Here is a 57,671-nt window from a genome sequence, read left to right on the forward strand (position 1 = left end):
GGTCTTCGCGAAGTTCTGCCCATGTTGGCCGTACAGCCATGCGGTGCGCACGATGTAAGTGCCGTCTGGGTGAGCCTGGCGGGCAAGCCGCTCGCCCTCGCCCTTGGTCCGGCCGTACGCGCTCACCGGATTCTGCGGGGTGTCCTCGCTATAAGGCATATCGGCAGTGCCGTCGAACACGTAATCGGTGGAAAGCTGCACGAGTTTAGCGCCGACCTCGGCCGCAGCGGTGGCGAGGTTCTTCGCCCCGGTCGCGTTCACTGCGTAGGCGGTATCTTCATCGGTCTCGGCGTCGTCCACCTTGGTGTAGGCGGCGGCGTTGATGATCACGTCGTGGCCCGCTGCAGCCGCACGCACTGCATCGAGATCGGTGACGTCGAGATCGGCGCGGCTGAGCGCCGTCACGTCGCGACCGGCGAGGACGGTTTGCAGGTCGTGGCCGAGCATCCCGGCCGCTCCCGTGATCAGGTAGCTGGTCACTGCCCCTGCTCCCGGTAGCGGGCTTCCGTGGCATCCTTCTGCGGGGCCCACCAGGACTCGTTGTCGCGGTACCAGCGGATGGTGTCGCCGAGTCCCGCTTCGAAGTCGGAGAACTGCGGGGTCCAGCCAAGTTCCGTGCGCAGCCTGGTCGAGTCAATGGCGTACCGCAGGTCGTGGCCAGGGCGGTCGTTCACGTGGTCGTAGGCGTCCGCGGGCTGCCCGAGCTGGGTGAGGATGAGCTCGACGACGTCCTTGTTGTTCTTCTCGCCATCGGCGCCTATCAGGTAGGTCTCGCCGAGCTCGCCCTTCTCGAGGATGGTGAGCACCGCGGAGGAGTGGTCGTTGGCGTGGATCCAGTCGCGCACGTTCTCGCCGGTACCGTAGAGCTTGGGACGCTCGCCGCGCAGGACGTTGGTGATCTGGCGGGGGATGAACTTCTCCACGTGCTGGTAGGGGCCGTAGTTGTTCGAGCAGTTCGAGATGGTTGCCCTGACGCCGAAAGACCGTACCCAGGCGCGCACGAGCAGGTCGCTGCCAGCTTTGGTGGACGAGTACGGGCTGGACGGGTTGTACGGCGTCTGCTCGGTGAACCGCGCCGGGTCGTCCAGCTCGAGGTCGCCGTACACCTCGTCGGTAGAGATGTGGTGGAAGCGCATATCGTACTTGCGCGCGGCCTCGAGCAGCGTGTACGTGCCGATGATGTTGGTGTCGAGGAACGGCCGCGGGTCGTTCAGGGAGTTGTCGTTGTGGCTCTCCGCCGCGTAGTGAACGACGGCGTCGTGGCGACCGAACAGGTCGTCGACGAGCGCGGGGTCAGCAATGTCGCCCTTGACGAACTCAAAGCGCGCCTCAGGGAGCCCGCCGAGGGAGGCGAGATTTCCGGCGTACGTCAGCTTGTCCAGGACGGTCACCGAGTGCTCAGTGTTGTTAAGCACGTAGTGCACGAAGTTCGAGCCGATGAAGCCGGCACCGCCGGTGACGAGGATCCTCACGAAGTGTCTGCTCTCTGTCGGGGAAAGGTCCCGGCAATTCTAGCGAGAGGTGGTTGGTAGACTCCCCAGCGTGCAAATCCGCGAGTTGAGCGTCCCTGACGCCTACGAGATCACGCCGCGACAGTTCACCGACGATCGCGGCGTGTTCCTTGAATGGTATCGATTTGACCGCCTCGCCGACGTAGTCGGGCATCCGCTGGATCTGCGTCAAGCGAACAGTTCGGTTTCACGCCGCGGGGTGCTGCGCGGCATCCACTTCGCCGACATCCCGCGCGGCCAAGCCAAGTACGTCACGGCTGTACGCGGGGCAGTGCTCGATTTCGTTGTGGACATCCGCGTGGGATCGCCCACCTTCGGTCAATGGGACTCAGTGTTGCTCGATGACGTGGACAGGCGCGCGGTCTACCTCAGTGAAGGGCTCGGTCACGCATTTGTCGCGCTTACCGACGATGCGACGGTCACCTACCTGGTCAGCGATGTCTACAACGCACCCCGTGAGCACGGTATCAACCCGCTTGACCCAGAAGTCGGACTCATCTTTCCGACCGAAGCGGGGGAGCCGTTGCTGTCCCCCAAGGATGCCGAGGCTCCCAATCTCGCTGAGGCCGAGTCCGCGGGTCTTCTTCCCACATGGAACGCTGCGCGTTCCTTCTACGAATCATTGAGTTAGGCAGGCAACCCCCACATGCGCGGAATTATTCTCGCCGGAGGCTCCGGAACGCGGCTCTGGCCGATCACCAAGGGCACCTCCAAGCAGTTGATGCCCATCTACGACAAGCCGATGGTGTACTACCCGCTGTCGACGCTCATGATGGCGGGAATCAGCGAGATCCTGATCATCACGAGCCCTGAGTACAACGACCAGTTCAAGGCGCTCCTCGGGGATGGCACCGACTTGGGTATCTCAATCGAGTATGCGGTGCAGCCCTCGCCCGATGGTCTGGCGCAAGCCTTCATCATCGGTGAAGAGTTCATCGGTGACCAGAACGTCGCCCTCGTGCTCGGAGACAACATCTTCCACGGCACCGGGCTGGGCTCTGCGCTGCGTTCACATACCCAGGTTGCGGGGGCCACGATCTTCGCCTATCAGGTGAGTGATCCTCGTGCATATGGAGTTGTCGAGTTCGACGACAATTTCACCGCCGTCTCGATCGAAGAGAAGCCGCAGAATCCGAAGAGCAGCTACGCAGTACCCGGCCTTTATTTCTACGACAACAAGGTCGTCGAGATTGCCAAGACGATCAAGCCGAGCGCGCGCGGCGAGCTTGAGATTTCCACGGTCAACGAGCAGTACCTTGAGGCCGGCACGCTGCGCGTGCAGGTGCTTGACCGCGGAACCGCCTGGCTGGACACTGGCACCTTTGAATCGATGATGCAAGCGTCGGAGTACGTGCGCGTCATCGAGGATCGTCAAGGATTCAAAGTGGGCTGCATTGAGGAGATCGCCTGGCGCGCCGGGTGGATCGACGATGACCAGCTTCGGATGCTGGCTGCTCCCTTGGTGAAGAGCGGATACGGCCGCTACCTGGAGCGGCTGCTCGAACTACCCAAGTGAGCGGGGCTGCTGGACATGCGTCAGGATGTCCAGCATGGTGGCGTTGATGCCTGCGGGCAGCGGCGTGAGTTCGCGGGCATCGAGGTCGGACCACACGACCGATTGGAGTCGCAGGTCTACCGCCTGAAGCGACGATAAGCGGGAACTGCCGAGAACTATATTGGGATGCCCCTTGCTTAGCGCTCGGAAGTAACCCAGTAGGGTGGCGATGGTCACGCCGACACCCGATCCAAGAATCTTGGTCACCTCTGTGCGGCCGTCACTTTGGGTGACGCTGGCCAGCTTGTCCATGGCATCGCAGATGAGCTCTGCACAGTCGTCGACGAAGATGTAGTCACGGACAGTCTCGAGGGGCACGAAGATCGACGCCGGACGAGGTGAGAATTGCGCCAAGGCGAGGTGAGAGATTAGGCCCTGGACTTTGCCGAGCTGCTGACCCGGGCCATAAAGGTTCGCGATCCGGCCGGTAAGCACCGATACCCCGTACTGGCCCGAGAACTGGGCAACAGCTTCTTCCATCCGCAACTTGACCTGCCCGTAGGGAGAAATGGCCACGGGTGGGGTGAGTTCGGTGTGGGGCGGATTCGGCGATCCGCCGTAAACCCCGCCGGCCGACGATGCGAAGAACACGGTTCCGTTCGAGGCCGCGCCAGCTGCTTGGGACTCCTCGCCAATCGCGTCAAAGATGTCGCGGAATTGCGCGAACTCGGCGTCCAGCTTTTCGGCCGATGAAGCCACGACGCCTGCCCCGGCGACCCACAGGATCGTCCACCTGCAGCCGGTTGCTGCAGCTTCATCGAATAGGGCTGCCGCAGTCTTCCGAGCTTGAGCGGTGGCGGCCTGTGCGGAGCCCCAGGGGATCGGATCAGCCGCGAATCGTTCCCACTGTGACCGGCCATCGATCTGTCGGGTAATCGCGCGTCCTAGCAAACCCCTGGCGCCGATCACCCAAGCGAGCTGCCTCATTGTGATGCAGGATCCGACCCCTGTGGGCTCGGACGTTCCTGCCTGCCGCGCCCGAGGGGCCCGTTCGCTGGATCCGACACGATGAGGTAAGGAGGCTTTCCCATCGCCATGTTCACATTGACCCCGATGTACTCGGCAATGATGCCGAGGGCAAACAAGATCGCGCCAGCCGAGATCAGGATGACCACGATAGTGGAGGCCCAGCCCTCGGGCACGTCCGAGCTGGTCAGGCGGGCAACGAGAATGTAGATCGCTACCGCAATGCCAGCGAGACCAAAGCCGGCGCCGATGAGGCTGACGAGACGCAGCCCCCTGGTTCCGCTCGAGATCACCATGCGCCAAAAGTGGCTGAATAGCCTCCGCATTGAATAGCCGGAGGGCCGGTCACCTTCCTCGCGGAGGGTTACCGGCGAAGTAGTGACCTTGCCGGCCATCCAGCCCAGGGCGATGTCAAGGTAGACGCCGGATCCGGAGTAGGCCGCCACGCTTCGCGCCAGGCTGCCCAGCATGAGCCGATAGCTCTGGAAGTCCGAGGCGGCTCCGCCTCCGGCCAGTTTCGTCAGCATCCACTTGGCAAGCTTTGACGCGCTGTTGCGCATGAAACCGTGAGGAGCTTCATTCGTGGGCTTGGCGTAAACGATGGAAGCGCGCTCCCGAAGGGCGGTGTCCAGCAGGGAGCCGATGGCCGCCGGGTCATGCTGCCCGTCTTCGTCCAGTGACACGACCCAGTCGCCTCCGCTGGAGGCCATTCCGGCGAGGGTGGCCGCGTGCTGGCCGTAGTTCTTGCTCAGCCAGAGCGGGCGCACGAAATCGTACTTTTCGTCGAGGGCCCGCATCACGTCGTCGGAGTGGTCGGGGCCGTTGTCATGAACGAGCAGTACCTCAGTGACGACGTACTGATTACCGCCGGGGGACGAGATGGGAACCGCAAGCGGGGCAATCTCCGCGAGAACGCCGGCGAGAGTCTTTTCACCCTGATAAACGGGGATGACTACTGAAACGGTGTGCGGGCTATCACTCATTGCTTCTGCCCTATCAACCACGAGAAACGACCATAGCATAGGGCCAGTTCGCGCTGGCTGGACTCATCACGGGTTGATGAGCGGGCGGCAGATGAGGGTCGTCCCGCGTTCGTAGAGAGTGTCAACACACTGTCCCTTGAGGACGTCATAACCGAATGAGTCGCTCGTCTTCATGATAGGAGTGAGCAGGATCGGGCCCTGACCAATTTTATACGGGCCGGTGGTGAGCCCGGTCAAGAACATCAGCTCGGGATTCTGCCAGCCACCAAGATGCTGTACCGAGTCCTCGTTCAGATCCAACAAGGCCTGAGCGTCTTGCAACTGCTCGTCGCGCGTCCACCCGGTCGGCGTCGTGGCGGAGTGAACGTGATCGTAAGAAGCCCAGCCAACGCCGGCGATAAGCACTACCGCACCACCCGTCGCTGCCACCCGCCATAGTCGACTGCTCCTGGCCGCGATTGTCTGGAGCCCGCGAACAGCCAGGGCAGCGACGACAGGCAGCCCGACCACGACTCCGATGAGCACATGTCGGAACCACGCCCGGTCCGAGATGAGCATCCACCACGCGCCGAACAACAGCAGAGTGCCGAGCGCGCCGACGATGGTGACGACGAGGACCCGGTCCTCGGCGAGGAAAGCGAACGAGCCAGATCGGCGCCGACTCAGGTATAGCCAAGTGACCGCGAGGATCGCGCAGGCCGCCAGCATGGCCAGAGTGATCCAGGGGGACGGAGAGTAGAAGGCATGGAGAATCGTCTCGGCGCGGAGCCTGAGCTGGCCGCCGCCGCCGTCCGCACCAGAGCCGTTGGAGAAGAAAACGCTGGCATGGTTGAGCGTGAGTGCCACATAGTCCTGCAGCCCGAGGGAGAAGAGTTTGATCGCTTCCCAGAGCGCGAGGGGCGCCACAAATCCGGCGGCGAGCAGTCCGACACTCGCGAATCGCGTCCGCCACGCGCGAGACAGGGTCCCTGGGATGATGAGTAAGGCGGCGAGTGCCACCGCGGGGACAGCGAGCGCGGCGATGAGCTTAGTGATTACCGCAAGACCCAGCGCAACTCCGGAGAGGAAACGTGATCGCGGCAGCAGCACGATCGCGGCCAGAATCAATGCTGCCGCGGGGAACTCCCCGATGGCGTCTCCGAGTCCGAAGACAACCGTGGCGGGGTAGTCCACGCTGGACTTGAGCGCCAGCAGAGCGACCAGAGCGGCGACTCCGCCCCAGCGGCCAGCCACCCGCCGTCCAACGATCCATGTCATTGCGACTGCTAGCACGGCGAACGGAAGCATCGCCCACCTCGCGGCTTCGATGCTGACGCCGAACACCGCAAACATGCCAGCGTTGAGAAGAAGCACCGTCGGGCCGGTCGAAAGCAGCGGATCGAACAGCACGGGCTCGCCGCCCGCCGACCAGTTGGTGGAGGCGTATCCCGACCCGTTGATCAGATTCACCGGGGCTTGCAGGACGTACGATTCGTCGAACCCCAGCGGGGTGACGTACACGTCAAGCAGATACGACGTCGTGAGCATAACCAGGATGACGAGGGTGACCGCCACATGGAGGACGTTGACGAGTTGAGTGGAGCGCGATCCTGCGTGAAGAAGGGTTGTGGTCATTTTGTCTGTGCTTCGATCAATTCCTGAACCGGTTCCGCGATTACACGGAAATTTCCCACGGCGAACGGCTGAGGTTCGGACGAAACCCCAAGCGAGGCGGTATGGCTGCCAGCCTCGGCGAGGAAGTCCCCCTCGAGCACGATCACCCCATTCTCGGCGCGTCCGCTGACTGTTCGGCCATTGAACTGCAACTGTGCGGTCGCGTCCGCATCCTCAGTCAACACCTCCAGCGAGATGTGCACGTTTCGAGGCGATCCGGTGTCGTTGACGATGCGGATCGGCGCATCGCCCAGCCCGGTGTCATACAGCGGCAGCCCGGCTTCGTCGTACCGTTGGCTGAACTCAGGCCCGAAGTACCCGGTCACCGGGTTGACGACGAGTTCGCCCGCTTCGGAGATCTGATCAGCGGATGCCGAAGCCTCTAGCGTCGTCGCGACATCGCTCAGGTCGAAGTAGAGGTACCGGCCGGAGTCGCTTTCCAGCGGCGCTCCGGCCGCCGCGGTCAGCCCGTCCTCCATTGCCGACGGGTCGGGGAGCGCGCGCTTGTCCACCATGATCGCTTCAAATCCGGCGGCGGCCGCCAGTGTCGCAATTTCGCTGGGCTGAAATTGCTGCAGTGCCAGCGGGTAATCAGAACGCGGGCGACCCTTGATTCCGGCGCCGGACCAGTTGAGGTCACTTGTGTGGAGATAGGGGACCAGCACCTCGGAACCGAGGACTCCAGTTGCGCTGGAGCTTTCTGGGAACGGCACGTAGGGCAGCTGCAAGACATCGGCTCCGGCTGGCAAGGCATCGTCGATGGTCTGGAACCAGTCCTCGTCCTCCGCGTAGGCGGTGCTTGCTTGCCGGTACTGCCCGGTCAGGTCGCTGGGAGTCTGGTCGACGAAACCGACACCGAGGATAACGACCGCTGCGCCCGCCGCGATGATCCGTTGTGGCCTCGGGGACCACATTCGCTCCGGCGAGAACCGGCGAATGAGCTGGTCGACGACGATTCCGACGATTCCCAAGCAGAGGATGAGAATGACAATCGACATCCGGTTCCATCCCCTAAGGGCGGAGGTGAAGAACGATACGACTGTCGAGAGGCCACCGACGGTGGAGAGAAGGAATGCGACCAGCACGAGTGCGCTGAGCGCGCCCAGCCGTTGCACGAACTCCGTGGGCTGCCGCCCGCTGGCAGCGACGCGAACCAGCGCGAGGTAGGCGACCGCGCACATCGCGATGGCCAAACCGACGGCCCCGAACAAACCCAGCGCCGGCCGCTCCGACAGAAGCGGGTAGTGCGCGTCGTAGAGTTCACGGATCTCGCGCAGGAAGGGAATGCGGTGCCCGGACCAGGGCATGAGTAATTGGGTGAGTTTCAGGGCGTAGATCTCGGCTTCACCGTGTGAGCGTTCCAAACCGCCCGGATTCGCACCCTGCGTCGCGCTGTAGATGATGTCGGGGAGCATGTTCGCTAGCATCACGACAACGGTGAATGCACCAGCGGCGGCCGCCCCGAGGAATCCGCGCCAGTTGTGGTCTCGGATCAGTACCGCGATCCCCACGAACGCGATAAGGAACAGGAAGAAGACGCCGTAGTAGGACCCTGAGGTCGCGAGCAGGGCGGTGAACAGCAGAGTGCGGCTGGTCGGACTCAGTAGCCAGGCAACCACGGCGTTCGACGATGTGCCCCGGCCCCACAGTCGCCCGCGCTGGAGGACGATCACGAGAAGTCCCGCGGCGAGTGGCACCGCGTAGTAAGAGGCAAGCCAAAGATGGCCCTGGCCTCGCATGAAGTGGTAGGGCGCAATGGCGAACAGGGTCGCAAGCGCAATTGTTACGGGAGCCGACACCCGTAGCGTCCGGAAGAACCACACGGCGGCAAGCGCGGCAAGCGGGAAGCCGACGATGTAGTAGAGGTTGAAGGCCACTGCCCAGTCGCTAGTGAACAGGGCGAGAATCTTCGCGGCGATGAAGTGCAGGTTGTCGGCCGTCGGGAAGTCGTTGTATGTCTGGCCGGCGGGCGCACCGAGGAGGGGCTGCGACTCGTACCAGCCGGTTTCGATGACTGTCTTGATGTGCGCGCCGACCGCCAGCGCATCTCCCTGGTACTCGAGGGGCGCCCTGAGATTCGCCCTTTGCAGATCCAGTGCGAACCATGTCGCGATGCTCGATACAACGAGCGTGAGGAGGTATATCGGCGCCTCGGTCCGAATCGAGACGCCCCGGCGAAGGCGGGGTTCGCTCACTGCTTCGCTTTCTTCATACGACGCGCGAGGGCGATGTATGCGAGTCGACGGCCGAATGCCATCGCCTTGGCCCTGGAGTTGCCCGTCCGGGCATCCTTTGCAGCAACCACTTCGGGATGCGTCTCGTGCAGCCAGTTGTGGAACCCAGCGGCCTGCTGTGCTTGATCGGCCGCGAGCCTGACGCTCCACTGCGAATCACTGACTCGGAATCCGGCGAGCACTTCGGGGATCGCCACAAACGTGCCGGTCAGCAGGACACGGACATAGGTCGCCTCATCGATGAGGTAGGGGAACCGTGAGTCCCACCACCCGACTGACTCAAGCGAATCCCGCCGCATGGTGACACACCCAGGTTCACCGAAAATATTGGTCCCGGAGCGGACGGTCGCCCGCACAGCCTCGGCTCCGGACATCGTCCCCTCCACGCCCTGCAAACCGCGGCGCTTGATCACCGGGTCGCCGTTCGCATCGACGATGCTCCGAGCTGATGCGACCAGAACCGCGTCGGGATTGGCTTCCAGCGCTTCAATCTGCAGGCGAAGGATGTCGGGGTGGACGATATCGTCACCGCAGACCAATTTAAGGTAAGTGCCTGTGGCTGCCTGGCTCACGCGGTTCCAGTTGCGGGGTGCCCCGCCTCCTGCCTCCGTAGTGAGGATCGTGATCCGCGGATCCTCACGGTAGCGCTCGATCACCGACATGGTGCCGTCGGTGGAGGAGTGATCCGCGACGATGACCTCGAAGTCTTCGTAGGTCTGGGCGAGGACCGAATCGAGCGTCTCTGCGATGTACTCAGCGTTGTTGTACGCGGGGATGACGATGGAGGCCTTGGGCACTATTTGCTCGATTCTGGTGCGGGATCGGATGCGGGCTTAGACCGGCGGAACGAGAAGTCGCGGTGCCCGAAAAAGCTAATGAGAGTTGTGACGAAGACGATGAGCGCCTGCGCAATCAGGGGCTGCAGCCCGGCGAATTCGACGAGGATCGGCAGCAGTACGGCGTTGACGCCAAGGGCAACCAGATAGACGGACTCGAATCGGGCGAGGTCCCTCCAGACGTGGCCTTTCACCCTGAAGACGAACTTTCGGTACAACACAAATGCGCACAGCACACTCGCGACGTGCGCGCAAAGCAGGGTCACCATGTAGCCGAACACTTGGCCGACCGTGATGTCGAAGAGCGCGAACCAGGCGAAGCCGATGGCGGTGTTGGCGGCGCCGACGATCAGGAACGCCACCCGATAATCGCGCACCAGACGGAGGAACGGTCCCGGTTCGCCGGCCATACCTGCGGGTGGCAGGGGAAGCTCGCCGGGTTTCTCATCCCGGTGCATGGCTCTCCAAACGATCGGCGGGTGCGGACATCCGCATGATTCTACCGTTGGTCAGATGGGGAGGATCCCGAGAGTCGGGCGCGGACCCGAAGTCCGAGCTTGAGCACGATCCGCACCGGCCACAAGTACCACGCAGCGTACTTGTCGCGCAGGTAGATGTACGCGCTGTCGTGGTGCGCGCGGATCATCGCGCTGCTGGCCTGGCCCGTCGAGTGTGCACCGATGTGCGTGACGCGTGCATCGGGCACGTAGACGCACGTCCATCCCTCTGAGCCGACGCGGCGGCAGAGGTCGACGTCTTCGAAATACATGAAGAACCGCCGGTCGAAACCATGCACGGAGTCGAAGACGTCGCGCCGGATCAGCATGCACGCGCCCGAGAGCCATCCTGACGTGCGTTCCTCGTCCATGGTGTTCTGGTCATCCCTGTAACGCGCCGACCATGGGTTGCTCGGCCATACGCGCGAGAACAGAGCGTGACCAATTCCGGTGCGCAGGGAAGGCAGACGGCGCGCAGAAGGATAGGTATCGCCGGCTTCCGTGAGGATGCGCGGCCCGAAGATCGCGCCTTCCGGGTGTCGCGAGGTCGCTTCCATGAGCTTGTCAAGGCTGCCCGGCTCCCAGGTCAGGTCTGGATTCGCGACCAGGATCCACTGAACTGGGTCGGGCAGGGTGTGCGCGACATCGTTGACGGCCCCGCCATATCCGGCATTGCTAGGGAGCTCGTGGAGGATGACTCCGTCAAATCCGGCCGTGACCTCATGGATTCGTGGGTCAGAGCCCTCACTGTTGTCGGCGACGTGGACGACCGGCGGAAGCGATGACGCGTTTGTCGTCGAGCTGAGAAAGGCCGGAAGGACATCGGACGACCGGTACGTCACCGTGATCAAAGCGAGACGCGGATCCGTCATGACTCTCCCACCGCGCTGAGGTAAGCCGCAACATGCAACTGCGCGGATCGTTCCCACGTGAATTGTGCGGCTCGATCGATCGCGCGGGCGGACAGGTCGATCCTGCCGCCTTCGTCAGCCAGGAGCGCCTCAACTGTCTCGGCGATGCTTTCGGCATCGACCCCGGTGTAGGCAACTGCGTCGCCACCGACCTCCGGTAAGGCCAGTCGGCGCGTTGTCACGACTGTTGCGCCGCATGCCATGGCCTCGAGCACGGGCAGACCGAAGCCTTCTCCGAGACTCGGATACGCCATCAGCATCGATCCGCCGAGGTACGCAGCGAGGTCGTCCGCAGGCAGATACCCCACCTTTGCAACCTTTCCCGGAGCCGGGACCTGTGCGATTGCGTTGTCAATTGCTTCGTCCCATCCAGCCCCGCCGGCGAGTAACAAGACAGGAAGCGGATTTCCGGTTTCTGCGAAGCGGCGCGCCACCAGAGCGTACCCGCCGATCAGCGCGGACAGGTTCTTACGCGGCTCAAGCGTGCCGAGGAAGGCGATCCAGCCCGTCTCCGAGACGCCGAGACGGGTGGCGATGGCAGCCACCGACTCATCGGCAGGCGGATGAAAGAGTGTCGGATCGACCCCGTGGTAAGCAACGACCACGCGTTGCCCGCGCACGCCCGAATACCGCTGTAGTTCCTCGCCGGCTGACTTACTGGGTACCAGGCAGGCGTCGGCGACACGCATCGACAGGCGAATCCAGCGGCGAAAGAACTGCCGCTTGAAGCGGGAGTGCACGCCGGGATCGCTGAAGAAGGTGGCGTCGTGAAGGGTGACGATCCGCTTCTTCCGCGAGAGCAGCGGCATCGTGTAATGCGGGGAATGCACGACGTCTACTTTGAGCTTGCGGGCGAGACGGGGCAGCGCGACCTGCTCCCAGATCAATCGGAAGGCGACGTTGTCCAGCCGCCGCGGTCCCGCGATCGTCACGGCTGTTGGTGCAAGATCAGCGAGGACAGCGACATCCGTGGGCTTGCAGACCACGGTCAAGGCGACCCGCGGATCGACGACCAAAGCGGCGATCAAATTGTCGACGTACCTGCCGACGCCTCCGCGGTCCGCCGGCACTGCTGTGGCATCGAGCAGCACTCTGATCGGCTGGTGTGCTCGCATTCTGAGTACACCTTCCAATCCTGTAACGGGGCGTGCGGATGTGACGGCATGATGCGTCGATATTCGAGTTTATTCGCGTTGCTGCGGTGGATAGGACGGTCGGGCGCTTAGCGTTGGTGGGAACGCCGGTGCAGATAGAGGGTGGGCATGCGCAAGTGGATCAGTTCGTGGGGGCTCGTCGCCCTCGTTGCCGGGCTTCTGGTGGCCGTGGCGCCGGCTCAACAAGCTGAAGCGCTGAATGGATCGGATTTCAATCCGGGCAACATCATCAGCGACGCAGTTTTCTACGATCAGGGCACGATGAGCACTGCGCAGATTCAGGGTTTCCTCTCGCAGAAGGTTCCCAATTGCCGAGCTGGATATGTCTGCTTGAAAGACTTCACAGAGTCGACGGGTTCGCGGGCTGCGGACACCCGGTGCAAGGCGTATCAGGGTGGGGCGAACCAGTCGGCGTCGAAGATCATCTTCGACGTCAGCCAGGCCTGCGGGATCAATCCCCAGGTTCTCATCACGCTGCTCGAGAAGGAGCAGGGACTCGTCAGTGACGTCGACCCGGGCTCCGGTAAGTACCGCATCGCAACTGGCTACGCGTGCCCGGACACCGCCGCCTGCGATAGCCGCTATTACGGATTCTTCAACCAGGTGTACAGTGCGGCTCGCCAGTACAAGGTGTACCAGTCGACTCCGAACAGCTGGAACTACCGCGCCGGCCGGACAAACACCATCAAATGGCACCCGAGCGACTCCTGTGGGACGTCACAGGTCTACATTGAGAATCAGGCGACCGCCGGTCTCTATATCTACACGCCGTACCGTCCGAATCCAGCCGCCCTGAGCAATCTCTATGGCACCGGTGACTCATGCTCTTCATACGGGAACCGCAACTTCTGGCGCATTTTCTCGGACTGGTTCGGCAGCACGCAGGCAGAATCGCACCTCATCGTTGGTGCAGATGACGGCGCGATCTACCTTGTTGTCGGCGGCACCAAGCACCACGTTGCGACGCTGGAGCAGCTCGAAAGCTTGCGGCCGCTTTTCCCGTACCACCTGGTCGCGCAGAGTTACGCGAATTCCCTCTCGACCGGTCGACCGTTGGGCGCGCATGTCCGAGATCCGCATACGGGCTCGATTTATGCCCTGGATCGTGGCCGGAAACATCAATTCCTAAGTTGTGAGTCGATGGCTGACTACGAACTGGATTGCGGAGCTAGCGTCGACATCCTCGCGTCGCAGTTGTCTCGGTTCTCTAACGGCGCGCCAGTGGGCGAGTTCGCCAAGACCGCGCAGAACTCCACGGTGTACTCGGTGTCAGACGGGGTGAAGCGCCCGATTGCGAGCTGGGATGCTCTGGTCGCATTCGCCGGCGAACAGTCTCCGTATATCTACACCGCACCGACTCAGGTGATGTCGGGTCTCAGTGACGGACCCACCCTGCTAGAGCCGGCAAGCCTGTACCGCACAGCGTCCAATCCGCAGATCTACATGGTTGACGGTCGGTCGGCCAAAATTCCGGTGGGCTCGTTCGATGTGACGAGCGCGCTCGGAACCACTGGTTGGGCGATGGCCGACGATGCTGCTCTGAACTCGTACACGACCGCATCCGGGAGCGTGACTGCCATCGTCCAGTGCGCGGACGGCGTCTATGCGGGATCGGCCGGATCGCTTGTCGGCCTGCAGGGAGCTGCAGCCAAGGCGCTTCCAGCAACACCGCTCGGCGCCGAGACCTGCGCCGTTTTGCCGAAGTCGGGCAAGACGACCTCGACGCTCCTGGCCAAGTCACCGGGAAATTCGACGGTGTACTGGATAAACGCTGGCACCGCTCGCCCTATCTCCTCGTGGGACGCGTTGGTGGCTCTCGCCGGCACGTCGGCTCCCGTCATCATCACCACCCCCGCCTCGACGATTGCCGCCGCGAGCGCTGGGCCCATGCTGCTGGAGATCGGCTCGCTCGTGAAGTCGAAGGCATCGCCGCAGATCTTCCTGGTCAATGGTCCGGACACGCGGGTCCCCGTGAGTTCCTTCGCGATCCCGGCTGAAATGGGCGTTCATGGTTACAAGACCGTGGATGACGCGGCGTTGGCAGGGCATAAGCCGGCGGACGCGGCGCTTCAGATCACCGTGAAGTGCGGTGACAAGTACTTCATCGCAGCGCAGGGCGTCCTCTGGGCGCTGGCCTCGCCAAATGGCTTCGGGCTGGCTGCGACCAGCGTCAGCTCGCAGATGTGTGCGACAACTCCCAAGTCGCCCACCCAGGTTCCGGGTGCTTTCTTCGTAAAATCCCCGAACTCGTCCAACGTGTACGAACTGGTCGATGGGACCCGACGCCATGTTTCGACCTGGGACAAGCTGGTCGAGCGGAACGGTGGCAACTCGCCCGTGATTGTCACGGTCAACACGGAACCGCTGGCGACGATCCCGATCGGTCCAGCCATCTGACTGTCCCCTCGATGGGGGACGTTCGCGGCTGATCGTTAGATTTGGTGGCTTAGAATCGACTGCCTAACGAGCAACTGCGGGACGGATGCGAATGGTCAGCGAAACGATGGATGAAATGCGGAGGCGTCTAGCAGGCGTCGAAGCGGAGCGCGACGAACTCCGACGCGAGCTCGATAGCCGAAGCAACGCCGACGTGGAAACCTGGCTCGCTGCGCTGCGTGCGCAGGCCCTCGTCGACACAAGCTTCTCCAACACCCTGTCGTGGCGGATCACCCGGCCACTGCGGCTGATGCGCAGCTACCAGATAAAAGTCTCCCAACTGGGATTGGTGCCAGCGACGAGAGCTGCTGTCGCGGTTGCGCGCCGCCGGCTGCGCAGGGCGCGCCGGTGATGGCGGATGCGACGGAAACCGACGCGTTGCTCCAGCGGCTCCGCGCCGTAGCTCCCCATCTTGGCGAGCCTGTGGATGCGCTCGAGGACTTGGCGGATCGAGGCGTCGGCCCGTTGCTGCACTCGCTGGGTCGCAGACTGCAGGCCGACCCGCGATTCGATCACATCTGGCTGCTCTATACCGCTGTCACCGCAACCTATCCGACTGCGGATGAGGTTCGCAGCCTCCGGCGAACTATTCGACTCGCCGGCAACGACAACGTCCATGTCGTCATTCTGCAAGCCTGCAGCGATGCCGCCCTCCGAGGCGGCGGGCTGTCAGCACGGGCGCGGATTGTCGAGGACGGCGTCATCGTCGATGTGAATTTCTCGGCGCGTACCGATCACAACACGGGTGTGCAACGAGTAGTGCGTCAGACGATGTCGCGGTGGGAACCCATCCACTCCCCGGAACTCGTGGTCTGGACCGACCGATCCAACGCGTACCGCCCCCTCACCGAAACAGAGCACGACCGGTTACTTCGATGGGGTGGGCGGGACTCGGCCGCCAGCGCCGATGTCGTCGAACAACCCGAGATCATCATTCCGATCCGCGGCGCCCTGACCATGATCGAGGTTCCCCAGCAGGAGCAGTGCCCCCCGCTGGCGGCGATCGCTGAATTCACCCAGACACGCGTGGCAATGGTGGTGCATGACGCCATTCCGGTGATCAGTGCAGACACCGTGCCCGACCAGGAAACCAATCGTTTCGTTGATTACCTGAGCATTGTGAAGCACGCTGACCGGTTGAGCGGTGTCAGCAAGTCAGCCGCGGCAGAGTTTCAGGGCTTCGTCAATATGTTGACGGCGCAGGGCATCCGCGGCCCAGAAGTGGTCGCGGTGCCGCTCCCCAGTGACGTGCCTCATCGGCCCGAACATGTAGACCCGGTGAGCGGCGTGCCTCTGGTGCTCGTTGTGGGTAGCCAGGAGCCTCGAAAGAACCACTACGCCATTCTGTACGCAGCCGAACGTCTGTGGCGCGAAGGGGTGCAATTCCGGTTGCGCTTCATCGGTGGCGGGAGCACGTGGTTCATCCAGGGGTTCGACGCGGAAATCAAGAGACTGCGTCGCCGCGGATACAACGTGGAAGTACTGCGCGGCGTGAACGACGCGACGCTGGTCCGCTCATACGCGGAGGCGGCGTTCACCGTGTTCCCCTCACTGCACGAGGGTTTTGGCCTGCCAGTTGGGGAGTCGCTGGCGATGGGTGTGCCCGTCATCACGACGAATTACGGCAGCACCGCCGAGATCGCCGCCGACGGAGGCTGCCTTCTGGTCGACCCGCGCGACGAAGACGATCTCATGGGGGGGATGCGTCGGCTTCTGACTGAACCGGCCGAGCTCGAGCGACTTCGCGCCGAGGCAGCGGCACGAGCGCCTCGCACCTGGGACGACTATTCGAGCGAGCTCTGGGAGGCGTTGGTGCAGCCACTGATCGGGAGGCCCATCCATGCCGAGTAAACACGTCCTTGGCCGACTTCATGTTCTGGCCGACACTCTCGACCTCACGCCCGCGAGTGGCACTTTCCTCAGTCTGAGTTCGGCAGTGAAAACGCTTGGGGCGGCTGTCGGCACCGACCCGGCTCGGGTCTGGCTTGCATACGCGGTGCTGACGGCGCGTCTTCCCCGCGAAGACGACATCGTCGCGTTGGTTCGCAAGGCCAAGCTGGACGGTGCCGAGGTGGCCTTGAAGGAAATCGTTTCACGGGCCAGCCGTGCCGCGAGGTTCACGATCTCGCCGCCATCCGTCGAAGTCGTGCGGGGCAGCGTCATCGTCGACGTGCACCACACCGCAAGGACACGGCTTGCGACTGGCATCCAGCGGGTGGTCCGGCAGACCATCGCCGAATGGGCGACGAGCCGCACGATCACGTTGATCGGGTGGAATTCCACCTACGACGCGACACGGTTGCTCACCGAGGATGAACGGTCGAACGCGCTCTACGGCAATCGTCCCGATGCCAAGTTCGCGCAGGGCACGGTCACAATTCCGTGGGAGTGCGATTACATCCTTCCCGAGTTGGCCACCGAGCCGGAGCGGACCGCGCGCCTGCAGGCGATGGCGAGATTCTCAGGGAACCGACTGCACATGGTCGGTCATGACTGCGTTCCGATTTCCACAGCAGAGACGGTCGGCCCGGGCATGGGCGGTGCCTTCGCGAAGAATCTGGCTGCCGCGAGGCACGCGTCATCGATCGCGACGACGTCGATGGCCTCGTCTGCGGAGTATCAAGGCTGGCGCTCCATGCTCTCCGCGATTGGCGTGCCAGGCCCACGAATTCAGGAAGTGCAGCTTCCTGCCGAGGCCGGCGAATCCGATCCGATTACCGCAGGGGCGGCGGCGGACATCTTCGACGCCGAGCGACCGCTGGTGCTGTGCGTAGGGAGCCATGAGCCGCGGAAGAACCACATGGCCCTCCTCTACGCGTTTGAGGTTCTGTGGCGTGAGGGGCATGAGTTCAACGCACTCTTCGTCGGCGGCAATTCGTGGAACAGCGGTGGCTTTGAGCACGAGTTCACACGGATGGTGAAGGCAGGCCGTCCGCTGCACGCGGCGAAGGGCATGTCGGACGACACGCTGTGGGCGATGTATCGCGACGCGGTCGCGACCGTGTTCCCGTCGGTGAACGAGGGGTTCGGGTTGCCGGTGGCTGAGTCACTTGCCGTGGGCACACCTGCCCTGACGAGCAACTTCGGCAGCATGCGCGAGATCGCGCAATCCGGGGGAGCCGTGTTGGTGGACCCGCGTGACGACGATGCAATCGTCGACGGCCTCCGACGGCTGCTCACCGATGATGCTTTCCGGGCGCAACTCGAAGCTCAGGCCACGGCACGATCGCCGCGGCTCTGGAAGCAGTACGCCGCAGAACTCTGGGAATCGTTCTTCCCCGAGGACTGATCAACCCGTGCGATGCTGCCCCCGGCGCTCACGGAGGCGGCGTCTGAGGATTCCGCCCTGCCACTTGATGATGCCGACTGGACCGCGGCTTTCGAGGTCGCGGAGCCGCTGGTCCAACTCGTGCGCGCGAGCTTCGAGTTCTCGGACGCGCTGTTGCGCCGCTTCGGCCGTCGTGCGGCACTCGGCCAGGTCGCGCACCGTGCGGGCATGCTCTTCTTCGAGGGCGTCGAGATGCCCAACCAGCCAGGTCGAGTAGTCCTGGGCGATCTGCACAGCAGTCTGGGTCACGCCAACGGACTCAGCTGCCCGCTGGGGCGCCTCGCCCGGAACCACCTGGCACAACTTCTCGAGGGGGTCGTCGGCTTCCGGAGCTGACTCGAGGGTTCGGGCCCAGCGATCGATGAAGGCCGCCCCGGAACGCTCAGAGGCGAACGTCTGAAAGCGACGGTCACGGGAGGTTGAGGCGCCGGATGCGTGGATGGCACGCGCCTCGGGCTCGAGGATGATTTTCCATCCGGCAGCCTTGAGACGGAACGCGAGATCAACGTCCTCGAAATAGGCGGGCTCGTAGATGGGGTCGTAGCCGTCGACGCTCTCGAAGGCTCGCTTGAGAATGAGCAAGGCCGCGCCCGAGCCGTAATCAATCTCTCGGCGCGTCAGCAATCCGGCATCCGACGCAGCGGCAAGGTCCATGCCCGCGCCGAGTTGAACAGTGCCCGCCGTGCGCAAGACGCGCGAACCGGCTTCCTGCAGCGACCCGTCCGGGTGGAGTAGAACGGCAGCTACGCCGCCCACTGAGGGATCGGCATCCGCACCACGCATCAGGGCCGCGAGCATTCCTGGTTCCACCTGCGCGTCATCGTTGAGGAAGACCAGATACTCACCGCGTGCGGCGGCAGCCCCTGCATTGCATCCGCCGCCGAAGCCGATGTTCGCTTCGAGATTCACTTCACGAGCACCGTGGACTTGCGAGCGTACCGCCGCGCGGACTGCGGGTTCGGCGCCGTTCAGCACGACGATGACCTCGACCTCTGTAGTGCTCACAGCGGCTAGCGAACTCAGACACTCGAGCAGTTCGTCGACAAGTCGCCAAGCCAGGACAATCACGCTGACACGCGGCGACGCGCTCTGCGGGAGGGAGACGGATTGCATGGACATCCTCTTCTTGCGGTCGCGCGAACGGCCGTCTGCGGGATTATCACCATATCGGTCGCGCCGGCAAGCACCCCGAATAGTTCCAGCGCAGCCCAGCGTTTAGGATGGGTCGGTTGCAACCGGCCGAAAGGCATGACTACGGAGAAGAATGACGGATCCCGCGCAAGAACGCATCGCGAGGCTTGACTCGATACCGTTCGAGCGAATCGGACCGGTGGCGGGATCGCCCGTTCTGGGCTTCTTCAAGTCCGTCGCCGACGCATGGTCGCGACGGGAGCTTCTCGACCTGCTCGTGCGCCGCGAGCTGAAGTCCCGGTACAAGGACAGTTCTCTCGGCTTCCTTTGGAGCCTCATCCGGCCCCTCGTGATGCTCGGCATCTACTATTTCGCGATCGGCAAGGTACTCGGCGCCGAACGCGGAATCCCGCAGTTCGCAATCTTCGTGTTCACGGGCCTGACTCTCTGGGGCCTCTTCAACGAGATCGTCACCGCGGGCACTTCCTCGATTCTGAATAATGCCGGTCTGATCAAAAAGGTGTACCTACCACGCGAGATCTTCCCCCTCGCCGCGACCGGCTCAGCGCTGTTCAACTTCGGTGTGCAGTTAGTGGTGCTGATCCTCGCCACGATCGTCTTGGGCCAGGTGCCGTGGCATGCGGATCTGCTTTACGCACCGCTCGCTGTCATCGTGGTGCTGGTGTTCGGCGTCGCGTTCAGTTTGCTGCTCTCGGCGGTCACGGTGTACCTGCGTGACATGCAGTACCTCGTTGAAGTGGGTTTGTTGATCGGATTCTGGATCTCGCCGATCGTCTACTCGTTCGGGTTCGTGGCGACTGCCTTCGAGAACTCGGCACTTCCGAGCTGGCTGCTCGAGCTTTACCTGGCGAATCCGATGACGGTCGCCATGGTCGCCTTTCAGAAGGCATTCTGGATCGCAGGCGAGACCGCCGACCCCGTGGCCGTGTACCCCGACCAGCTGCTGCTGCGGCTCGTCATCATGATCGGTGTGGGCATGGTGCTCGTCTGGATTTCGCAGCGCGTCTTCGCCCGCTTGCAGGGCAACTTTGCACAGGAGATTTGATAAGTGGCAGTAGATGCGCGACGACCGGATCTGGTCAGGGTCACGGATGTCTCCAAGCGGTTCGTGATCCGCAAGGACAAATCGCTGAAGGAGCGCGTCGTCAACTTCGGCCGCTCGAACAAGCACAAAGACGATTTCTGGGCGCTCCGGGACGTGTCGTTCTCGATCGAAGCGGGCACGACTATCGGGCTCCTGGGGGCGAACGGCTCCGGAAAGAGCACCCTGCTCAAGGTCATCGGCGGCATCATCGACCCGACAGAAGGCTACGTCGAGCGACGGGGCCGACTCGCCGCGCTGCTTGAGCTCGGTGCTGGTTTTCACCCCGACCTGACGGGCCGCGAAAACGTCTATCTGAACGCGTCGATCCTCGGATTGTCGCGCAAGCAGACCGATGAGTACTTCGCATCCATTCTCGAATTCTCTGAGATCGGTGACTTCATCGATACCCAGGTCAAGTTCTACTCGTCGGGCATGTATGTTCGGCTGGCGTTCTCGATCGCCGTGCACGTCGACCCCGACGTTCTGTTGGTGGACGAGGTGCTCGCGGTCGGCGACGAGCCGTTCCAGAAGAAGTGCATGACGAAGATCAAGGAATTCCAACGCGAGGGGCGGACGATCATTCTGGTCTCGCACGCGGCCGAACAGGTATCCGACCTTTGTGATCGCGTTGTGGTCCTGTCGCGTGGCTCTGTCGTCTATGACGGTGAAACTGCAGCGGGCATTGAGGCGCTCCGCAAGTCATTCGAGCACTGACGCTGCCTACGGTTAGGGCGGGACCCGTCGTCTGCTTAGATGAATCGGTGACTTCAGTTCGCAACACATCCTCATCTCGGCGCGCCCTCAGGGCTCGCAACGACGGTCGCCGGAACAAGCGTTTGATTTGGACGTTTGTCGGGGTGGGAGCCGCCCTTCTCATTTTGGCTGGGACGGCCGCCTGGATCGGTATTCGTGGTCTGGAAGCAAAGTCTGAGCTTGAGAAGGCGAAGGCGCTGGTGGCCGACGCACCAAGTTTGGTTGCCGCTGGAGAAGTCCCGGCTGGACTCGCCAAACTTCGCAGTGCGACGGAACACGCGGAGCGGGCCAGTGCGCTGACCAGTGACTTCATTTGGCGCGCTGCGGAGGTCGTCCCAGTTGCCGGTGGCAACTTGTCCGCGGTGCGCGAGCTCGCTGCCGTCGCAGACAGTGTGCTGAGCGTCGCCTCCGAGCAGCTCGACAGCCTCGCTCCCGTCTTGTCGCCAGCTGCGCTCAAGCCTGTCGATGGTGCAATCGATCTCGCTCTGCTGGAGGAAGCCGGAGATGCGATCAAAGCCCTCGTGGCGGCTTTCGACGACGCAAGATTCCGAGTCGACAGCATCAACACTGATGGGCTCGTCGATCAGGTCGGGGTTGCGGTCGATTCCCTTGATTCTTTGCTGACCACTTATCAGCCCGCCCTTCAGGCCGGCTCTGAACTAATGGCCGTTGTACCTGGGGCTCTGGGGGCAGAGGGTCCGCGGGATTATCTGTTGGTTTTCCAACACAATGGTGAAGTTATGCCCAGAGGTGGCACAATCGGCAGCCTTGTGCAGGTCCATGTAGACCAAGGCCGAATCGAACTCGCACAACAGGCCTCCCCGGTCGATTTTCCGCGACGGTCAGAGCCCATCATTCCCATTGCTGACGACGTTCGTGCAATCTGGCCGCATGGGCTCGGGCGAACCATGCAGAACCTCACCGAGACGCCGCGATTCTCGACATCATTCGAGATCGCCAAGTCCATGTGGTCAGAGCGATTCGGAACGGAAATCGACGGCTTGATCGCATTAGATCCCATTGCGTTGAGCTACATCCTCGAGGCGGTTGGTCCGATTCCGGCGCCGGACGGCAGCCTCATCACTTCCGATAACCTCGTCCAGTCGCTGATGAGTGACGTATACGTGAAGTACTCCGACCCCCTCGAGCAGGACGCCTATTACCAAAACCTGTCTGAGGAGACATTCAATCGGATCGTGGCGGGTGAGTTCGACCCGGCTGTGCTGATCGAACAGCTCGTGCGGTCAGCCGAAGAGCGCCGAATGCTCGCATGGTCAGGCAACACCGACGAGCAAGCTCTGCTCCTACGCTCACCGTTCCTCGGCGAGCCGGCCCCGTCCACCAGCGAACAGGATGGAATTGGCGTTTATTGGCGCGACTACACCCCGTCCAAGCTGGGGTTCTTCATGAATCAGAGTGTTCAGATCGAGCAAGCTCAATGCGACCAGCAGCGCCGCGTTCGCGTCACCGTCAAGCTCACGAACACATTGCCCGTTGGTGCCGTCCGCTCGCTACCTCCCTACGTCACAGGCGGCGGTGGGACTACCCGAGAAGGGACGATCGACATCGCGACGGTGGTCTACGCTCCAACCGGATATACCGTGGACCGTATCGCCGTGGATGGTCGCGATCTAGGAACCAAGGCAGGAACGGACGGCGAGTTCGTTGTGGGCGAGTCGCGTACCGAGATCGCGCCTGAACGAGCGGGCACCTTCACCTTCTGGTTCTCAACAAACCAAGTTGAGACAACCACTATTGAAACTGACATTTCCCCAGTCGTAAACCCCACGGAAGTCACGGTATCTACGGTGGACTGTGCGGACTTGCAATAGATAAACGCTCCCCGGGGTACAAGTTGGGTCCCCCAACACGCCGACAAGGGTTTCATTGGTAGAACCAAGTCTCTTCCCATAAAACGGGTATATCGCCACCCTGAGCATGGTCTGTGTGTCAAAATTGAAGGCGCCGCGTAATTGACATCCGATCACATTGACACGCTGGCGTGGTGAGCTGAGGGAACTACCTGTGGAATTACGCGACTATCTGAGAATCCTGCATAAGAATTGGATTCTGATTGTTGCGACGACGCTTCTGGGCGTTGCGGCAGCAGCTGCAACATCCATCGTCGCGACGCCGAAGTACGTCTCATCCACAGAGCTGTATGTCAGCGTGCGTTCCGGGTCCGAGTCGGCAACGTCCGAACTCGTGCAGGGTACGAGCTTCGCCCGCCAGGCCGTCACCTCCTATGTGTCGATTGTGAACAGCGCGCGCGTACTCGACCCGGTGATCGAGGAACTCGGTCTCGACGTGACGTCACAGCAGCTCGCCTCCAGAGTTAGCGCGAGTTCGCCGCTGAACACGGTGCTCATCCAGGTGAGCGTTACCGATGACGATCCGATTCGGGCAGCCGAGATCGCGAACTCGGTCGGCAAGAACTTCATCGACGTTGTGGTCAACGTGCTCGAGAAGCCCGAGGGCGAAGCGGCCAGCTTGGTCAAGATCGAGACCGTGCAGCCGGCGCTTCCCGCCGCCCGTCCCGCAAGCCCCAACGTTCCGATGAACCTTGCTTTGGGACTGCTCGTCGGCCTGGCAGTCGGTATCGGCGTTGCAGTGCTACGGACCGTGCTCGACACGCGCATTCACTCCAGTCACGACATCGAGCAGATCACCGACACCCCAATCGTGGGCGGGATCACCTTCGACCCCGACGCGAAAAAGCGTCCGCTCGTTGTGCACGCCGATCCTCGCAGCCCGCGAGCCGAATCGTTCCGCACCCTGCGCACCAACCTTCAGTTCCTCAACGTCGACAACGGCCCCCGCAGTTTTGTCGTCACCAGCTCGGTGCCGGGCGAAGGGAAGAGCACGACCTCGGCGAACCTGGCGATCTCGCTGGCCGAGACGGGCGCAAAGGTCGCGCTGGTTGATGGCGACCTGCGCCTCCCGCGCGTTGCCGAGTACATGGGCATCGAGGGCGCTGTCGGCCTGACCGATGTTCTGATCGGGCGCGCCGAACTCGCCGACGTCGTGCAGCAGTGGGGCCGCAACATGCTCTTTGTGCTGCCCAGCGGCCGGATTCCCCCTAACCCGAGCGAATTGCTCGGCTCGGCCAATATGGCGAGACTGCTCGGCACGTTGACTGAAGAGTTCGACTACGTCATCATCGACGCCCCGCCGCTGCTGCTGGTGACAGACGCCGCTGTGATCAGCAAGTTGGCGGGGGGAGCAATCCTCGTCGCGGCATCCGGGCGCACCAAGAAGAATGAAATCGCCGGCGCCGTGCGCTCACTCGAGCACATCGGCAGCCGCCTGCTCGGCGTCGTTATTACGATGCTGCCGACCAAGGGGCCCGATTCCTACGGATACGGCACCTACGGATACGGCGACACGCACAGCTTCGAGCAGCTAGAACCCAGCACAACGGCCAAGGGCCGCGCGCGCGGCCGAAAGGTTCGAGCGTGACCGAATTCACCATTCTGACGGTGTGCACCGGCAACATCTGCCGCTCTCCGCTGGCAGAACAGCTTCTGCGCGCCGGGATGGCCCACTGGTCGGAGGTCAGCGTTGCGAGCGCAGGCTCTGGTGCTCTCGTCGGCAAGCCGATGACAGACCAAGCGCAGGCGCTCTCGTCGCGATTTGGAGCGACGGATGCTGCGGCCCACATCGCGCGCGCGTTGACCGTCGAGCACGTGCGTGCTGCGGATTTGATTCTTGCGCTGTCACGGGAGCACCGCCGAGCGATCGTCGAGCTACTGCCACGAGCGTCCCGCAAGACGTTCACCCTGCGCGAGTTGGCGCGGCTGATCGCCGACGTCCCCGCTGAGGAACTCGAGCACGCGGCCCGGTTGGACTCATCGGACGTCGCGGGACGCTTTGCCGAGCTCGTCGATGTGGCGGCATCGCGGCGCGGTCTCGTTGCGCCGCCGGAGTCGCCGGACGACGACGATGTCATCGACCCTTACCGTCAGCCCGACGGTGTGTACGAGGCGTCCGCCCAGCAGCTGGTTCCCGCCGTGCAAACGGTGCTCGCCCAGTTCGCCCGAGTTGCGGCGGTCACGTTGCCGTAGGCATTGCTATGACTCGTCTTACCCGAAATCCAATGAAGCGTCCGGATCCGAACCGGACTGCCCGCCGACACCGCTTGCTGATCGCCGGCCTTGTGGCGTTCCTGCTCTTCGACGCAGGTCTGGTCGCTATCGCGCTAAACGAGAACCGACCCACCATGTCTCCGATGGTCGAGCCCGCCGAGACCTCCATGCCGTCGGTCTCGCCGACCCCGTCGGTCGAGCCCACCCCGTCGGTTGAGCCCGTCGAGACCCCGCCTGCTGTGGTCCCCACCCGCATCCTGACCGCCCTCAACGGCGAGCTCGCGTGGCGTGCCACCACAGGGGCCTGTCCTGACACCGAGGCCCGTCCGGAGATCACGACCGATGCCGGCGCAACCTGGACCGCGACGAATGCCACACGCCCAACCGGCGTCGTGGCGCTCCAGAGCATCAGCATCACCGGCTCTGAAGTCGCATCCATGATCGGCCTCACTCGCGAGGACTGCTCTCCCGCCTACATTCGCACCTACGTCGCCGGCGACAACTACGAGGAGTATCCGCCCGAGCTCCCCAGCGCCTGGTTTGTGAACCCTGCCAACCGGGCAACAGTGCACAGCCCTGAGGGAGACTTCGTGGCCCCGTGCACGGTTATCGCGTTGGCCGCACGCGACGACAATTCCGCCGCAGTGCTCTGTGATGATCACACGGTGCGCACAACGACCAATGCGGCCGAGGCCTGGTCGGAAGGTCTGGCAGTGCCGGGCGCGATAAATCTGGCGCGCAGCAGTTCTGGCTATGTGCTGGCGGCCGTCGGAGCACCAGGTTGTGCTGGCGTGCAGGTTGCTGCGGTGTCACCGGACGCTGCGGCCGTAACGCCAACCGGCTGCCTGCCTACCTCGGCGGCAATCGAGACGATCACCGGCAACCTTGCTCTATCTGAGGCTGGCGGCACGCTATGGATTTGGGCCGGCGATGAGCTCCGCCGTTCTGGGGATGGGGGAGTCACATGGCTGTGACCGACTTCGCAACAAGGCGAATGCAAGAGTTATACGCGGCGGGGCCGTTCTCGCGGTTCGGCACGCAGTTCGCCGTTGATGGTGTGTCATGGGCGCTTGCGCTGGTGGTCGCAGTGGTCATGCGGTACGAGTTCGACGTGGTCCAAGTGGCATGGATACCTTTGGCGTTCGTCTGCGTTACTGCGGTGATCGCGCAACTGGTCGCCGGGTGGATTTTCTTTCTTTACCGCGGACGTCACCCGTTCGGTAGTTTCGCCGAGGTTCGCTCGCTCTTCTGGGCGGTGCTTTTTACAGCCAGCGTCATCGGCGTACCGACCGTGTTATTCGGTACAGAAATGGACGTTCCGCGCAGTACGGTGCTGATTGCCTCTCCCCTCGCGTTCGTCTTCATGGGCGCCATGCGCTACTTGAAACGACTGCTCGTTGAGCGTGCGGTAATTCATGAAGATGGCGTGCAAAAGGCGCTTATTTATGGCGCCGGCTACCTCGGATCAACGCTCGTTCGTCGCATGCGCACCGACCGCCGCTCGCCCTTTGTTCCCTGTGGGGCTGATCGACGACGACCCGCTCAAACGCAATGTGCATCTGGACGGCGTCCCGGTTGTCGGGTCCCGCGGAACGCTTCGAAAGGCCGCACGAGAAACGAATGCAACTGTGCTAATCGTCACGATCGGTCACGCTGATGCAACTCTGTTGCGCGAGATCTCGGATGCTGCGACCCGAGGCTCACCTGCAGGTCAAAGTGCTCCCTTTGCTGGAGGACGTCCTTGAAGGCAAATCTCGTCTCCGTGACCTAAGGGACGTTTCGATTGAGGATCTGATCGGCCGCCATCCGGTCAACACGCAAGTCGAGGAGATCGCGGGTTATCTGGAAGGCAAACGCGTGCTCGTCACCGGCGCCGGAGGCTCCATCGGTTCAGAACTGAGTCGCCAGATCAGCAAGTACGGCCCGGCGGAACTCATTTTGCTCGACCGAGACGAAACCGGGCTGCAGAGTACTCAGCTGACCATTTCCGGCCACGGGCTGCTTGACACCAGGGACGTCGTCCTTGCCGATATCCGCGACATCGAATCCCTCAAGGAGATTTTCACTGAGCGTCGTCCGGAGGTCGTTTTCCACGCCGCAGCGCTGAAGCACCTCCCAATGCTCGAACAGTACCCAGACGAGGCCTGGAAGACGAACGTCCTGGGCACTCTGAATGTACTCCAGGCGGCAAGAGCTGTTGGTGTCACGACATTCGTGAACATCTCCACGGACAAGGCAGCCAATCCGACCAGCGTGCTCGGCCACTCGAAGCGAGTCGGTGAGAAGCTCACTGCTTGGGCTGCCGAGAAGACAGGGCTCAATTATGTGTCTGTCCGGTTCGGCAACGTCATTGGAAGCCGCGGCTCGATGCTGCCCACGTTTACTGCCCTGATCGAGGCTGGCGGACCGCTAACCGTCACGCACCCCGATGTCACGCGATTCTTCATGACGATTCCCGAGGCATGCCAACTAGTGGTGCAGGCTGGAGCAATCGGGCGGCCCGGGGAAGTGCTCATTCTCGATATGGGGGAGCCGGTGCGGATCCTGGACGTCGCCGAGCGAATGATCGCGATGTCGGGCAAGGACGTGTCAATCACCTTTACAGGTCTGCGTGAAGGGGAGAAGCTGCATGAGGACCTAGTAGGGGACCACGAGTCGACTGCACGGCCTTTCCACCCGAAGATTTCGCATGCCCGGGTCGGAAGCATCACTCCCGAGCGCCTCGACAGAGTGGGCTGGTTGCTGCGCTGTCGCCCGGGCGATAGTCGCGCAAGTATGAAGACCATGGCGCCAGCAGGAGATACGGCGTGAGCCCCGTTGTGATCCTGCTCATAGTCCTCTTCCTCAGCATGACGCTTCCAGGAGTTGTTCGTCCGCTCCTACAGCGTCGGCACATGTTGGATATTCCGAATGCGCGATCATCGCATGTGCAACCCGCCCTGAGAGGTGGCGGGATAGCGCCGCTAATTGCGTTCACGATCGGCCTCGTGCTCTTCACGGTCGCGAGCCCCGCGCCGATTGAGACGGGCACGCTTGCCGTGTGTCTTGGAGTGGCAGCAGCTTCAGGGATAGTCGGGTGGATCGAGGATGTGAAGGGTGCCTCAGTGCGCGTGCGCGCTACAGCCCAGGCAACGATCGGCCTTGCAGGGTCGGCCATCCTCATCGGCATGTCTGACCTAACTTGGTTGCTGCTGCCGATATTCGCTCTGTCCATCGCCGCATACATAAACGTTGCGAATTTCATGGACGGAATCAACGGCATCTCGACGCTGCATGCGGCGGTTGTCGGGGGCACGTACGCAGTGCTCGGGCTCCTGACAAGCTCCCTTTGGTTGACCGCGGCAGGTGCCGTGCTCGCATTGGCGTTCATCGGTTTCCTCCCCTGGAACCTACTGCCTAGACGGATGTTCCTCGGAGACGTAGGCAGCTATCTACTCGGCGGGAGCATTTCCGCTCTCGCCGTGGCCGCCCTCAGTCACGGCCTCCCTTTCATTGCGGTCGCGAGCCCACTTCTCCTCTACATCGCGGACACCGGAATAACGCTCGTACGCCGAGTCGCTAACGGGGAGCGCTGGCATGAGGCTCATCGAACTCACATATATCAAAGGCTCACTGACATCGGCCTATCGCATCTTCAGACCGCTGGAATCGTATCCGCAGGAGCGGTCTGCCTAAGTGGATTGGGACTCGGAACCGTCATATTCCCGGATGTCGCACCGCTTCTGATTGCAAGCCAGGCTCTCCTCTTGTTGGCATACGTGGCTCTCGGGAGCGTTCTCGGCCGTAGAGTACGTGAGATTGCAGGAGCGAGGAGGACGGGCGAATGAAGGCACTCGTGACTGGAGCAAGCGGCTTCGTTGGCCGTCACCTGCTCGAACACTTGAAGCACCGTGGCCATGAGGTCACAGCGGTCGTTCGGCGAACTGGTTTGGCGTCGCACGTCGATCGTGAAGTAGTCGTCGATGGAATCGGTGGCGACACCGACTGGACGGATGTGCTGGCTGGACACGACGTTGTGATTCACCTCGCAGCCCGCGTGCACGTCATGCGAGACAACTCGATGGACCCCCTCGCGGAGCATCGAGCGGTAAACACCGCCGGCACCCTGCGGCTTGCGCATGCGGCGGCAGACCAGGGTGTTCGACGGTTCGTGTTCATGAGCACGATCAAAGTCAACGGCGAAGGCCAGAAGAATCATCGTTACGAAGCGAGCGACTTCCCAAACCCGCGCGATCCGTACGGTCTGTCAAAGCTTGAGGCAGAAACCGCCCTGCTGGATCTCGCCAAGCGCAGTGATCTTGACGTCGCTATTGTGCGTTCCCCGCTTGTTTATGGCCCCGACGTCGGCGGAAATTTCCGCCGGATGCTCGCACTCGTGCGAAGCGGGATACCGCTGCCCCTGGGTTCGGTGAAGAACCGCCGAACAATGACGTCGGTCTGGAACTTGGTTGACCTTTTGGAGCAAGCGTCGCTTGATCAGCGAGCGTCCGGAGCGGTTGTCCTTGCTGGCGACGCGTTCAGCCCGTCCACTCCCGAGTTGTTCCGAGCAATCGCGGAAGCAGCGGGAAGACCGAGCAGGCTATTTCCATTCCCAGTTGGCATATTGCGCCTCGGGGCAGGTCTGCTTCGGAAGTCGGATCTGGTTGACAGGCTCATCGGGTCGCTCGAGGTGGAACCCGGCTCGTCAACATCATCCAAATTCTGGAAACCGTCGGTCAGTTTCGAGGACGGAATCATGCGCACAGTCGCATGGTACGAAAACGCTATGAGCAAGGAGGTAGGGGATTGAAGGTCCTCATCACTGGGGGAGCTGGGTTTATCGGGTCGAATGTTGCGAGGTATTTCCTGGCGCAGGACCCCAACACTCAAGTGACAGTGCTCGACGATTTGAGCACAGGCTTCGAAGAGAACTTGGAAGGCCTTCGGGTCAACTTCGTGAAGGGCACGATTCTCGATGCCTCTCAACTCGCGGATCTGGCCGTCGGGATGGACTCGATCGTCCATCTCGCAGCGATTCCGAGCGTTCCACGATCCATCGCGGACCCTCGTCGCTCCCACGACGCAAATACCACCGGAACCTTGAACGTACTGGAGGCAGCCCGACAGGTCGGAGTGCCGCACATGGTGGTGGCATCCTCGAGCTCGGTTTACGGGAGCAATCCGGTCCTCCCGAAACGAGAGGACGCGTGGACACGTCCGATGAGTCCCTATGCGGCAACGAAACTCCTGACCGAGGCATATGCAATCGCATACGGCTTCTCTTACGGGCTTAAGACAACCGCTTTCAGATTTTTCAATGTTTATGGGCCCGGTCAGGCGGCGGGACACGCCTACGCCGCAGTTGTCCCACAGTTCATTGATCATGCGTTGCGAGGTGAACCACTCCCCATCCACGGCGATGGTACGCAGACACGGGATTTCACATTCGTCGACACCGTGTGTGCTGCGATCTTCCACGCAGTGGAGCGGCAACTGGGGTCGGAGAGCCCGGTCAATCTAGCGTTCGGCACGAATACCAGTCTGAACACACTTATAGGGCTGCTCGAAGGCCAGCTTGGCCACACCTTGGAGCTCGAGTCCCACCCGCGGCGCACTGGAGACGTATACGCATCGCAGGCCGATGGTTCTCTGCTGCGCGAGCTGTTTCCCGACCTTCAGCCTGTGCCGCTTGAAGTCGGACTTGCCGCGACTGTTGATTGGTTCCAGGCGCAAGGCAATCGTGAGTAACAAGCGCCTCCTCCTCGCGGTCACGATTGACGATTCACTTCAGTTCCTAAATGGTTTCCCGGAACTGTTGGTCTCGCGTGGCTGGGAAGTGCACGTCGTAGCCACGCCTGGCCCGCGGCTTTCGAAATTGTCCGAGACAGATGGCGTCATCACTCATCCGCTTTCCATGCGGCGAGAGCCGAGCCTGATGCACGATTTCCAGGCGCTCTGGCATTGGATCAGACTCGTGAGGCGGATTCGGCCGGACATCGTGTCGGTTGGCACTCCCAAGGCCGGGCTTCTTGGGTCAGTAGCCGCAGCCGTTGGGCGCGTGCCACGCCGAATCTATCTCCTACGAGGGCTGCGAATGGAAACGAGTGTCGGCTGGCGAAAACGCGTTCTCGCAACAATGGAACGTGTTGCCGCAACGTGTTCAACCAGTGTCGTGGTCATCAGCGAGAGCCTCCGCAGCCGTGCGATCGAATTGCGCCTCGTACCGGCTGCGAAGGCTCGGGTCTTGGGATCCGGCAGTTCCAACGGGGTCGATCTTGATTCGTTCGATCCGGCACGGTACTCGGTCGCGGAGGTGGAGAACCTCCGAAGGGAACTGGGCTTAGCACCGGAGGCTACGACCATAGGCTATGTCGGCCGTCTCACTCGCGACAAAGGCCTATTCGACTTGGTCGACGCGGCGCGCTTGGTAAACGAAAACGGCACCCCGCTTCAACTTCTCATCGTGGGCGGCGTGGATGATGAATCCGGGCGAGCAGCAGTGAAGGCGCTTGAATCTCTGCAGATCCCCGTCGCGCTCGCTGGTCATGTGACCGATCCGGCGATCTACTTCGCCCTGATGGACATATTCTGTCTGCCGAGCCACCGCGAGGGGTTCGGGAACGTCGTGATCGAGGCTTCAGCAATGGAGGTTCCTGTGATCGCTTCCCGGGCCACCGGAATTGTGGATGCCGTCGTCGACGGTCAGACAGGAATCCTCGTCCCTGTATCGAGTCCTCCGATGCTCGCCGGCGCGATCGATCGACTCATCAGATCACCTGAAGTGGCCCACCGGATGGGCAAAACTGGCCGGGAGTGGGTGCGAGTTAACTTCGATCGCCAGACCGTGCAGACGTTGTACGCGGATGACCTAGATGCCGAAATCGGCGCGATCAAGAGCATCGCTCCGGTCGGGGATCGCCCATGAGTTCAACCGGCAAGGCACGCCGAATCTACTTCGCGGTGCAAACTCGGTTTCACCGTGACAACGAGGGACGCATTCGAACGAACTTCGGCTACGCACGCTACGACGCTTGGCGCCCGTACCTCCAAGCGGCCGCTGAAGTGATTATCATCGGACGTGTCTCGAATATTCGTCAGGACGGTGGGACGCTCGTAGAAGGTCCCGGTGTGCGCGTCCTCGCCGTCCCGTTTTTTCACGGTGCGCGGCAGATAGTAATTAGGATGCCAACCGTTCGCCGATTTCTGAAGCGCGCTCTCGACGATCCAGACGCTTTGTATGCGGCGCGTTTCCCAAGCGTCTTGGGGAGCATGGTTAGGCAGCGTGCCCGCCAGCTGGGGGCGCCCTTCGTCGCCCAGATAGTCGGTGACCCCGAAGAGGTCCTCAAAGCGGGCGCTGGGGGGCGGTTTGGTCGACTGTTGGCTCCAATCGCCAAGAAGGCACTTGCCCATGATGTGTCCCAATCGGATGCCGTGATTTACGTGACGCGGCGGACTCTCCAAGCGAAATACCCTGCCGCCCCTAGCGCGCACACACTCGTCAGATCGAATGTGGAGTTGTCAGAGGCGAGCTTTGCTGACCGATCCCGTGACTATCAAGCGCATCCTCTCGGCTCCCCGGTTCGCATCCTGACGGCAGGCAGCCAGGATCAGGAGTACAAAGGGCATCACACGCTGATAGACGCCACGGCGATCCTACGAAACCGCGGGATCGATGTGGAGTGTGTGATCGTCGGTGGCGGGAAGTATCACGAAAACCTGATCAGCCGGGCGAGAGCCAAGGTTGGGTCGCATGGCATTACCTTCACGGGTCATCTTGCGACCGCCGATGATGTTCGAAATGAGATTCTGAAAGCCGATCTCTTCGCGATGCCTTCCCTGACCGAGGGCCTTCCGCGTGTCCTTATCGAGGCAATGGCGACGGGAATCGTGTGTATTGGGTCGCGGGTAGGCGGTATTCCGGAGCTACTGCCGCACGAATCACTTTTTACCCCGGGCGATGCCAACGAACTCGCGGACCTCATTCAGCGACTCGTTGACGATCAGAGATCTCTCACAAGACTGGCTGCCGAAAGCATGCTTAGAGCACGTGAGATTGCGGACTCGTTCTCGGGCGACCGTCTGCTGTCGGCATTCCTGCTGGACGTTTCGCAGGGTCCGAAGCCCTCGTGAGCCATACAGGATCTCAGGACGCACCGACTCCGCGGGAGCGAAGCCATGTGACCCACTTTTTCAGTCGGCTCAATCAGGGCGGCGCAGAACTCCGAACCATCGAGCTGGTGGAAAAGTCTGAATACTCGTTCGATTTCGTAGCGTTATCTGGCGAAGGTGGCTCCCTCGAACCCCGGCTAATAGAAGGTGGGCACTCAGTCTTCCGCTGCCGTCAGAGCATTCGGTCCATAATGAGGCTAGCTCGCCTTATGCGTGATCGGAACATCCGTGTCGCTCACATCCACCTTGGAGCTGCATCTGCCCTGCCCTTGTTGGCGGCCGTGCTCGCCGGGGTTCGCAAGAGGGTGGTTCACTTTCGGAGTGACACAGTTGGTGGGCGTCGGACCCTCGCCAAGAGTGTCCGGCTGGCGGCATCTCGGGCCGCAGTTGGTATGTTCGCGACAGATATCGTAGGTGTCAGCCCTGGTTCGCTATCGAGTGGTTGGCGCGCGAGGTGGAGGTCTGACCCTCGCTGCAGGGTTATTCCCAACGGAATAGACGCGGGCGAGATCAGGGAGAAAGGGGCAAAAGGATCTAGCCTGGTTCGGCGCGACGATGCCCTCATACGCGTTGCGAACGTCGGCCGGGTGGATCCCGACAAGAACAGGGCCCGCGCTGTACGAATATGGGCGGCACTCGCGCGCGAACATCCGGCCTCGATGGACCTTGTGGGTGATATCAATGAGGACGTGCGGGCGACCATTCACGAAGTCGCGAATGAGGTAGTGGGGCCGTATCTGCGCGTTGTAGGCGATTCATCCGACGTTCCCTCATACCTCTACGCCGCGGACGTATTGCTTGTCACGTCAGTCCGTGAGGGATTGCCTGGAGTTGTATTGGAGTCGCTCGCTTGCGGAACTCCTGTCGTATCAAGCGCGCTTCCCGGCGTGGAATGGATCCGCGAATCGGTGCCGGGAGTGACCGTGGTGCCGCTAGAAGCTAGGGATGAAGACTGGGCCGCCGCTCTTGTCTCCGCCAAGTTCGCAGATCGCGAGGCGATTCGCAATGGATTTGATGTCGGCCCGTTCACCATGGATGTGGCGCTAGCGAACTTCCTTGACTTATGGGGACTGTCGAACCGGACCGCGCTTTCAAGGGGCGGGGAGTCGTATGAGAACTGAGTCGAACATGCTCCCAAAGCAACCGACGGCGTTCCACCTCGTTGGTTGGGTCGCCATCGCATTCCTCATGCTGTTTCAATCTTTTGCGGCACAACCAACCAACGCGATCCTGGCGGCCGAGAGTCTTGTCATCGCGGGTGCCGCGATACTTACATTTTCAAGAATCTTGCCGGGGTCCTTCTGGTCGCCGGCCTCGATCTTTCTCTTAGTGCTAGCCCTGTTCCATTTGGGCCTAGCGCCATTCTGGCTGCTGGACATTGACCCTCGTCTTCCTCGCGCAGAAGACTATCTCTGGTTCTATGGCATCTCGGGCGCCTTCGCCCTTCAGCTGTCAATGTGGGGAATGGTTGCCTACACCCTGGCCGTTACGTTGCGTGCCCACACCCGAAGGCATATTAGCGTGCCGCGGGAACCACGATCCTTCGTGGTGACCGGACGGGCATACTCCCGTTGGGGGGCCGTATTGCTCATCGGGTCCGTAGCCTGGTGGTTCCTGCTGTCGGTCGGCGCTGGCGGAGTGGGAATTCTGTTTGGCTCGTACAGTCAATATCTCCGGGCAACTAGTTCGACGAGCGTGGACGACATTTACTACGCAATCGGCGTGGGCCTGGGGCTCACGTTGGTAGCACGTGCGGATACTGTCCTGAGCAAAGCGGGGCTCTTCTGTTTTCTCGGCTTTGCTTTCATAGCATTCTTCATCGGGCTGCGTGGAGAAGTGTTGTTTCCTCTGGCCGTCGGGGCCACAGTACTGGCGATGAGGCGAAGAATGCCGAACGGGGCCCTGACGATTCTGTTCCTTATAATCGTTCTCACTGTGGTCAATGGCGCCAAGCAAATTCGCCAGGTGGGTATCTCAAACGCTGATTTTGACTGGGCACAGGCGAGCCCCCTGGCTGCTTTAGGAGAACTCGGGTCGTCGTTGCGTGTAGTGGCGACCGTGGTGGATTGGCATCACCAACTCGGAGAACCCTTTCGCATGGGAGAGACCTACGTGGTCACCATTGCGAGAGCCCTCGAATCGGTGTTTGATCCGGCGGCCCGCCTGCCAGCATCGATGGACTTTCGACTATTCAATGCCGAAATCATGAACCGGGCTGGGGCGATCGGCGGATCGACAGCAGCGGAGGCGTACCACAACTTTGGGGTTATCGGTGTGATCGTAGGAATGGGGCTTCTTGGATGGCTTTTCGGGCACTTCTCATCGGGACCTCTCAGCGCGACGCAAATCGCGGTCTATGTCTGCCTGGCGGTGCCGCTCTTTAATCACATTCGAAACTCCTTTGTTCCTGTAGTACCTATGACAGTTGTTGCCCTGGGGTTCGTTGCGCTAGTCGTGGTGGTGTCCGGCCAGAGGCGGGCTTCAGTACCGAGCGGTCCAAATGAGAATTAGACGGCTTGTGGGAGGGCGGACGGCGGCGACGGCGAGCTGGGGTGCTTTGGCGGTCGCAGTGTCTGCTGTAACTGGGATTCTCACCGCCCGAACGCTGGGGCCGGAGGATCGCGGCACGTTGGCGCTTGCGGTTTCGGTTGCCGGGCTCTGTGTGCTCGTTGGCGCCGCAGGAACAAACGTATCCGTTCGCCGGTTGCTTCCGCGAGGGGCGGAGGGAGTCTCACAGAGAGGGTACGAACGGCTATCGCTGAAGCTGCTCGTCCCTTTAATGGTGATACTCCTCGGCGCGCTAATCCTGCTGGCAGGAATCATTGACTCGGAGTTCGCCGATCCGGCGGTTGCAGTCGCATTTTTCTGCTTCGGGGTGTCGTATTTTTTGTCAAACCAGCTCCTGGATTTGATGAATGCCCACGGTTGGGTTTCTGCAGCGGCACGCACAAACGCGCTCGGATCAATCGTTTGCATGGTGCTTGTCGTATTGGCAACGATTCTTGAGCTTGGGCTTGTCGCGATGATCTACTGCTATGCGGTGTCAGTCGTGGTGCAAGTTGCGCTCGCGATGAGCGCGGTAGCGCGCACAAGAACTCCCGGTCGCACGCGAGGCGGGCAGTGGGCGCTCCTTACTAATGGTGCGAGGCTGCTCGGTCTTAACCTGGGCCAGAGTCTCACATATCGTGCTGACACCATTCTGCTCGGCGCGCTGTCAACACCAGACTCAGTGGGTCATTACGCGGTTGCCACAACGCCGGCTGCCATCCTGCGGTTACCCGCGAACGCGCTCGGTCAAGTGTCGATGCACGACGTTGCAAGCTCAGCGCAACATGTGCGCGTCACTCTACGACGTGTCCTCATTCTTGAGTCAATCCTTATTCCGGTAGCCGGGCTGGGTTGGGTGGCGGGAGGTTGGCTGATTCCTTTCGTGTATGGTTCCGAATTTGGCACCGCCGTTGACGCGTTCCGGGTGTTGCTACTCGCAGAGCTAGCGCTCGCGCCTTTTCTCGTGGTTTCACGCGTCCTAGCGGGAGGTGGAAGCCGCTTGGGTGCGAGCGTTTCTGGCACAGTCGGCGCGATTGTGCTTCTGGCGCTCTGCCCATTTCTCATTCCTCCGTTGGGTGCAAGCGGAGCTGCATGGGCGAGCGTGGCGGCGTACGGAACGATGTCGCTCGCCTCGTTAGCTTTTCTCCTGTCGGGAGCCCATCATGCTCGAAACGATGCAGATAGGGCCGGTAGATCTAACCGAGGAAACTCTGCCGGGTAACCGTGTATTTCGTCAGATTCGTGCGAAGCGTCCGTCTGGCCTTCTCAGCGATGAAGCGCAGACCCCCGATCTGCGGTTTTGTGGATGCGGCAAGTGCGCGCTGATCTAAGTGCAACCCGGTCGCCGAGTCTAAAGCGCGAGCGGCGCTTGCTTGCAGGGTTCACACGTGCTCTCGCGCCTTGTCTGTCACTCGCCTGTTTGTTCTCTTCGGCTTGTGCGATCACTGACGACGCGTGCAGGTACTCCAGCGCTTACCTTCATGGGGGGGATGGACTTTGTTACGACAGAGCCAGCGCCCACCACAGAAGAGTCACCGACGGTGACGCCAGGCAGAACGAACGAACGAGCGCCTAACCAGCTCAGCGCCCCAATCTCGACGGGCGCGGAGCTAACGCCTTGCGTGTGTACGGGACGAGTGGGGTCGGGCCATGCATGGGTGTAGGTGAGCAGCACGGACTCAAATCCGATCAGGGCTCCACTCCGGATCACGAGCTGACCACGCGCATCGAGAACCACAGAATGCGCTATGGCGCTCCCGCTCTCGATCGTGAGGTATCGCGCCCCTAGTACCTTCACCTTGCGGCTTACTTTCACGCCGTGCCCTATTTGGGCGCCCATGGCCCGAAGCATGACGATACGAGATTTTCCGAGAGCGCGATTAGGCAGGCGGGAGACTACGCCGTTGAACGCCCATTCCAGTAGCTTGTCCGACACGCGTCGAGCTGTGAGCTTCATACGCAAGTCGTTATAGCCGCTGGGCGTTGCCGCCCAATGCGTTCTTCGTGTCGAGTACGGGTGTTGTCGTGTCTCGAAGGACGTCCAAGTTGAGGTCTGAATGGTCGGTTACGAGCACCGCGATGTCAGCGTCGTTGACATTTGCGAGCGTCATGTCGATCCGTTCGACGCCTGCTGGCCAGCGCTCCACTTCAACGTGGCTGTCAGCCGCCCGCACCGTTGCACCGTACTCGTGCAGCAATTCGATCAATCGCAGCGAGGGGGACTCCCGGATGTCTCCCGTGTCTCGTTTGTAAGCGAGACCAGCCACGAACACGGTTGCGCCGTTGAGCGCTCGCCCCTGCGTATTCAGCATCGTCATCAGGCGTTGGACAACGTAATCGGGCATGTGGTCGTTGACATCATTAGCGAGTTCGACAAATCGGAAGTTCTGCCCGAGCTTTCGGCGCACTTGCCAGGACAAGTAACTCGGATCCACAGGCAGGCAATGTCCGCCAACCCCTGGGCCGGGAGTGAATCGCATGAACCCAAACGGCTTAGTGGACGCGGCGTCGATGGACTCCCAGACATTCACCCCGAGCTGATTTGCGAAAATGGCGAGCTCATTAACCAGCGCAATGTTTACGTGCCGAAATGTGTTCTCGAGGAGCTTTGTCAGTTCAGCTTCCTTCGGGGAGCTCACCGGCACTGTCTGGTCAACCAGGCTGTCGTAAAACTCCTTCACCGAAGTCAAAGAATCAGCGTCGATCCCGGACACAACCTTTGGAGTCTCCTTGAACCCCCAGGTCTTGTTTCCCGGGTCGATTCGTTCGGGGCTGTAACCAACGTGAAAGTCATCGCCTGCGATGAGGCCTGACCCTGACTCAAGAATCGGCACAAGGAGTTCCTCGGTCGTGCCTGGATACGTAGTGGATTCAAGAATGACCGTAGCTCCGCGCCGAAGGCCGACCGCCAGAGATGCCGCTGCGCTTTCAATGAACGACAAGTCGGGAAGGCTTTCCCGGAGTGGAGTCGGCACTGTTATTACCGCTACATCGAAGTCATGTGTGTCTGCATAATCCGAGGTTGGAAGGTACCTGCCCGATGCGAGTGCGGACCGAAGCGTTTCTGTCGAGACGTCGTCCACATAAGATTCGCCTGCTTTGAGGGACTGAACTCGGGGGAGGTCAAGGTCGACGCCGACGACCGTGTGGCCCACACCCACTCCCCGCATGGCGACGGGTAGGCCGACATAGCCCTGACCAACGACAACGACCTTTGACATCTAATATCCATTCGAGACCTATGCGGAACACTTGAGCGCTCCCCAAAAAACCCTAACGGATCAAATTCACCTTCCGATGCCAAAACCCGCGCACGCTGATATTGGGGTGAGATCGTTTCCAACTTGACACCTGTGACCGATGCCGTGCTCGACTGCGTCGCGGTCAAGCAGTAGGCAATCGTTCATCGGCGAAACGGGTTACGAGGCAATCGATTAGTGAGTCTGGTCCTATAGATAAATGCTCCGAGGCCAAGCAGCAGCGCTAGAACCAAGCTGCTGCCGAGCGCAACCAACGCGAGCAGGGGCGGGCCCGAGTCTCCTTCCTCGTTGCTGAAGTCGGTGTCCCATGTGAAGGTCGCCGGCTCAGGGGCTGAACTCGGCGTTGGCTCCATCGTGACACTTGGAGTGGGCAGTGGAGCCGTGCTTTCTGCAGGCTCCGGCATCGCCGAAGGCGTAGGTGACGGAGATACTCGTACCATTCCTCCGGGGCGCGTTCTGGTGCGTGGCGACTCGACTGTAGGTGCCTGAGTAGCTGGCGGGGCGACAGTCTCGTTGGGCTCCGGCTCGCGAACGGGCTCAGAGGTTGGCTCCGGTTCCGGTTCCGGTTCCGGTTCCGGGTCGGGTTCCGGCTCAGGCGCCGGAGAAGTGGGCGGCTCTGTGGCGGTCGGTTCTTCGGGATTCGCCCAGGCAACGCCCGGACCTGAGAAAAGGGTAAGGCCAATCGCAAGGGCCAACGCGACGGCGGCTGAGCGAACCGACCTCATCACGGGCCATCCTTTACGGGCTGAGCGTCAGGGCAACGAACGTGAAACCAACTGCCGCAGTCGCGGCGATGACCAGCACGGTGTGGAGCAGCCACTTCGTACTGCGCCCTCGGTTGAGAAATACTCTATGGGATTGCTGCTCTGGGCGGACTCTTGACACAGAGTCGACTTTAGTGGGATTGATACCGGAATGTGGACACCCGCGCAAGGGCGTCACAAGAACTGTCAGAGTTTCGGGGGAAACAGCGGTTCCGGCTCCAACGAACGCTTAAACGCGTTCCGCCAACTCAGGTTCTGTGACGCCTTGACGCAGCAGATAACGAACGTGAGCCAGCCGAATTCAATCAGGATGCTGCTCTCCGCCAGCGACGCGGTTAGCAGTGCGGCGAGCACGACAGCCGGCCAGGTGAAGATGACGCTGCGCTGGTGCGAGGCGAGCAACCAGGAGCGGACGAACGCGAGACCGACCAAAAGTACGAACAGAGCGATCCCGATCACGCCGAGCTGGAACCACACATCGAGGTAGGCGTTCGAGGCCGAGACCAGGGGGCGCGGGCTGAGGGTGTCGAACAACAGGTAGGGCGGGACATCCGGATGCCACTGCCCGACCCAGCCCCAACCCTCCGTGGAGTGAAGCGGAACTAGTGACCAGACCTGCTGCCACAGCCGCAGCCGGAAATTGAGTTCGCCGCCGGCGTTGAGTGCATTGACTATCGGCGTGCGCGCCAGCCATACGATGACCCCACCGACGACAACCAGGGCGAGCGTCGCGTACTGCCAGAACTGCCGCCGTTCCATGGGCAATCGACGAATGCCATACAGCACGAACATGGCGGCGATGGCGACAGCGGCGGTGCCAAATGCGATGGGCGACCGGGTAAGGGCAAGCGTGATTCCCGCTCCTAGCACGGAACCAATAGCAACGCCGGTGCGCACGGATCGGGTGCGCCATTCGATCACGAAACTGATCCCGGCGATGACGGCGAGCAGACCGAGTTCGTTGCGGTTACCGACCATGCCCTGGATCGGGCCGAGCTGATCCAGGTGCCCGGCGATGCCCAGGAATTTGATCGGGACGTCGAGGAGGATGCCGGACAGCAGCTCCAGCACTAAGGAGAGGCCGAGCACGAAGCGCAGCACATCGCCGAACGAGCGGATGATCTGGATGGTGTCCCGCACCAGCGCCACGTACACGCCTAGCAAGGTGAAGCCGATCAGGTAGGCGACGCCTCCCACGGTGGCCCACTGGTATTGACTCCAGAACACGGATGCCACGGCCCACGCGAGGAACACGAGCAGTGAGATCGGCACCACCCCGGTCCAGTCGATGCTGTCGCGCCGGGCGGCGAGGCTCACCAGCGCGAGCGCGCTCACGGTGGCGAGCATTGCGATAAGGCCCGGCCAGCCGATGGTGCGGTGAAGCGCGTACGCGAAGACACCGAGGCCGATCGCCGTCGTGGAGAGAGCGGAAGCCAGCCGCGCGGAACCGAAGGACGCCAGAAGGGCGACGCGCAGACCGGTTCGACGATTCATCGACTCAACGCTACCGGTCGATGAGGTCCGCCGTCCGCGTCGTTAGATCGCGCGACTCTCTACTTAGAATCGAGACGAGAACCCAGCCGATGGCAGTCCCGGCGGTGTTCGCGACGACGTCCGACACGGTGCTGAACCGGCTTGGCAAACTTAACTGGACCAGTTCGATGGTGACACTCGTCGCGAATCCGAGCAGTGCGACCGCCCACCAGAGCAGGCGTGTCGTCGCCAGACGGACGAGCACGCCGAACGGGATAAACAATGCGATGTTGGCGAGGAACTCGAGTACGACGTAGCCAGGCATCCGAGGGATGCCCAGAGTGGCGACAAAGTCGGCGGCCCAGGCGACAACGCCGGTGACCCGGCTGGCGTCGTCGGCCGGTGCGAACACGATCCACGCGACCGCGATCAAGTACGGCACGAGCAGAATCCGGGCCAACACAGGATTACGCCTCATGAGGTCGTGAGCCTAACGGGTTTTTGGGATGCGTCGGGTTCGTTGGTCGTTTTTCTTCGTGGGTCGGAATGAGCGACTTAACCCTCCACCGCACTCTGTCGGGGTTGATGCATTGCACGCAGCACGCGGGCGCCTCGAAGCGATTCTGAAATCAGGCCGCGCGGGAACGCGGCCTGGTAGATCGCGACCAAGTTCCACAGCGAGAGCCCGGAGTTCTTAGCATCCCACCAGTGTGAGATGGACAACTTCCTCGATTTCACCGGAGCATTCGCTACTCAGTGATCTGAGTTGAACGTTCGGTCCGACGCTGGGCTAAGTCCATACATCCGCCACGCCGTTGGAACGGGATACGTTCATCGCGGCGCTCCCGGCGATGAATGTGTTCTTCGAGGGGCTGACATGAAACCCTGAACTACCGCTCCCGGTGACAACGTTTCCTTGGATGACGATGCCGTCACAGCCCAGAGCGGCGATACCGTACCCATTGGCGCCGATCACCCGGTTGCCCATCACGATGTTGTCGTGAGTGTTCGCGGAACCGTCGGTCACCTTCCCGATGCGGATGCCGGTCTCCATACCGCCACCCCCTTCGAGCAGGTTGTTAGCGATGATTGCATTAGAAGTGGCGCACTGGATCCCGGGGCAGGATGACCGAATTCCGATGTTGACTATGTGGTTTCCGAGAACGAGATTACGGTCGGCGGGGTTGGGGGCGGAGTTCGAGGCCACCTTCATCTCGACGCCGTGCACGCCCATATCAACGATCGTGTTTCCCTCGATCAGGCCTCGGTGGCCGTCATAACAGTCAATAGCGTCGCGGGTGCCGCGCTCGAACCGGTTATGCGTCACGTTCCAGTACTGCGTCCCGGATGAGAGCTTCAGCATGTCGCCTCGATTGAAATCCACCCCCGAGTCGTGGAACCAGGAATTGTTGATGGTGACGTGGTCTACGCCGCCGATGTTGAGCATGCCGTCGCCCTTGAAGCCGGAGAACGCACAGTTCTCGAAGGTGACGTGAGAATCGAACCCCGCGCCCGAAGTGAACGCTGCGCCTGTGCTTTGAATCGCACCAATGCGCCGCAAGGTGACGGCAAGATTCTCAAAAATCACGTTCTCGAAATGCCAATGCTTGAATGCCCCGGAGGTAAGAGACTGGAAGGCACCTTGAGTCCCAGCAACGCCACCGCGGACGGTCATATTACGGATGGTGATGTTGTCCGCCCCCACTTGAAACGCTGCCACGTCAGGCAACAGGATGGTCGCCGGACCCTCACCTTCGAGCACAATCCCCGGTTTGTTGAGGATGAGCCTGGAGCTGAGTTTGTAAGATCCCTTCCGCAGGCGAACGACCGCGCCCGCAGTCGGCACGAGCCCAATCGCCGCCAGAATCGCGAGACGCGCGTCGGTCGCACCACTGTTGTCAGCGCCCTCAGCGACTGCGTCAATGACCAGGTCCCGGTTGCGAACGTACTTCTGAGAGTTCAGCAGCACCGCAGAGTTAGCGGCGGATAGTTCGCGAGGGATTGAGCTGAGGGGGACGCCGATCAGGCCCGCGACGGACCCGCTCAAGACCATCCGCCGAGTCCATCCGCCTTCCGCGTCGGAGCGTCCAAACATTTTGCCTCCTCGGGTTGAAGATGCAGGCGCATGTCATGGCTTTCGGTACCCCGCAACCGATCGACCACGTTGGCGGGTACCGTTTCGTCGGGCGACTGCACCCGCGCGACGAATTTGGGTTTGCGCAGCATATAACCGCGGCCGTCCGTGGAACAGGGCCGACTTATCCGCATTTGCGATATCGAAGGGCGAGGAGGAGTTGGCCCGGGTGCTCGGTGTGCTGTATCGGACCGTGGACGGCGGTAAGGACCGGGTGCTCTGATCGGCGCCTCGCGCGCTTGAGCGGTGCTGTTTGGGCGTGCGTAACGGTCGCGCTGGGCTGTAAGGATTGGCGTATGCAAGAGGGCACCTCCAAGCGGTTCTGGAACGCCGCCGCGCGCGAGAACGCGGCCTGGTATATCGCCACGGGGTTTCAGGTCGAGAGCCCGGAGTTCTTCGCATCCGGCCAGCGTGAGGTGGACCACTTCCTCGATCTCGCCGGAGTCGCACTCGGCGCGTCCGACACCGTGGTCGAAATCGGCTGCGGCGCGGGACGGATGACGCGGCGTCTGTCCGAGCTCGCCGGCAGCGTGATCGCCACCGATGTCAGCGGCGAAATGCTGCAGCGGGCGGCGGCCAACCTGGCCGACCACGACAACGTCGGCTTCATCGAGCTCAGCGGCGACGGAGACCTGCCGCTGCCTGACGAATCCGCGACGGCCGTGTTCAGCTACATCACCATGCAGCACGTGCCGACCGCCGCGGCGCAGGAGGCCTACTTCGCGTCGGCGCTGCGGGTGCTCGCGCCTGGCGGGTGGGCGCTGATCCAGTTCCGCCGGTCGGGGGTGCTGCCGCGACTGCTCGACTGGGTTGGGCACGTGTGGCATCTGTTCAAAGGGCGGCGGACGCTCGACCGCGCCTGGCGTGGAGCACGGGTGCAGGAATCAGTACTGCTCGGTTACGCGGCATCCGACCTGACCGTGCAGATCCTTCACCTTGGACGACGGCACATCTGGGCGCTCGCGAAGCGCAGCTAGAACGCCTCGAGCCGCGACTCTATCCGCGCGGCCGTGTCCGTGAGGCCAATATGTCCGTGCGCTACTTCATGCACGAGGATGAATGCCTCGTTCTCCGTGAATGTCGTCCGTCGGTGGTTCAGTTCGAGGAACACATTCACGGCCACCCACGCCGCCTTCAAATTGCCGTCGACCAGCGGCTTGTTGCGGGCGAGGGACTCGAACAGGGCGGCCGCCTTCAACGGAAGGGAGTCATACGCCTCGACATCTTCTAACGCGGCCCGCGGGCGGGCGACCGCCCCGGCGAGCAGGCCGATGTCGTTCACCTCCTCGTCGTACGGCTTGCCGGTGACGCGCTCGATGATCGCGGCGAGGTCGTCGGTGCTCAAGTAGACGATCATCCGTCGCCCAACCGCTCAAGCAGCTGGGCGTCGCGTTCGAGCACACGCTGAGTCGCCGCCTTGACGAGCCTCGGATGACTGGCGCCATGATTCGCCGCGAGCATGATCGCTCGCCGGACTGCCTCGTTCTTGCTCACACCGTGATGCTTAGCGAGCCGGTCGAGTGCGCGCTCCTGGGTCGGGTTAAGCCGCAGGGTAAAGGCCATGGCGCAATTGTAGGGGTGGCTCTGATGTGCCGGGGCTATTCGCCAAGCGCGTCCCCGACGCTCGCTCGGATGGCCGCGACATCCGGATGCTCCAAATCGATGTCGCCGAAAGACAGCATCTCCAGACCGTGCGAGCCCACCTCGTCGGCCGCGCGCAAGAGCACGGGCAGCATCCCGGTCGGAAGGTCACTGCGGACAGCGTCTGCGATGGTGCCGGTGTGCAGGGCGAGCTCTGCCGGATTGACCTGGGTCAGTAGTTCCGTCAGCAGCACTTGCTGACGCTCCATGCGGTCAGCTTCGCTCGTGCTCATCCGCGATCGGGCGAACCATGCCGCTTCCACGCCGCTCAGCCGCTGCTCGCCCGGCTCGATCCAGCCGGCAACACCCACCTGGTTCTCATCGCCACCAATCGGCAGCCGCTCCCGCACATCGACAACCACCCCGCCGAGCGCATCGACGACCGCTGCGAGCCCGGGGTAGTCGATCACGACGCTGCCGTGAACGGGAAGCTCAAGCAGACCTTCGAGTCCGTCGCGCAGTGCCTCGACCCCGGCCGAACTGCCGGGCGGAATCTCGCCGGCATAGAGCTCAGCCCAGCTCTCCTCACCGTAGGGATACAGGAAGCCGAGCTGGCAGGCATGCCCGCAGTCGTACACACCGCTGCGCCAGATGCTTCGCAGCGGCGAGTCGTCGGTGAGCGGAATTTGCTGCAACCCGCGCGGCAGAGAAATCAGCAGCGAAGCCCCGGTGTCGACGTCCACGCTAAGCACGGTGATGCTGTCGATCCGCTGGCCGTCGCGGTCAACGTCGGCGTCGCCACCGAGCAGCGCAATGTTCCACCTGCCCTGCCATGTCTCCGGCGTGGCAGCATCCGTGAAGAACCCGGCTGCCGCGGATCGCGCCGCGAGCACGGTAACGGTGGCCGCGGCAGGGGGCGCCGACGACAGCAGCAGCGCGCCGACCGTGACCATGACGAGGGCAGCGACGGAGGCCGCCTTGACTGACACGCTCACGCGTCGGGCGACGATTGCGGTGTGCACGCCGAGCACGAACCACCAGGCGGCGAACAATCCGAGCGTGAGGGCAATCACTGGTGCTCCGGCCGGACTCAGAGCAATAGTGAGCACCGCCACAGGGGCCAGCAGAAGACCTGCAGCTGAAGCAGCGATCAGCACCCACCCGGCCACCGCCACCCACTTCGCCGTCGTGCCAAGCCGCCGCTGGCCGTGCTCGCGCTGCAGGCGGCCGGGTATGAGGAAGCTTGCCGCCGCGAGCCGCCAGGCGGGCTCCGAGCGAGCCAGTTCTGGGGGAGCGGCGAGTGTCTCGATGGGCAGCACTGTACCGGATTGCCGAGGGACCCTCGGTACTGTGGGGGAGTGGCGCAGAAGAGGCGGGGTCCCGGAAACACGGTGAAGGCCCGTCCCGACGGAATCGGAACCGTCGCCGTCTGGCTGGCGGTGCTCGCGCTGGCAGTGTTCCTTCCCGGTGCCTTCAACCGGTGGTTCCTCCCCAAGGAACTGCTCATGGTGGCCGCGATCCTGCTCGCCTCTCTCGCGGCCGCGCGAGGGCGCCTGCCCCGGATGATCTGGCTGGGCATCGGTGTCGGAGTGGCCATCCTGCTCGGCGCTGCGTTGGTATCGACCGACCCGGTGGCGGCCATTATGGGCCGGTGGCCCCGGTACGAGGGCCTGGTTGCCCTCCCGGTGTACCTCGGCGCCGCCTGGCTCGGCGCGCGACTTCTCGGGCCGGACGCATCCGCAAGCCGACTGACGACGTTCCACCGGGCACTGGCCGTGGTCTCGCTGCTCATCGGCGGCGTCTCGCTGCTGGAGTCGGTCGGGCTGCGGCCGCTGGACACCGATCTGTCCCGGCCGGGCGCCCTGCTCGGCAACGCCACCGATCAAGGACTTGTCGGCGCCGCGCTCGCCGTGCTGCTCATGCCGCCGCTGATGTCTGCGGTCGCCGCCCTGCGAGCCGCTCCCCGCGGGCGACGATCGCTCGCCCACCCGGTGCTCGTTGGCGCGGCTGTACTCGCGGGGATCCTGACCGTTGCGGTGTCCGCCAGCAGGGCCGGCCTGCTGGCGTTGCTCGTCGGCATCGTCGTGGTCGTCATTCTGCACGCGCTGCGTCGGGCCGCCGCATCCGGTGCCCGCGCCGGACTGTCCACTCTGGGTTGGGGTGCCCTGCTCGCCGCCGCCGCGCTCGCCGTCGTGCTGCTGCTGCCCGACATGCGCGCGCGCCTGCTCGGGCTCACCGGGTTGGCGGCGCAGACCGTAGACGACCGGATGCTGATCTGGCAGACCAGCCTGGGAATGGTCGCCGATAAGCCCCTGCTCGGATGGGGGCCGAGCGGCTACCTCGACGCGGTCGCGGTGCGCCACGGGTCCGACTGGTTCGCCACGGTCGATGCTGGAACCACGCTGGACTCCCCGCACAACTGGCTGCTGCAGGCGGCCTCGGCGGGCGGCATCCCATTGCTGGTTACGGCGGTCGCGCTCGCCGGCGTGATCGCGGTTCTCGGCATCCGGCGGCTGCGCGCAATGCCTGACCATGTCGACTCGGCCCAGCGCGATGCGCTTCGGAGTGACATGCTGCAGGGGGCGCTCGCCGCGCTCTCCGCGCTCGGTGTCGGCCTGCTCACGCACTTCACGGCTGCGAGCACCGGCATGCTCATCGGGCTGCTCATCGGCGTCGTCACCGCCGCAGCACCAGCGGCCGAGCCGCGTCGGTGGCGAACCGCGCGCAGCGTCGCCCTTGCCGTGTGGCTCGGCTGGTTCGCACTCACCACGTTCGCCGAACTGCCGCTGGCCGCCGGAACGCTGGCCCGCTCTGCGCCGGAGGCGGACCGCCAGTTCCACGTCGCCGCGGCGCTACGCCCGTGGGATGCCGACCTGGTCTCCATCGCCGCTCAAACGCTGACCGCGCGCGCCGACTCTGGCGATCCGATTGCGGTGCCGCTCGCTCTCGATTGGGCGGAGCGCGCCGCCGAGGCTGCGCCACATAGCCTGACCGCGCGCTACACGCATGCGGTGGCGCTCCGTGCGGCGGGCGACGCGGATGCCGCCGCCGACCTGCTCACGGAACTCCAGCAGCGCCAGCCCCACGACCCGCGCTTCGCCATGCAGTTGGGCATCACCCTCATCCTGCAGGGCAAGCACGCCGCCGGGCTCGAGTGGATCGAAAAGGCGCATGCGGCGACCCCCGACGACGAGACGATCGCGCGCATGCTCGACTGGGCTCGGCAGGCTGGCCCCTAGGATGCGGGGCCCTGCATTTGGGGGTGGCCGCTTCATTGACAAGGATCTGTCACTTTGGTTACTTTCGTGAGCGGGAGCGCGGTTGAGCCGCGCTCGTTTTGTGCGCTCTTCGAAGGGATCCAATGCTCACCCGACTTTCCGGCCTGCCTCGGCGGGCCGTAATCGCTGTCCTCGCCTTCTTCCTGCTACTCGGTACGGTGATGGCTGGCGGCGTGACCGCTGCCCACGCCGCTGAAGCACCAAACTTCGGGACGGTTCAGTTTCTCGACAGCACCGGTGTGGGGATTCCGAACGCTCCGGTACGGGTGACTCCTGACAGCTCCGTTGCAGGCGTTGGATACAGCTTTACGGTGAGAACCGACGCAAGTGGCGTCGCCAATCTCGCTGGAGCCGTGCCTTCCGACTACCCTGCGGGGTGGGAATACACTCTGTTCGTCGAGGCGACCGCCGGCACTGTCGTCCCGCAGTATTGGGACGGGAAGTCTTCGACGCTGACACAGCGTGTGACTCTTAGCGTGATGACGCCCTTCCAAACGCTTCAGATGCCAGGCCGCGTCTACAACACCGGTCTTGGTGGCACGATCACCGATGCCCTATCCAAAGCCCCGATTGAGGGAATCGGCGTCTTCGCTCAGTCTCAATCGACTCCGCGGTACTACAACACTTCGTCCGGCACGGGCGGAGGCTACGAGCTGGGCGTGCCGACCGGCACCTATCGCATGGATTACCAGCAGCACTCGAGCAGTTTCGCCACTCCCACGGCCCCGTTCGGCTACGGCAGCTTCGACGGGCTAGTCACTGTCGAGGATGGCGCCGCGCTCTCAGGCGTGAATGTAGAACTCATGCCGAACGGACGCATCAGCGGCACGGTGAGCACCCTGACGGACGGCGCTCTCGTCCCGGAGCCCTCACTGGTGAAGGTCGTGGACCGAGACACCGACAAGATCTTCGGTGCATATGCGGGCGATGACGGCCAGTATTTCGTCAACGTGCCCCCGGGCAGCTACTCGGTCAGCTTCGATAAGTTCTCGACGGGCACGGGCGCCGACACGGATGGAATCCAGTTCTACGACCGGGTCTCGAAAGCGGGTGACGCAACCCCAGTGCGCGTTAAGGCTGCCGAGGAGACGAAAACCATCAACGGCGTATTCGGTGCTGCCGTCGACTCGGAGGAGCCGCAGATCATCGCGGGAGCCGCGACCGTCACCGGTACCCCAGCGTTGGGCAGCACGCTCACCGTCACCCCCGGTACCTGGACCCCAAGCAACGTGAACCTCACCTACAAGTGGTTCCGGAACGGGCAAGAAATCGGGGGGCAGACCGCGTCGTCCTACGCGCTCACGACGGCGGATGTCGGACTCGAAATCTCTGCCTGGGTTAGCGGCACACGCGATGGCCACGTGCCCGCTGGTGTAAGCACGCCCAAGGTCGGCCCGGTCATCGACCCGAACCCCGGTTCTGTGACCGTCACTGCCGTGGACGCGAACAAGAGCAAGCAGACGGGCGTGTTCGTTGCGCTGGTGAACCGTAACGCCAGCCACGCCGCTCAGACCACTCAGACGGATTCCTCGGGCATCGCTAGCTTCAGCAAGGTTCCGGCGGGTGAGTACGTCGTGCACACCTATCCCGTTCGCACTGGTCAGAAGGCCGGGAGTGCGTTCATCACCGTTGCGCCGTCTGCCGAGACTGCCACCACGGTGGCCTTCGGCGCAGTCGCGAGCCTGCCCGAGAACGTCACCATCGAGGGGTCGTCGATTGGTTGGAACGGTCTCACGAGCATCCCTGCCCGGCAGAACCTCGACTTCACCGTCGAGGGTGCACCAGACGCCGTGAGCGCGAAGTACACGGTGACGCAGGGCGACAAGGCGCTCGCGACGGGTGCGCTTGAGGAGGAGTCATCCGGAACCTACAGCGCTGTCATCCCGGCTCTGGCAGTTAGCGGCGAAATAACAATCACCGCCACCCTGGAGTACGCCACGGGCGGCCCGGTCACGATTGAGATCGAGGCCTATATCGACCCGAGCGGAACCGTGGTGGACCGCTTCGGTACGCCGGTGGTCGGGGCGATTGCCGAGTTGACGCGGTCGGACACCGAGACCGGTACGTTCACGGCGATTCCGGATGGCAGCATGCTGATGTCCCCGCGGAACCGCACCAACCCCTCGGTCACTGACAGTGCAGGTTACTTCGGCTGGGACGTCGTCCCCGGCTGGTACAAGGTGCAGGCCACGCGCGGCACCGCGACCGTGCTGACCGCCGCGATGCCGGTGCCGCCGGAGCAACTGAACCTCGTGCTGGCGCTGCCGGACGGAGCGGCTCCGGCCCCCACCACCGCGCCGCAGATCACCGGTAAGCGAACCGTCGGTGAGGCCCTCACCGTCGCCACCGGCGCATGGCCGAGCTTCGATGGTGACCTCGCGCCGATCGAGGTGCGTGGATACCAGTGGGCGCGCGATGGTGCTCCGATCCAGGGAGCCACCGGCAGCAGCTACACGCTGACCAAGGCGGATTCCGGCAAGGTCATCGATGTGGTGCTCACCATGGGCCGCAACCTGACGGCGGATGCCGGCGAGATCGTGTCGTGGCAGTACAGCGTGAACGGCGCGAACACATCCGCGCTCGCAGCGTTGCCGGTCACCGGTTCCGACGGGGTGGCAGGGTCGCTCGCCGTAGCGCTGGCGCTGATCGCCCTGGGTGGACTGGCGCTGGGCGGATCCCGACTGCGCCGCACCATGCGCGCGACCAAGTAACCCTGAGACGCGAATGCGCCGCTCGGCTTCTGCCGGGCGGCGCATTTCGTATCTGCGGATGCATGGATTGGCGTGGCGGGCTCGCAGCCATCGCATTCGTGCTACAGCCGTGCCGGGTCTTTGATCGCGTCGGATTTCAGACGAATCGCCAGCGCGGCGAACATCACCCACCAGCTCTCGACCAGCAGGTGGCTCTCCGACGCTGATTGCACCAGCAGCAGCACGACCACGAGCAGCGGCAGGGCGGATGTCGCGTCGTACGCCCCTTCCTGGGTGAGCCCGAGCCGCGGTCGGTCGGTCGCGGCGGTCCACGCGCGGATCAGGGTGCGCACCACCAGCAGCGCGAAGACCACGAGTCCGATGATGCCGAGCTGCAGCCAGACATCCAGCCAGGCGTTGTGCGCGTGCGTCTGGGTGACCCCGTTGATCGTGACCAGCCCCTCGAACGGTTCTACCCAAGGCGTCCAGTAGCTGACCCAACCCCAGCCGAACCAGGGACGATCGTCGGCGACGCCGATGACGGTGTCCCAGATCTTCGTGCGGTTGGTGAGCGTGGAATCCTTGCCCAGTAGCGCCAGCAGTTGCTCGCTGAAGAAGGTGACCGCGATCACCGCGCCGAGCACTGCGGCCGCGGCGATGCTCGCGATAGTCACCCGTGCGCGCTGGCTCTTGTATCGACGCACCGCCAGCACAAGGACCAGCACGGCCGCGACGGCCACAAGCGCGATGAGCACCCCGGCCGAGCGGGTGAGTAGCACGATTCCGGCGGCGACCACGATCCAGCCGGCGTGCCAGGCTTTGCGGTTGCGGTCGTCGACGAACTGGATCGCGAAGACGATCAAAGCGCCCGCGGCAAGTGTCGCGGTCGCGGTGGAATTGCCCAGCAGACCCTGGATCTTGCCGTCGACAAAGAGCACATTCCGCGACCACTGCTGCATCTTCAGGGACTCTTCCCAGCCGATGCCGAGCCAGACAGGGCTCACCGGATGCCGCACGAACCACGACACGATCAGCTCGAAGACCAGCGACAGTCCGAGTATCCACCGCGCCATCAACGCGAAACCGTCGCGCAGTTGCGCCCTAGTGGTCAGTGCCCCCAGCGGCAGCGCGAGCAGCACCCCGGCGAATAGGGCACCGACACCCAGCAGCGAGGACAACGGGTACGCCGACCAGCTGATGCTGAGAGCGGCCAGCAGCATCCAGATCACCAGCGTGTACGGGACGAAGTTCCAGTGGATCTGGCGCCGTTCCCGGATCACCCACACCAGGCTCAGGGTCAACGCCGCCGCAGCGGCGATACCCCAGCCCCACCAGCCCAGCGCGTTCCGAATCGCTGGACCGCCGACGGCGACAAAGAAGAGGAACGCGACGGCACCGACCCGGATGTCGCGTGCGTTCGTCATGCGTACGAGCGTAGTCGGCGCAGAATGTGCCCCCACACAAAAGGGCACCGACAGGTTCGTCCCAATAATGTCATCAGCGCTTGGCTGGACTTCCGGGTTCGACCTGCCGGTGTCGTCTTCTACGATGATGCGCTCGTTGCGCGGCGGGTGCAAGGGGTTTTGGCAAGTCACATTTTTGAAGTTTCGTAGTGAACACGCTTCGCGTTGAGAGCCCGCCCGCTAGATTTGGCTCGAAGGGAAGCCGAGCAATGCAGGAAACGAGTGCCTCACTGTCACCCGCGCTACTTACCAGACCGGTTGTCGCGTGCCTCTATGCCGAGGGCATCCTCGGCGACTCTGATGTCGTAGGGCTTGCCCTTGCTCGTATGAAGACAGGGGAGTCACAGAGCCCCGAAGAGGAGGCCTTGGCGCTGTTGCTCAGTGACGAGTTTGACCGGATACCCGATCTGGTCGGTGCGCCGCCAGTTCCGGAGACGCTTAGTCCGCGAGAACGTCAGACCTACCTCGTTTTTCGTCGGCGGCAGGCCCGTTCGATGTGGGCGGCGCTGGACTACCCGCAGTTCTATATTGAGGAACTGCTTGATGAGTTCGACAACGAGGATCTCTACCGCGAAGCTCGCTTCCTTCGGCCTGTCCCGCGCCGCGAACGCGGGATGGCGAACTACGAGGAAAGGCTCGATCGCGCGATCTTGCGTTCTGCCAAAAGGGCTGAGCAAGCCCGAACCTTCCAGAGACCCTCGATCGTGAACGTGGACCCGCAGTTTTGGGGGGAGCAGGGCCGCGTGGCCCGGATACAGGCTGGCCCACATCGCGGCGGTTTCATATTCATTTACCCGGACACGGCGGAGCCTTGGTGGACGATCGTCATCGATCCGAGCCCGGTCGAAGGTGCGCCGGGAGATCTGTACATCGACGACACGGGGGAGCTCGATTACATGGTGAAGGACTGGGACCTTTTCTGGGTTCCGCGCGACGAGGATGACGAAATCGAACGCGAGCACTTCGGGTGGCGGCCGCTCCGGGGTCCGGGGCCCTGGATCACGGCCGATTAAGGAGGCTCGGATGCGTGAGCGCATCAGTGAGCTCTTGAACGCGGAGATGCCCACCCTTGGCTATTGCAATGGGGGTGCCGCGATCGGGGCGTACATCGGATTCTTCCCTCCTCGTTCCTTGGCATCCGAGCATGACGGCGAGGCAGCGCAGACGGTGTGGGACGCGAGGATCTCCACGGCTGTCGAAGATGAGGGCCTGTTTCCGGGTGACACGTTCTTGGTTGATCCGATGCGCGGAAGTGACTTGGAGTTCCTCGCGAGTCTCGACATCTCACCGGTTCCGTCGCCCGCTGCCGAGTGGGGGCTTTTTTCCCTGTTTCCTGAGAACTTCGCTTACCTCCCGGGAACCCATGACGCCGGGGTGACCGGTCGCTTTTCCGGCGCTGCTCCACTCGCTCGACGGTTGGAGACGCTCCCGCGAACCGGCCGCGTCGATAACCGGTACCCGGCCGACAGTGACATGACACTGCGTCGCGTGACGCGGGAGCTAGACGAACGCTTCAGTTTGGTCGATTCCTTGAGCTCGCTCCTCGCCGCGGCGGGACTTTCGTTAGCGATCGTGCCTGATCGCGGGCCTCTGGTCTTGGGGGACAGCGAAAAGCCATGGACAGAGTTCACCGTGGGGCGGTGGGTTAATGAACGGGAGTGACGATGCGCTACTTCTGCCGGGTTTTCATCGGCACGGGACTCTGATTCTTCGCACGGGGCAGGCCGATGAAGTGCCGTATGCGTTGTTCGAAAACGCTCTTCCCAGTTCCGCAGAAGTACAGCAGATCCTGGCTGAAGGCTTCGGCGTCCACCTGGTGCAAGTTCCGCCCGAGGGGCGTGACCTTCGATTCCTCCGGCAGTTCGTCGGGTTGACGCACCTCGGCGTGATCGGCGTTGAGTACGACACCCGCGCGATCCGTGAGCTCGGGTCGCTGCGAACACTTGAGTTGTCCGTGGCGGGCGCACCCGAAACTGATCTGTCGGGACTGACCAATCTTCGCACCTTCAGCGGATTCCTCCACCCGAATGAGTCGGTCCTTCGCGCCCCTGGGCTGCTGTCCGCGTCATTCCAGGACACGCGCGAGGGCGTCGTTCCGCTAATCCCGTCACAGCTTCGCGAGCTGAGCCTGATATCGGCAGGTAATGTCCGCCAACTGTCGCCGGCCGCGGCGGATCCTGAACTGACCAGCCTCGTCATCAACCGGACACGAACGTTCGACGTGGCCTCGCTCCGAGCCTTCCCGCGGCTCGAGTCGATCTCGTTCATGCAGGTTCGGGAGCTGGCCAACATTGAGGCTCTCGCAGACCTGCCGCTCCGGGAGCTTGGACTGTTGAACGTGCGCCGCGTCGACAACCTCGACGCACTCGGCGCGCTTTCCGATGTGTCGATCGGCGTCTCGGGCAGTCTGACGCTGGAGTTGCGGAGTGTGGCGGGGCGGAGTGAGGCGCAATGGGATTTCTTCCGGCTTTAGACCGGTGGATGCGCGGCAGTCGGAACAGGACGGAGCCTTTACAATGAGCGACCATCGCCCTGCACCTGAGTGGCTGACGCGGTTGCAGGGGGCAATTGCCAAAAACTTTCCCGCAGCGCCCGAGATGCAGGTGGTGGATCAGGGAGTGCTCCGGTTTTACAGGTGGTGGTCGGGCGAGAAGCGAGCCATCTGGATCGACGTCATCGATGAGAGTAACGCGCACGTCTTCGCCGCCGGGGGACTCGAGTTCGAGGTTGACCCGTCCGAGGTAGAAGAGCTTGTCTTAAGCATCGGCCGCTATGGAACTCTAAAAAGGGTTTGTTGGGTGCTCCCGCTGCTCCGTGGAAGTAATGTGAACCGCGGAGGCGTCGCTGCTGGTAGCTGGCAACTGCGAGGGCTGTGGGTGCAGCGCACATGGGCAGGCTGGGGCCAGTCGACCGCGCTAACCGACAGCTCATCCCACTGAAATCGTGGGGACCCAAGCCTCGTGCATTCGACGTGGCTTCGAGACGCGTCACTCGCTTCGCTCGCGGCGCTCCTCAACCGGCTGGTGGGGCGGGGTGGGCAGTTACACGAACGCGGCCTGGCCGGTGATGCTGCGGCCGACGATCAGGGTGTTCATCTCGTGAGTGCCCTCGTACGAGTACAGCGACTCGGCATCCGCGAAATGCCGGATCACGTCGTAGTCGGTGACGATGCCGTTGCCGCCGAAGATCTCGCGGCACCAGGCCACCGTCTCCCGCATCCGGGCTGTCGCGAACGCCTTGGCCAGTGCCGAGTGCTCGTCGCCCTGGGTGCCCTCATCCAGCATCCGGGAGACCTGCACGACCAGCGCGAGGGACGCGGTGATGTTGCCGAGGCTTTTCACCAGCAGGTCCTGCACCAGTTGGTGGCCGCCGATCGGCTGGCCGAACTGCTCCCGGCCGCGGGCGTAGCGGACCGCCGCTTCGTAGGCACCGATCATGTTGCCGACCGCAGCCCAGGCGACGTCGGCGCGGGTGAGCCGCAGTACCTTCGCGGTGTCCTTGAACGAGTTCGCGTTCTGCAGCCGCATCGACTCCGGCACCACGACGTTCTCGAGGATGATGTCGGCGTTCTGCACGATCCGCAGGCTCTGCTTGTTCTCGATCTTGGTTGCCGTGTAACCCTCACTGCCGGTGTCGACGAGGAAGCCCTTGACCTGGTCATCCGCGACATCCTTTGCCCAGATGATGGTCACGTCATTGAAGGTGGCGTTGCCGATCCAGCGCTTGGAGCCGTTCAGCACCCACTGGTCGCCGTCGCGGCGTGCCGTGGTGCGCAGCCCCTGCGCGGAGTCGCTGCCCGACAGTGGTTCGGTCAGCCCGAACGCTCCGACCACCTCACCGGAGGCGAATTTCGGCAGCCACTCGGCGCGCTGCTCGGCGCTGCCGCAGACGCCGACCGTTCCCATTACGAGGCCGTTCTGCACGCCAACATAGGTGCCGACGCTGGCGTCGACGCGCGCCATCTCCAGCGCCACCCAGCCGCGGAACACCGCCGAGTTCTCGAACGGGCGGGTCTCCTCCCAGCCCAGCCCGACCGCCTGCACGCCGGCCAGCCCGCGGACGATGTCGTGCGGGAAGGCGTCACGGTTCCAGTGGTCATTCACGATCGGCCGCACCTCGGTCTCGAGGTACTCACGCAGCCGCATCAGGTGCGCCTTCTCCTGCTCGGTCAACTGGTTCGCGAAACCATAGAAGTCGCTGGGGATCGGGGAGAAGGACATCGTTGTGCTCCATCGCTCGGCGGGAAATCACGAAGAGCCTAGGGCGGTTCACCTTCCCGTCGGAAGCGATTGGTACTTTGGGCTAACCCCGATTGAAGGACGAGGCTGCATGTTTGTAGGCATCACCAATGACCCGCGCCCCTACGCGTGGGGATCGAAGACGGCGATTGCGGAGGCGCTGGGGCGCGAGGCATCCGGCAACCCGGAAGCCGAACTCTGGCTGGGCACTCACCCGGGTTCGCCAAGCCGGATCGTGGATGCCTCGCCGGTCTCGAACCTGGCCTCGAAGACCACTCTGCCTTTCTTGCTCAAGCTGCTGGCCGCCGAGACGCCGCTGTCGCTGCAGGCGCACCCGACCCTGGTGCAGGCAGCGCTCGGCTTTGCCCGCGAGAACGCCGAGGGGCTCGCGCTCGACGCGCCGACCCGCAACTACAAGGACACGCTGCACAAGCCCGAGCTGATCTTCGCGCTCAGCGAGAGCTTCGAGGCGTTGTGCGGATTTCGCCCAGTAGAGCACACCCGCGAGCTGGTGTCCCGGCTGCGTGCCCTTGATGTGGAGGACTCCCCGCTCGACGCCCTGTTGACGCGCCTCGATGATCTGCGGGGCGCGTTCGAGTGGCTGATCAGCGGCGGCCCGGATGTCTCGGCCCTCGTCGACCGGACCGTCGAACTCTGTCAGCGCACCACCGACACCGACCTCGCGTACGGCACGGTGCGGTTGCTCGCCGTCGAGTATCCGGGCGACCCCGGCATCGTCATCTCGCTGCTGCTGAACCGGGTCTCGCTCAGTAGGGGAGAGGTGCTTTACCTGCCCGCCGGGAACATCCACGCCTACCTGCACGGGTTCGGTGTGGAACTGATGGCGGCATCCGACAACGTGCTGCGCGGCGGACTCACGCCGAAGCACGTCGATGTGCCCGAACTGCTCGCCGTGCTCGACTTCACGCCGGTGCCGGTGCCGTACCTTGAGCCGGC

49 protein-coding genes and 1 pseudogene (2 of these 50 cut by a window edge) are annotated in these 57,671 nt (G+C 62.8%); 29 read left to right on the forward strand and 21 right to left on the reverse strand.

The genetic code is table 11. The annotated features are described in order from the left end of the window. Positions 1–447 carry the 5' portion of a dTDP-4-dehydrorhamnose reductase gene (rfbD, locus tag GO591_RS02235; RefSeq protein ID WP_370455343.1) on the reverse strand. It extends 381 nt beyond the left edge of the window, so 447 of the gene's 828 nt are visible here — the first part of the coding sequence; its start codon is at positions 445–447; its stop codon lies beyond the left edge, outside the window. A gap of 29 nt (positions 448–476) precedes the next feature. Next, the gene (gene rfbB / locus GO591_RS02240) at positions 477–1,472 is read right to left on the reverse strand and encodes a dTDP-glucose 4,6-dehydratase (RefSeq protein ID WP_157155316.1); all 996 of its coding nucleotides are present in this window, start codon (positions 1,470–1,472) and stop codon (positions 477–479) included. Between the two features lie 70 nt (positions 1,473–1,542). On the opposite strand from rfbB, the gene GO591_RS02245 reads away from it, so the two are divergent. After that, on the forward strand, positions 1,543–2,142 hold the full coding sequence (locus GO591_RS02245) for a dTDP-4-dehydrorhamnose 3,5-epimerase family protein (protein ID WP_157155317.1): 600 nt from the start codon (positions 1,543–1,545) through the stop codon (positions 2,140–2,142). A gap of 15 nt (positions 2,143–2,157) precedes the next feature. Continuing rightward, positions 2,158–3,027 (forward strand): glucose-1-phosphate thymidylyltransferase RfbA, encoded by an 870-nt coding sequence (gene rfbA, locus GO591_RS02250; protein WP_157155318.1) that lies wholly within the window; start codon positions 2,158–2,160, stop codon positions 3,025–3,027. Here rfbA and GO591_RS02255 read toward each other — a convergent pair. From GO591_RS02255 to GO591_RS02290, 8 genes are all read right to left on the reverse strand, one after another. Further along, positions 3,016–3,993, reverse strand: coding sequence for an NAD-dependent epimerase/dehydratase family protein (locus GO591_RS02255; protein WP_157155319.1), 978 nt, complete (start codon positions 3,991–3,993; stop codon positions 3,016–3,018). The genes rfbA and GO591_RS02255 overlap by 12 nt on opposite strands. Beyond that, positions 3,990–5,015 carry a glycosyltransferase gene (locus tag GO591_RS02260; RefSeq protein WP_157155320.1) on the reverse strand — a complete coding sequence of 342 codons (1,026 nt, stop codon included), beginning with the start codon at positions 5,013–5,015 and terminating at the stop codon, positions 3,990–3,992. Before GO591_RS02260 ends, GO591_RS02255 begins: the two co-directional genes overlap by 4 nt. A gap of 66 nt (positions 5,016–5,081) precedes the next feature. Next, a complete protein-coding gene (locus GO591_RS02265; RefSeq protein WP_157155321.1) occupies positions 5,082–6,629 on the reverse strand; it encodes a glycosyltransferase 87 family protein in 1,548 nt (515 codons plus the stop codon). Further along, complete coding sequence (locus GO591_RS02270; protein WP_157155322.1) at positions 6,626–8,863, reverse strand: hypothetical protein; 2,238 nt, start codon at positions 8,861–8,863, stop codon at positions 6,626–6,628. The genes GO591_RS02265 and GO591_RS02270 overlap by 4 nt, the downstream gene beginning before the upstream one ends. Then, positions 8,860–9,699 (reverse strand): glycosyltransferase family 2 protein, encoded by an 840-nt coding sequence (locus tag GO591_RS02275; protein ID WP_232466242.1) that lies wholly within the window; start codon positions 9,697–9,699, stop codon positions 8,860–8,862. Before GO591_RS02275 ends, GO591_RS02270 begins: the two co-directional genes overlap by 4 nt. After that, on the reverse strand, positions 9,699–10,100 hold the full coding sequence (locus tag GO591_RS02280) for a GtrA family protein (protein ID WP_232466243.1): 402 nt from the start codon (positions 10,098–10,100) through the stop codon (positions 9,699–9,701). The genes GO591_RS02275 and GO591_RS02280 overlap by 1 nt, the downstream gene beginning before the upstream one ends. 137 nt (positions 10,101–10,237) lie before the next feature. Continuing rightward, positions 10,238–11,086 (reverse strand): glycosyltransferase family 2 protein, encoded by an 849-nt coding sequence (locus tag GO591_RS02285; protein WP_198295528.1) that lies wholly within the window; start codon positions 11,084–11,086, stop codon positions 10,238–10,240. A gap of 17 nt (positions 11,087–11,103) precedes the next feature. Next, the gene (locus GO591_RS02290; RefSeq protein WP_157155323.1) at positions 11,104–12,261 is read right to left on the reverse strand and encodes a glycosyltransferase family 4 protein; all 1,158 of its coding nucleotides are present in this window, start codon (positions 12,259–12,261) and stop codon (positions 11,104–11,106) included. 147 nt (positions 12,262–12,408) lie between these two features. On the opposite strand from GO591_RS02290, the gene GO591_RS02295 reads away from it, so the two are divergent. The 3 genes from GO591_RS02295 (at position 12,409) to GO591_RS02305 (ending at position 18,025) form a co-directional block, all read left to right on the forward strand. Continuing rightward, a complete protein-coding gene (locus GO591_RS02295) occupies positions 12,409–14,697 on the forward strand; it encodes a hypothetical protein (protein WP_157155324.1) in 2,289 nt (762 codons plus the stop codon). A 261-nt stretch (positions 14,698–14,958) separates the two neighbouring features. Beyond that, positions 14,959–16,587, forward strand: a complete 1,629-nt coding sequence (locus tag GO591_RS02300) for a glycosyltransferase (RefSeq protein ID WP_157155325.1) — start codon at positions 14,959–14,961, stop codon at positions 16,585–16,587. Between the two features lie 85 nt (positions 16,588–16,672). Beyond that, positions 16,673–18,025, forward strand: coding sequence for a glycosyltransferase family 4 protein (locus tag GO591_RS02305; protein ID WP_157155326.1), 1,353 nt, complete (start codon positions 16,673–16,675; stop codon positions 18,023–18,025). Here GO591_RS02305 and GO591_RS02310 read toward each other — a convergent pair whose 3' ends face one another. Continuing rightward, positions 18,026–19,183 carry a glycosyltransferase family 2 protein gene (locus GO591_RS02310; RefSeq protein WP_370455327.1) on the reverse strand — a complete coding sequence of 386 codons (1,158 nt, stop codon included), beginning with the start codon at positions 19,181–19,183 and terminating at the stop codon, positions 18,026–18,028. Positions 19,184–19,328: 145 nt separating this feature from the next. On the opposite strand from GO591_RS02310, the gene GO591_RS02315 reads away from it, so the two are divergent. The 16 genes and pseudogenes from GO591_RS02315 to GO591_RS02385 all read left to right on the forward strand — a co-directional run bounded on the left by GO591_RS02315 (position 19,329) and on the right by GO591_RS02385 (position 37,055). After that, positions 19,329–20,261, forward strand: coding sequence for an ABC transporter permease (locus GO591_RS02315; RefSeq protein WP_157155328.1), 933 nt, complete (start codon positions 19,329–19,331; stop codon positions 20,259–20,261). 3 nt (positions 20,262–20,264) lie between these two features. After that, positions 20,265–21,008, forward strand: a pseudogene (locus tag GO591_RS02320) (ABC transporter ATP-binding protein); the annotation flags it as partial. A 149-nt stretch (positions 21,009–21,157) separates the two neighbouring features. Continuing rightward, complete coding sequence (locus GO591_RS02325) at positions 21,158–22,885, forward strand: DUF4012 domain-containing protein (protein ID WP_157155330.1); 1,728 nt, start codon at positions 21,158–21,160, stop codon at positions 22,883–22,885. Positions 22,886–23,078: 193 nt separating this feature from the next. After that, positions 23,079–24,512: a tyrosine-protein kinase domain-containing protein gene (locus GO591_RS02330; RefSeq protein ID WP_157155331.1), complete on the forward strand. Its 1,434-nt coding sequence runs from the start codon at positions 23,079–23,081 to the stop codon at positions 24,510–24,512. Beyond that, entirely contained in the window at positions 24,509–25,117 is a 609-nt protein-coding gene (locus tag GO591_RS02335; RefSeq protein ID WP_232466244.1) for an arsenate reductase/protein-tyrosine-phosphatase family protein, read from the forward strand. The genes GO591_RS02330 and GO591_RS02335 overlap by 4 nt, the downstream gene beginning before the upstream one ends. A gap of 32 nt (positions 25,118–25,149) precedes the next feature. After that, the gene (locus tag GO591_RS02340; protein WP_157155332.1) at positions 25,150–26,112 is read left to right on the forward strand and encodes a hypothetical protein; all 963 of its coding nucleotides are present in this window, start codon (positions 25,150–25,152) and stop codon (positions 26,110–26,112) included. Further along, positions 26,103–26,795 (forward strand): nucleoside-diphosphate sugar epimerase/dehydratase, encoded by a 693-nt coding sequence (locus GO591_RS15840; RefSeq protein ID WP_232466245.1) that lies wholly within the window; start codon positions 26,103–26,105, stop codon positions 26,793–26,795. Before GO591_RS02340 ends, GO591_RS15840 begins: the two co-directional genes overlap by 10 nt. Before the next feature lie 26 nt (positions 26,796–26,821). After that, entirely contained in the window at positions 26,822–27,949 is a 1,128-nt protein-coding gene (locus GO591_RS15845; protein ID WP_232466246.1) for a UDP-N-acetylglucosamine 4,6-dehydratase family protein, read from the forward strand. After that, the gene (locus GO591_RS02350) at positions 27,946–28,965 is read left to right on the forward strand and encodes an MraY family glycosyltransferase (protein ID WP_157155333.1); all 1,020 of its coding nucleotides are present in this window, start codon (positions 27,946–27,948) and stop codon (positions 28,963–28,965) included. The genes GO591_RS15845 and GO591_RS02350 overlap by 4 nt, the downstream gene beginning before the upstream one ends. Then, positions 28,962–29,927 carry an NAD-dependent epimerase/dehydratase family protein gene (locus GO591_RS02355; RefSeq protein WP_157155334.1) on the forward strand — a complete coding sequence of 322 codons (966 nt, stop codon included), beginning with the start codon at positions 28,962–28,964 and terminating at the stop codon, positions 29,925–29,927. The genes GO591_RS02350 and GO591_RS02355 overlap by 4 nt, the downstream gene beginning before the upstream one ends. Continuing rightward, complete coding sequence (locus GO591_RS02360) at positions 29,924–30,865, forward strand: NAD-dependent epimerase/dehydratase family protein (protein ID WP_157155335.1); 942 nt, start codon at positions 29,924–29,926, stop codon at positions 30,863–30,865. Before GO591_RS02355 ends, GO591_RS02360 begins: the two co-directional genes overlap by 4 nt. After that, positions 30,858–32,042: a glycosyltransferase family 4 protein gene (locus GO591_RS02365; protein WP_198295529.1), complete on the forward strand. Its 1,185-nt coding sequence runs from the start codon at positions 30,858–30,860 to the stop codon at positions 32,040–32,042. The genes GO591_RS02360 and GO591_RS02365 overlap by 8 nt, the downstream gene beginning before the upstream one ends. After that, the gene (locus tag GO591_RS02370; RefSeq protein WP_157155337.1) at positions 32,039–33,247 is read left to right on the forward strand and encodes a glycosyltransferase; all 1,209 of its coding nucleotides are present in this window, start codon (positions 32,039–32,041) and stop codon (positions 33,245–33,247) included. Before GO591_RS02365 ends, GO591_RS02370 begins: the two co-directional genes overlap by 4 nt. A gap of 107 nt (positions 33,248–33,354) precedes the next feature. Beyond that, positions 33,355–34,407, forward strand: a complete 1,053-nt coding sequence (locus GO591_RS02375) for a glycosyltransferase (protein ID WP_370455328.1) — start codon at positions 33,355–33,357, stop codon at positions 34,405–34,407. A 7-nt stretch (positions 34,408–34,414) separates the two neighbouring features. After that, positions 34,415–35,797 (forward strand): O-antigen polymerase, encoded by a 1,383-nt coding sequence (locus GO591_RS02380; RefSeq protein ID WP_157155339.1) that lies wholly within the window; start codon positions 34,415–34,417, stop codon positions 35,795–35,797. A 58-nt stretch (positions 35,798–35,855) separates the two neighbouring features. Next, a complete protein-coding gene (locus tag GO591_RS02385) occupies positions 35,856–37,055 on the forward strand; it encodes a lipopolysaccharide biosynthesis protein (RefSeq protein ID WP_157155340.1) in 1,200 nt (399 codons plus the stop codon). 186 nt (positions 37,056–37,241) lie between these two features. On the opposite strand, the gene GO591_RS16060 is transcribed toward GO591_RS02385, so the two are convergent. From GO591_RS16060 to GO591_RS02410, 5 genes are all read right to left on the reverse strand, one after another. After that, complete coding sequence (locus GO591_RS16060; RefSeq protein WP_157155341.1) at positions 37,242–37,790, reverse strand: acyltransferase; 549 nt, start codon at positions 37,788–37,790, stop codon at positions 37,242–37,244. 10 nt (positions 37,791–37,800) lie between these two features. Then, positions 37,801–39,054: a nucleotide sugar dehydrogenase gene (locus GO591_RS02395; protein WP_157155342.1), complete on the reverse strand. Its 1,254-nt coding sequence runs from the start codon at positions 39,052–39,054 to the stop codon at positions 37,801–37,803. A gap of 989 nt (positions 39,055–40,043) precedes the next feature. After that, the gene (locus GO591_RS02400; RefSeq protein WP_157155343.1) at positions 40,044–41,351 is read right to left on the reverse strand and encodes an O-antigen ligase family protein; all 1,308 of its coding nucleotides are present in this window, start codon (positions 41,349–41,351) and stop codon (positions 40,044–40,046) included. A gap of 10 nt (positions 41,352–41,361) precedes the next feature. Beyond that, entirely contained in the window at positions 41,362–41,808 is a 447-nt protein-coding gene (locus tag GO591_RS02405) for a VanZ family protein (RefSeq protein ID WP_157155344.1), read from the reverse strand. A 312-nt stretch (positions 41,809–42,120) separates the two neighbouring features. Beyond that, complete coding sequence (locus GO591_RS02410) at positions 42,121–43,425, reverse strand: right-handed parallel beta-helix repeat-containing protein (protein WP_157155345.1); 1,305 nt, start codon at positions 43,423–43,425, stop codon at positions 42,121–42,123. A gap of 335 nt (positions 43,426–43,760) precedes the next feature. Between GO591_RS02410 and GO591_RS02415 the strand changes: the two genes are divergently transcribed. Beyond that, entirely contained in the window at positions 43,761–44,441 is a 681-nt protein-coding gene (locus GO591_RS02415) for a class I SAM-dependent methyltransferase (RefSeq protein ID WP_157155346.1), read from the forward strand. On the opposite strand, the gene GO591_RS02420 is transcribed toward GO591_RS02415, so the two are convergent. From GO591_RS02420 to GO591_RS02430, 3 genes are read right to left on the reverse strand one after another with little or no spacing between them, the layout of a single operon-like run. Beyond that, on the reverse strand, positions 44,438–44,821 hold the full coding sequence (locus GO591_RS02420) for a type II toxin-antitoxin system death-on-curing family toxin (RefSeq protein WP_157155347.1): 384 nt from the start codon (positions 44,819–44,821) through the stop codon (positions 44,438–44,440). The two genes, GO591_RS02415 and GO591_RS02420, sit on opposite strands and share 4 nt — an antisense overlap. Continuing rightward, a complete protein-coding gene (locus tag GO591_RS02425; protein WP_157155348.1) occupies positions 44,818–45,027 on the reverse strand; it encodes a toxin-antitoxin system HicB family antitoxin in 210 nt (69 codons plus the stop codon). The genes GO591_RS02420 and GO591_RS02425 overlap by 4 nt, the downstream gene beginning before the upstream one ends. Before the next feature lie 35 nt (positions 45,028–45,062). Then, entirely contained in the window at positions 45,063–46,364 is a 1,302-nt protein-coding gene (locus GO591_RS02430) for an LCP family protein (RefSeq protein WP_157155349.1), read from the reverse strand. A gap of 39 nt (positions 46,365–46,403) precedes the next feature. On the opposite strand from GO591_RS02430, the gene GO591_RS02435 reads away from it, so the two are divergent. Beyond that, positions 46,404–48,284 carry an O-antigen ligase family protein gene (locus tag GO591_RS02435; protein ID WP_157155350.1) on the forward strand — a complete coding sequence of 627 codons (1,881 nt, stop codon included), beginning with the start codon at positions 46,404–46,406 and terminating at the stop codon, positions 48,282–48,284. Between the two features lie 518 nt (positions 48,285–48,802). Beyond that, positions 48,803–51,034, forward strand: a complete 2,232-nt coding sequence (locus tag GO591_RS02440; RefSeq protein WP_157155351.1) for a hypothetical protein — start codon at positions 48,803–48,805, stop codon at positions 51,032–51,034. Positions 51,035–51,135: 101 nt separating this feature from the next. On the opposite strand, the gene GO591_RS02445 is transcribed toward GO591_RS02440, so the two are convergent. Continuing rightward, a complete protein-coding gene (locus tag GO591_RS02445; protein WP_157155352.1) occupies positions 51,136–52,437 on the reverse strand; it encodes an O-antigen ligase family protein in 1,302 nt (433 codons plus the stop codon). A 404-nt stretch (positions 52,438–52,841) separates the two neighbouring features. Between GO591_RS02445 and GO591_RS02450 the strand changes: the two genes are divergently transcribed. From GO591_RS02450 to GO591_RS02465, 4 genes are read left to right on the forward strand one after another with little or no spacing between them, the layout of a single operon-like run. Further along, complete coding sequence (locus GO591_RS02450) at positions 52,842–53,489, forward strand: hypothetical protein (protein WP_157155353.1); 648 nt, start codon at positions 52,842–52,844, stop codon at positions 53,487–53,489. Between the two features lie 10 nt (positions 53,490–53,499). Continuing rightward, positions 53,500–54,138, forward strand: coding sequence for a hypothetical protein (locus GO591_RS02455; RefSeq protein ID WP_157155354.1), 639 nt, complete (start codon positions 53,500–53,502; stop codon positions 54,136–54,138). Next, on the forward strand, positions 54,125–54,949 hold the full coding sequence (locus GO591_RS02460; RefSeq protein WP_157155355.1) for a hypothetical protein: 825 nt from the start codon (positions 54,125–54,127) through the stop codon (positions 54,947–54,949). Before GO591_RS02455 ends, GO591_RS02460 begins: the two co-directional genes overlap by 14 nt. A gap of 43 nt (positions 54,950–54,992) precedes the next feature. Further along, the gene (locus tag GO591_RS02465) at positions 54,993–55,415 is read left to right on the forward strand and encodes a hypothetical protein (RefSeq protein ID WP_157155356.1); all 423 of its coding nucleotides are present in this window, start codon (positions 54,993–54,995) and stop codon (positions 55,413–55,415) included. 102 nt (positions 55,416–55,517) lie between these two features. Here the strand turns inward: GO591_RS02465 and GO591_RS02470 are convergent, their stop codons facing one another. After that, positions 55,518–56,696, reverse strand: a complete 1,179-nt coding sequence (locus GO591_RS02470; protein ID WP_157155357.1) for an acyl-CoA dehydrogenase family protein — start codon at positions 56,694–56,696, stop codon at positions 55,518–55,520. 109 nt (positions 56,697–56,805) lie between these two features. On the opposite strand from GO591_RS02470, the gene manA reads away from it, so the two are divergent. Continuing rightward, positions 56,806–57,671, forward strand: partial view of a mannose-6-phosphate isomerase, class I gene (gene manA, locus GO591_RS02475; protein ID WP_157155358.1) — the 5' portion only. Its footprint extends 277 nt past the window's final position; the window shows 866 of its 1,143 coding nt (coding positions 1–866); its start codon is at positions 56,806–56,808; the stop codon falls past the right edge of the window.

This window comes from Diaminobutyricimonas sp. LJ205 (genome assembly GCF_009755725.1).
In the GTDB taxonomy this organism is placed as follows: Bacteria; Actinomycetota; Actinomycetes; order Actinomycetales; family Microbacteriaceae; genus Ruicaihuangia.

What these genes read in the sequence shown, in the direction of transcription:
- GO591_RS02455 (WP_157155354.1), top strand. Translation starts at nt 53,500, where the DNA reads ATGCGTGAGCGCATCAGTGAGCTCTTGAACGCGGAGATGCCCACCCTT.
- GO591_RS02355 (WP_157155334.1), top strand. Translation starts at nt 28,962, where the DNA reads ATGAAGGCACTCGTGACTGGAGCAAGCGGCTTCGTTGGCCGTCACCTG.
- GO591_RS02465 (WP_157155356.1), top strand. Translation starts at nt 54,993, where the DNA reads ATGAGCGACCATCGCCCTGCACCTGAGTGGCTGACGCGGTTGCAGGGG.
- GO591_RS02400 (WP_157155343.1), bottom strand. Translation starts at nt 41,351, where the DNA reads ATGAATCGTCGAACCGGTCTGCGCGTCGCCCTTCTGGCGTCCTTCGGT.
- GO591_RS02340 (WP_157155332.1), top strand. Translation starts at nt 25,150, where the DNA reads ATGAAGCGTCCGGATCCGAACCGGACTGCCCGCCGACACCGCTTGCTG.
- GO591_RS02460 (WP_157155355.1), top strand. Translation starts at nt 54,125, where the DNA reads ATGAACGGGAGTGACGATGCGCTACTTCTGCCGGGTTTTCATCGGCAC.
- GO591_RS02425 (WP_157155348.1), bottom strand. Translation starts at nt 45,027, where the DNA reads ATGGCCTTTACCCTGCGGCTTAACCCGACCCAGGAGCGCGCACTCGAC.
- GO591_RS02315 (WP_157155328.1), top strand. Translation starts at nt 19,329, where the DNA reads ATGACGGATCCCGCGCAAGAACGCATCGCGAGGCTTGACTCGATACCG.
- GO591_RS02370 (WP_157155337.1), top strand. Translation starts at nt 32,039, where the DNA reads ATGAGTTCAACCGGCAAGGCACGCCGAATCTACTTCGCGGTGCAAACT.
- GO591_RS02290 (WP_157155323.1), bottom strand. Translation starts at nt 12,261, where the DNA reads ATGCGAGCACACCAGCCGATCAGAGTGCTGCTCGATGCCACAGCAGTG.
- GO591_RS02395 (WP_157155342.1), bottom strand. Translation starts at nt 39,054, where the DNA reads ATGTCAAAGGTCGTTGTCGTTGGTCAGGGCTATGTCGGCCTACCCGTC.
- GO591_RS16060 (WP_157155341.1), bottom strand. Translation starts at nt 37,790, where the DNA reads ATGAAGCTCACAGCTCGACGCGTGTCGGACAAGCTACTGGAATGGGCG.
- GO591_RS02410 (WP_157155345.1), bottom strand. Translation starts at nt 43,425, where the DNA reads ATGTTTGGACGCTCCGACGCGGAAGGCGGATGGACTCGGCGGATGGTC.
- GO591_RS02405 (WP_157155344.1), bottom strand. Translation starts at nt 41,808, where the DNA reads ATGAGGCGTAATCCTGTGTTGGCCCGGATTCTGCTCGTGCCGTACTTG.
- GO591_RS02310 (WP_370455327.1), bottom strand. Translation starts at nt 19,183, where the DNA reads ATGTCCATGCAATCCGTCTCCCTCCCGCAGAGCGCGTCGCCGCGTGTC.
- GO591_RS02255 (WP_157155319.1), bottom strand. Translation starts at nt 3,993, where the DNA reads ATGAGGCAGCTCGCTTGGGTGATCGGCGCCAGGGGTTTGCTAGGACGC.
- GO591_RS02265 (WP_157155321.1), bottom strand. Translation starts at nt 6,629, where the DNA reads ATGACCACAACCCTTCTTCACGCAGGATCGCGCTCCACTCAACTCGTC.
- GO591_RS02415 (WP_157155346.1), top strand. Translation starts at nt 43,761, where the DNA reads ATGCAAGAGGGCACCTCCAAGCGGTTCTGGAACGCCGCCGCGCGCGAG.
- GO591_RS15840 (WP_232466245.1), top strand. Translation starts at nt 26,103, where the DNA reads ATGGCTGTGACCGACTTCGCAACAAGGCGAATGCAAGAGTTATACGCG.
- GO591_RS02295 (WP_157155324.1), top strand. Translation starts at nt 12,409, where the DNA reads ATGCGCAAGTGGATCAGTTCGTGGGGGCTCGTCGCCCTCGTTGCCGGG.
- GO591_RS02380 (WP_157155339.1), top strand. Translation starts at nt 34,415, where the DNA reads ATGCTCCCAAAGCAACCGACGGCGTTCCACCTCGTTGGTTGGGTCGCC.
- rfbA (WP_157155318.1), top strand. Translation starts at nt 2,158, where the DNA reads ATGCGCGGAATTATTCTCGCCGGAGGCTCCGGAACGCGGCTCTGGCCG.
- GO591_RS02420 (WP_157155347.1), bottom strand. Translation starts at nt 44,821, where the DNA reads ATGATCGTCTACTTGAGCACCGACGACCTCGCCGCGATCATCGAGCGC.
- GO591_RS15845 (WP_232466246.1), top strand. Translation starts at nt 26,822, where the DNA reads ATGCTGCGACCCGAGGCTCACCTGCAGGTCAAAGTGCTCCCTTTGCTG.
- GO591_RS02445 (WP_157155352.1), bottom strand. Translation starts at nt 52,437, where the DNA reads ATGACGAACGCACGCGACATCCGGGTCGGTGCCGTCGCGTTCCTCTTC.
- GO591_RS02260 (WP_157155320.1), bottom strand. Translation starts at nt 5,015, where the DNA reads ATGAGTGATAGCCCGCACACCGTTTCAGTAGTCATCCCCGTTTATCAG.
- GO591_RS02470 (WP_157155357.1), bottom strand. Translation starts at nt 56,696, where the DNA reads ATGTCCTTCTCCCCGATCCCCAGCGACTTCTATGGTTTCGCGAACCAG.
- GO591_RS02440 (WP_157155351.1), top strand. Translation starts at nt 48,803, where the DNA reads ATGACGCCCTTCCAAACGCTTCAGATGCCAGGCCGCGTCTACAACACC.